A 57,671-nucleotide genomic window follows, 5' to 3' on the forward strand; every position below is an offset into this window, starting at 1 on the left:
ATTGGTAATTGGTAATTGGTAATTGGTAATTGGTAATTGGTAATTGGTAATTGGTTACAGTAAATAATTAATGATCTTTCTCCCTGCTCCCTGCCCCCTGCCTCCTATCCTTGCCAACCAAAAGCGATCGCACACAAGATAGAAATCCCGAAGGCTAATCTATACCAGACAAACACCATAGTGTCTTTGGTTTGTAAATACTTGATTAGAAAGGCAATTGATAGGTAGGAAAATATAAAGGCAGTAATAGTCCCTACAATTAACAGTAAAACAATGTTATCTGGCAACTCATGAGCTTGAAACTGCTTGAATATTTTCAGACTTTTATAGAGAGTGGCAATGGTAAGAGTGGGAAAACCTAACAAAAATGAAAACCTAGCTGCTGTTTCACGCTCTAATCCTAAAAATAAAGCAGTTGTCAAGGTGGAACCAGAACGAGAAGCACCGGGAATTAAGGCTAAAGTTTGTCCTAATCCTACTAAAATACCGTCCCGAATTTGTAATGAATCAAATCCTCGTTTGCGAGTACCAATTTTTTCGGCTAACCCTAGCAGAACCGCCATGACGACTGACATTATAGCAATAATTAAGGCATTCTCAGGTAAAACGTCTTTTAAAAGAAAGCCAAAAATTAATGCCGGCATTGTTCCTACTGCGATACCGACAGTAATTTTCCATTCTTCTCTCTCCCAGTCTTTATCTTGAAGTGTTTTGATTGCACCTTTGACAATACTAGAAATCAGCGACCAAAAGTACCAGACAATTGCAATCACGCTACCAAATTGAATGGCATCAACAAAATCTTTAGAACCTAGTTCTTTCCAAGCAAATACTTTGGTGACAATTAGTAAATGTGCGGTGCTACTAATTGGTAAAAATTCAGTAATACCTTGGACAATACCGAGAATAAATGCCTGTATTAGCCCTTGAACAAGATCGACTCCATTAGTTGTTGCTTCACTAGGTATTCCTACTTGCAAAATTTGCCCCCAGAGAGGGAATAGCAAGTCTATATTGCCTGTTGCCAAGATTATCGCCATTTACCACGCTCCCAAAATGAATAAATAACTTGCGAAAATTATCCAACTTTACCTGCTTATCGTCATTTATTCCGGGCAACATCCTCAGGGATGTAAAAATTTAAAGTATAATCACGATGCCCCTAGGGGGGATTTTGGGATATGATATCTTTATCATAAGTAAAGTTTAGTAACAAATATTAAAAATTTTGGTTAATCATACATTGTCCTCTTACGCCACTAATAATACTGATTTGCACACCACTGACACCGGGTACGGGGGAATCAAGGAGTTAGAGTCTACCCTATCGTTATCGGCTTCGTTTCCCGCTGCCATCTCTAGGAAGCAAACTTGGCTAGTGTTTGCCGCAGCGATGTTTTTAGTAACAGTACCAGTATTTATAGAAGCGCCATTAGTGCGATCGCTCCCCACCCTCAGCTTAGTAATGACAGGATTTTGGGTTTGGCTGAGTTTGACATTAATGTCACGTCCGCAAACCTACATTTGGGGAGATTTACTCCTAGGATTTAGCTGGAGTTGGTTAACAGGGGCAATTTACTGGGGCTGGTTACGGTGGGAACCCCTATGGCATTTACCCATAGAATCTATCGGTTTACCCTTTGCTATCTGGTGTCTATGGCGAAATTGGGGTAAGATCGGTAACTGGTTTTATTTAGGTTCTCTATTCGGCACAGTTCTAACCGACGTATATTTTTATTTAGTAGATTTAATGCCTTATTGGCGACAAATTATGAGAACAGATGCTGCTGGAGCTTCACAAATCTTAAAAAATGCTTTAGCACAAGTCCTCACCCCTTGGGGAGAAGCCTGGGCAATTATTCTCGCCCTAGCATTGTTAACCGTCGGAATTGCCTCTTTGGGTAAAACACGATGGCACTGGTACGCCTTTAGTGGAGCAGTTTTGAGTACAATTTTAGTAGATACTCTGTTTTTATTAGCAGCGGTTTTTGCCTAAATTTATCAAACAGACTTGAGAAAGGCAAAACATAAAAATTACAGATAAATTTGTAAAATTTCAGACTCCAAAGCAGTAAATTTGTGGATATTAACTAAATTTTGACAGAAGTCACCCACTATATCGGCAGGTTAGTATTCCGAATCAGCGATGGGTACTTCACTAAGCTGTATATTAGTTTCTGATGACTGCTGTGTGTTGATTTAGCTATCAGCTATCAACCAAAGGATGAGGTCAGAACAAATAAGTACCCGATCAGCCTCCAGAGTCACTAGCGGGGTTGAATTTGGACTCCATACCTCTGAACTTTAGCCCACAGTTGACGGCTTCTAGCTAAAAGCGTTGATTTATGTTTGTTGGAAAGAGGTAGAAAATTGTGAAAGGATTAGTACGTTTATTAACAGTGTTTAGTCTGTTGCTAGGAAGTTGGGGATTATTGGGAACTACTCAAATCGCCCAAGCTACAAGTTTTAGCAACGTTGCTTTGTTTCAAGTCCCAGTTTTGGCAATTTCACGTCAGAATCGGGCAGATGCCAAGCTAGGAACGGAATTTGGTAAAAAAATTGATTTGAATAATACCAACATTGCCGCTTTCCAACAATATCCAGGGTTATATCCCACTCTGGCCAAGAAAATTATTAGCAATGCTCCCTACCAAAAAGTAGAGGATGTATTGAATCTACCAGGATTGAGCGAGAGTCAAAAATCCAGACTGCAAGCCAATTTTGATAACTTTACCGTCACCGAATACGAGCCTAACTTCAATGAAGGAGACGATCGCATTAACAACGGTATTTATAGATAACTAAATGGGACTGGGGACACTTCGACAAGCTCAGTGACCACTGGGAATTGGGGACTGGGAACTGGGGACTGGCGACTGGGGACTGGGAAAAATTATTTAGATACTTTTTTCCATTACCATTATCCACTACCCACTACCCATTACCCATTACTCACTACCCACTACCCATTACCCATTACCTAATGTCTCAAATAGATATTCCTAGCCAATTTGATGTTTTAGTAGTCGGTGCAGGTGCTGCTGGACTATACACCGCATTGTGTCTACCAGAATCCTTACGAGTCGGCTTGATTACTAAAGAAACGGTTGCTTTATCCGCCAGTGATTGGGCCCAAGGTGGCATTGCCGCAGCCGTATCCCCAGAAGATTCTCCCCAGCTGCACATTGAAGACACATTAAAAGCAGGGGCAGGTTTATGTGATGTCGAAGCTGTAGAATTTTTAGCTGAAAATGCTCCTAGCTGTATTGAATCATTAGTTAACTTGGGTGTAGCCTTTGACCGTCATGGTAGTTCCTTAGCTTTCACTCTAGAAGCAGCCCATTCTCGTCCTCGTGTTCTCCACGCCGCAGATACTACAGGTAGGGAAGTAACTACTACTCTCGCAGCCCAAGTACTACGCCGCCACAATATCCAAATTATCCAGCAAGCCTTAGCTTTGAGTTTATGGATAGAACCAGAAACAGGACGCTGTCAGGGAATTAGTCTGTTTTATCAAGGACAAGTTACATGGGTCAGGGCTGGTGCTGTAGTTTTAGCTACAGGTGGCGGCGGTCAAGTATTTGCCCAAACCACTAACCCAGCTGTCAGTACAGGGGATGGTGTAGCGATCGCATGGCGGTCTGGTGCTATCCTTCGGGATTTAGAATTTGTTCAATTCCATCCCACTGCTCTCACTAAACCTGGACGCTTTCTCATCAGCGAAGCTGTACGCGGTGAAGGAGCGCATCTGATTGATAACGAAGGGCGACGTTTTGCTTTTGACTACCATCCAGCCGGAGAACTTGCACCGCGAGATGTGGTGAGTAGAGCTATTTTTAGTCATTTGCAAAATACAGCCGTTGATCTTGCCACAGCCCATGTTTGGTTAGATATGCGCTCCATTCCCTCTGAGAAAATTCGCCATCGCTTTCCCAACATTATTCAAGTTTGTCAGCATTCAGGCATTGATGTCTTCAATGAACCTATTCCTGTAGCCCCTGCTGCTCATTACTGGATGGGCGGTATTTTGACAGATTTGATGAATCGTACCAATATCCCTGGTTTGTATGCTGTGGGCGAAACTGCAAGTACTGGAGTGCATGGAGCTAATCGTCTTGCGAGTAATTCTCTGTTGGAATGTATTGTTTTTGGGGCGCAGATGGCTGATGTTGAAAATGAATTAAGCAAAAATCAACTCACAGTCCCGGATATATCGAATCCATTATTTTGTGTCTTTTCTGCCAGCGAGTGGCAAATTCAACAGGCATCTCTAGAAGCAATACGAGAAAAATTACCCCGTTTAGTCTGGCAAAGTGCTGGTATTTGTCGAGAAGAATCTGGTTTAGAAAGTGCGATCGCTACAATTGAATCTTGGCAACAGGATTTCGCTAACTTACCTTTGAGTCAATTCTTGCAAAGTTTACGTCCCACAGAATCAGCCAGTTTCAATCTCCCAAATATTGATCAGCAATTGCGACTTTGGGCAGAAACACGCAATTTGTTAGATGTAGCTTACTTAATTCTTAAAAGTGCTGCTTTTAGAACTGAAAGTCGGGGTGGACACTACCGCCTAGATTACCCCCAACCAGATCCAAATTGGCAAGTTCACACAATTGTGCAGAATCATAGTTGGTGCAAATCTCACTAAGAGACTTCCAACTAAAAAAATATCCCGTCGTTGTGACAGCAGGGGGCAGGGGGCAGGGCGCAGGGAGCAGAGGGCAGAGAGCAGGGGGAAGAAAAGTCGCTTTGATTTGGTGAAATTGGATAGCGAGGCGCTGCTGCAAGCAGTACATCTTTTTTGTGGATTTCTCTAAACATCATCTAAAATTTTATATACTCTTTATTTTTACAAGGTCGAATTAGATCACGTATCAACGTGTCCCGCTACCATGTTGACTGTCAGGTGCGCCATAGTCTGGTGGAGTATAGATATCTAGAGCAAAAGTATTCACTTCTTCAGTTTTTAAGCGAGGACTTTCTGTATCGCTAAAATCATTAACAATAAAGCTATGAAAGATTTTTGTCACCTCCGTCATACTGGGTATTAGTACAACAGCACTTACTACACACAAGACTACAATACTTGTGATTTTTGCATTATTATCAAATAATCTTAGCATATTAATTAGCATATAAATGCGTCCTGACTTTTTTCGTCGGTTTCCACTATAGACAGACTAGGTTATTCGGACAAAATCAAAGCTTATTAAAGTTAGTTATTGTTGTTCGCAATTAACTACTGCACTAAAAAATAGCTTTTTCCTCAGCTTTGGAAATATTGCTGTTGAATAACATACTCTTAATTAAGAATTATTCCTCATATCATCTTTGAATCATCGCTCCAAAGATAGATATTCACTATATTCTTGAGGAAAGAATTAGCTATTTGGCTTAATTTTTAACCAAAGCTTAACTTTTTTACTGTATAAACACTCAATCCACTTATCAAAACTTACAAGAAGTTAGAAAAAATCATTAGTTGTTACTTAAATTATTAATTTATGAGTATAAAATACCAATCTATGTTTACATTAATAAATGTAAAAATTAAGTCACAAAATAGTTATGCCATTTCTGAATAAATCTTGATAAAAATATACAAAATTATAAACAAATGTCAGTACACACTTAGATGATATTTAAAAATTGTCACACGTTAAGCTGTTTTAGTGAACTCATAGCGATTTTTACCCAGATGTTTAGCCTGGTACATTGCTGTATCTGCTTGCTTAATCAAATCTTCACTATTTTTGCTGTTAGTTGGGTAGATACTGATTCCAATACTGGCAGAAACTTTAGTGGTATGCCCATCTAAAATAATTGGCTCAGTTATCACACTTAAAAGTTTTTCAGCTACCTTTGCAGCTACTTGGGAGTTAGCAATAGCCCGTAAAATCACAGTAAACTCATCACCACCCAAACGAGAAACTGTATCACTAGTGCGTAATGAACTATTCAGGCGTTGGGCAATAACTATCAACAAGCGATCGCCAATTTCATGACCTAATGTATCATTTACATCCTTAAAGCCATCTAAATCAATAAACAGCAATCCCAACATGAGATGATTAGTTTGTGACCAATTTAGTGATTCATCAAGTTGTTCCAGAAAAAATTTGCGATTAGATAGACCAGTTAGAGAATCATGGTAAGCCAATTGACGCAAATGGTTTTCTTGGAGTTTTAAAGCATAATTGGAATGGGACAAATCAGCGGCAGTGCGTTTAAGTTCTGCTTCAATTTTTTTGCTTTGAGTAATATCTCTAATGATCCCAACTAAAAAGAAATTACCAGTAGCGTCTTTATGCAGGGATCGCTTAGTAGAAATCAAGTAAGTCTTACCATCAGCATTAGTAAATTCTTCTTCATTTTCCTGAGGTTGCTGAGTCTGAAACACAATATCATCTTGCGTGCGAAATATATCAGCTTCATGTTGAGGAAAAAAGTTATAATCTAATTTTTCTATTAATAAATTATATGAATAACCAATAAATCGACAATAGGCTTCATTTAAAACAATTAACTGATGTTGTTGATTTTTCACAAAAATGGGATCAGGGATTGCATTGATAATTTGATGTAAAAACTCTTTAGAACGTTTTAATTCTTGTTGTATATAATTAATATAAAAAGTCATAGCAATAGCTGAACTGCTAAAAGTCAACCATGCGGGAATAATGGGTATCCACCAACCACCTAAAAACGCCAAATAAACAGTTAGATTTAAACCAAAGCCAGACAGTAAAAATATGAATATACTCTTTTTTAGTTGGCGGATTTGCCAGATGATGACCATGCCGATAAAAGACCAAACAAAAATCCACAAATTTTCTATATGATCAGGAAAGACTTTGAGTAATGGTCTTCCGTGTAGAGCAGCAGAAATTAATTCATGGATAAAATAAGCTTGCAATTGGACACCAGCGATCGGTTGTGCAGCACTTTTATCCATGAGACGGTTAGAGTAAGGAATAAACACAAAATCCTGGAGACTGGGTGCAGTAGAACCAATGAGGATAATGCGATCGCGAATCCAATGTGCTGGAACTCTATCAGCTAATACATCTGCCAAAGATACATGACGATAACTACAAAATCCAACAGATACAGTATGACAACGGGGTTTAGGAAAATTAGATAAAATTTGGTAGCCTCTAGCATCAGCCCCCACATAACCACCATTGTTACTCTCAAACCGAGTAAAAACAGCCTTACCTAACTGTAAATATTGATGATTCCCTTTGGCTGTTTGAGGTGTTATTCCCTCAGACTTTAAATATAAGAGAGCCAACTTGAGAGCAAAACTTTCATGGGCTTGATTATTAACGTGCGAATATAACAAGCTACGGCGAACTTTACCATCAGGATCATAGAGTATATTGTTAAAACCTACTTGGTTTCGCTCATTCAGTATTGGTGGAGGTGAAACACTTTCTTTTTTGCTATTTGCCAGTAATTGAATACCAATCAAGTTTGGTATGGATTTATAAGCATTCTCTAGTTTTTTGTAACCAGACTGTACAGGCAAATCTCTATAAATATCTAAGCCAATTGCGTGGGGTTTGTAGTCTTTTAACTTAAACAAAACCTGGGCAATTATCTCATCTGAAATCGGCCAAGAACCTGCTTGACGGACAGAAATTTCATCAATTTCTACTATAGTGATGCGCTCATCTGGCAATTCATAGGGACGTAAGCGAAAAAATTTATCTAAAGTCTCTAACTCTAAAGACTGTAATAACCCTACAGAACGCAAAATCATAACAAAAATGGCAATCCACGAAGCAATCATCAATTCTCTGCGCCCTTGACTAAGAACTTGTTTAACTTCAAATACAAGTCTCACAAGATGACTGCTTAACTGCTGATTCATAAAAACCTCGCGGGATTGTGGAAAGCTAGAATTAGCAGCCGGACTAATACCGGTTCACTTTAAAGTTAATACAAATACGCAGCAGAGGGAAAGAATTAAATACCAATGATTTGTATCAGGCTTTTCGTGAAATGGTATAAGGCTAAGTGTGGAATATATACTCAAAACGGATAATTACTAGACTTGCGCCTGGGAAAAAATCCTTGTATATCAATAATCTTAGCGATTTTAAAAGTAAAGCCACCTGTTTTTAGTATAGAGTGTATGCTAAATCCCCGGCTTAATCTATGAACCAAGCCGGGGATAGTGTCATTTATTTGCGGTAGGATGCTCCTGTAATAGTTAAGAACTGAGTACAAGTAGTTTATCTAAAATACTTAAAGTTTCGAGAACCCGTATAACCAGTAATCTTTGCTAGTTCTTCTAGGTTCTGCACGCCGGTATAGGTTTTACCATTGATGATCCAAGTGGGGAAACTTTGAATTTTAGCAGCTTGACATAAATCTGGTTTTGCTTTGGGACTTTCAGTCGCGCACTCTACCTTAATATTATCGTCGATAATTTTTTCAGCTTCTTGGCCAAAAAGTAACTTCTGTTCATGACAGTGGGGACACCAATAAGCACTGTATTCTTTAGCACCAACTTTAACAAGATGCTCTGCTAAGGCAATTTCTGATTCCCCAGATTTGGTAGTAATTTTCCAGCCAAATTCGGGATTAGGTTCTTCTGTGGGAGTGAATGTAATTGGCTGAGGTTTGCCAGAAGTGGATTCAGCGATGTCACCAGATTTATTCACTTCAGCATAGATGCCTAAAGTGCCAATTAGCGTCACCATCCCGACAATAATGGCAGTGAAAAATATTTGCCCAATATCTTCCCAGTCACGACCGATGATGGTTATGACTAACATACTCAGAGAAAATAAAGCCGAGCCGATACAGTAAGGACATAAGGCTTTGATTTGGGATGCCAGTATGTACATTAAGTAACCACTAAAGACTGACATAGCGATCGCACCCACTAATAGCAACCACCAAGTCAGATTTTCCAGTTGTTTACTGCTTTTGTTGTTTTCCCCTGAGTTCAATGCTAAGGGAGCAAGAGCGAATATCAGCATAGCGACGTAGGCTAAAAGCCCAAACAAAGCTAATGGCTGACCAAAAACTGTTGCCCAAGGGCTAGAAAGGACATCATTACAGCCCTTAGTACCAGCTTCGGCTACGCAAGCAGCACTTCTGCCAGTCAGCTTTTCAAAGGTGAGATAACCTGTGATGAGGACACCACAGCCAGCGATCGCTCCAATTAATGGACGCGACCATTTATGAATCCAAGGAGTAGAACGACGGCGAATCATAAGTATTTAGTCAGGAGTTCAGGAGTTCAGGAGTCAGAAAAGGGAGTAGGGGAAGCAGAGGAGAAAATATTTACTCGGTACTCGGTACTCAGTACTCGGTACTAAGAAAAGGGAGCAGGGGAAGCAGAGGAGAAAATATTCACTCGGTACTCGATACTCAGTACTCGGTACTAAGAATGCAATTTCACTGAAGGAATGGATTTACTTTCACCTTTGGAGTTCCAACTGCGGTGAGCAGCTTCCACAAATTGACTGACGCGAATTGGGTCAATGGGTTGCGAAATTTGACCGTGGCGTTTGAGAGAACTAGAAACAATCACACCATTTGCGGCTTGCATGAGGGTATCAATATTTTCCCAATTAGCTCCGCTGCCAATGAATACTGGTGTACCAGCAGCTGCATCACAAGCAAGTTCCAAATCCTCTAGATTAGGAGGGCTACCAGTTGCCCAGCCTGATAAAATTACCCCATCGGCCAATCCTCTTTCTATTGTGTCTTTGACAGCAACTGTGAGATTGGGTGAACTCAAAGGACGGGCGTGTTTGACCAAGACATCAGCCAGAATTTTCACATCCGAGCCTAGTTCTCGTCGATAGCGCAGTAATTGATGAGCTTCACCTTCAATTAATCCTTGGTCAGTGGCCATAACTCCAGTCAGGACATTGACTCTGATAAATTGGGCTTTTACACAACTAGCGATCGCCATTGCACTTTTGCCATCATTTCGCAAAACATTTAATCCTATAGGCAAAGTTACTAAATTCTGTATGCGCTGTACCACCACAGTCATCGCACTAACAACGGCTGGATCAACTTGATTTTTAGTAAACGGTGCATCGAAGAAATTTTCTACAATAATACTGTCTACCCCGCCACTAGCCAGGGCTGTTGCTTCTTGTTCGGCGCGGTCAATTACCGCTTTGAGACTACCTCCCCAACGGGGTGAAGTCGGTAGCGGTAGCAGGTGAACCACGCCAATAATTGGTGTTCGAGTTTTGAATAGCTGATATAAGTCCACGTCTTTAATTTGCTAGGGCATTGTCCAGAGTTGAGAATTTTTTGTTTAAGAAGGATGAAAAGACAAGAATAATTTTTGGATCTACCACGTCCCTAGTCGGTTTTAATTGGTTTTTGGCGATTTTTTAACCCTATCCTCTGATGATTGAGGGCATTTCCGCCTTTATGCTTAATTCTTGAGCGAACTCTTGATTTTTAACTAAACTAGTCAAGTTGTTTGATTATCCATGCTTTATTACGTCCTTCTGAAGATGGAAATCGGCGTTGAACCTTCCATAAGATATGTTAAGATAAAATCTGGCTATAAGAGGAGTTTGCCACTCACAAGACACAAGGCAGCTTCCCGTGGTTTAGGCATACCGCCCGCGCATCGTCGCCGGCCCAGTCTGAGGTATGGGGTAGCATTACTGCTTGATAGGCGTAGTCGCAAGTGCGATTTCCCTGAGGGTAGCGACTTCTCAAAAACAGCCCTTTGGGCGGCTTCCCGATGGGTAAACTAACAACGCACACGCTGGGGTAGTGTAAAATACCAATAAGCGAATCGTTAAAAAAAATTAAGAGTGTCATAAGTACCCAAAGACACTTCAATTTACCCTGGGGAACAGATTAATAAAAATATCATAGCATGGCCTCTATATCAATATTGATTAGGGTCAAACGTCCACGGGTATTTATTAGCAGTGGCAATTTGTTACTGCTATGTCCTGATCAGGGTGCAGGAAAAAGCACCTAACTGCTGTTTTTAATGTTGTGATTGAACGAGAAAAAAAAGTGAAGATTTTTTCAAAATATGGGTGACAAGCCGACAATTGCTATTTCTCATCTGGGATGTGAGAAAAACCGAATTGATACAGAACATATGCTAGGGCTGCTGGTAGAGGCAGGCTATAGTGTAGATACAAATGAAGAGTTAGCTGATTATGTTATTGTCAATACCTGTAGTTTTATCGAAGCTGCCAGAGAAGAGTCAGTAAGAACTTTAGTAGAACTGGCGGAAGCAAATAAAAAAGTCGTTATTACTGGTTGCATGGCGCAACACTTTCAAGAACAATTATTGGAAGAGTTGCCAGAAGCAGTAGCCGTGGTTGGCACAGGTGATTATCACAAAATTGTCAATGTCATAGAACGGGTAGAACAAGGGGAGCGGGTTAAACTAATTAGCGCCGAACCCACCTACATAGCTGATGAAACGACACCCCGCTACCGAACGACAACTGAAGGAGTAGCTTACCTGAGAGTTGCCGAAGGATGCGATTATCGTTGTGCATTTTGTATTATTCCTTATTTAAGAGGGAACCAGCGATCGCGTACTATTGAATCCATAGTCGCCGAAGCCAAGCAATTGGCTAACCAAGGGGTCAAAGAAATAATTCTGATATCCCAAATCACCACCAATTATGGTTTGGATATTTACGGCCAGCCAAAGTTAGCGGAATTACTCCGCGCTTTAGGGAAAGTAGATGTACCGTGGATCAGAATGCACTATGCCTATCCCACCGGACTCACCCCAGACGTAATAGCGGCAATTCAAGAAACACCGAATGTTCTGCCTTATTTAGATTTGCCCTTGCAACATTCTCATCCAGAGATGCTTCGCTCTATGAACCGCCCTTGGCAAGGACGAGTAAATGATGGGATTATTGATCGCATCAAAACAGCGTTACCATCATCAGTACTGCGAACAACTTTTATTGTTGGTTTCCCTGGAGAAACACAAGAGCAATTTGACCATCTACTAGAGTTTACTGAGCGACACGAATTTGATCACGTTGGTGTCTTCACCTTTTCTGCAGAAGAGGGAACCCCAGCCTATAAATTGCCGAATCAAGTTCCCGCAGAAGTAATGGTAGAGCGCCGTGATCAACTCATGGCACTCCAGCAGCCCATTTCCTTCCACAAAAATCAACAGGAAGTAGGCAAAATAGTCGATGTCCTGATTGAGCAAGAAAACCCCGAAAGTGGAGAATTAATCGGCCGTTCCGGTAGATTTTCCCCAGAAGTCGATGGCCAAGTCTATGTTAAAGGCGAGTCTAGGCTAGGAACCATCGTGCCAGTAGAGATACACAATGCCGATGCCTATGACCTCTATGGTCAAATTGTTAATAGTTATTAGTCATTAGTCATTAGTCATTGGTGATGTTGCCATGACCTGTGTCCCATGCCCTAATTTACAAATAAGTATCGGTTTACCAGTCCAAAATTTACAATCAAATCTAGGAGAATTAATGAATCTTTCCTTTCAAGAACTAGGTATTTCCCAAGAACGCGTTGAAATTCTCGAAAAAATGGGTTTTACTACACCCACAAATATTCAAGCCCAAGCTATTCCCCAATTGTTAGCAGGTCGTGATGTAGTTGGTCAATCGCAAACAGGAACCGGTAAAACAGCAGCTTTTTCGTTGCCGATTTTAGAACAACTAGATGTTAACAAACGAGCTGTACAAGCTTTAGTGTTAACACCTACCCGTGAATTAGCAATGCAAGTTCATGATGCCATTTCCCAATTTATGGGTGATGATGGCTTGCGAGTCATGGCAATTTACGGTGGTCAATCAATCGACCGCCAAATGTCACAACTCAAACGTGGTGTTCACATGGTTGTCGGTACTCCCGGACGGGTGATCGACTTGTTAGATCGCGGCTGTCTTAAACTTGACCAAGTGAAATGGTTTGTTTTAGATGAAGCTGACGAAATGTTGAGCATGGGCTTTATTGATGATGTCATCAAAATTCTTTCCCAGGCTCCCAAAGAACGCCAAACAGCTTTATTTTCGGCAACTATGCCACCTTCAATTCGCTCCTTGGTCAACAAGTTTTTAAACTCTCCAGTCACTGTCACTGTTGAGCAACCAAAAGCTGCACCCAATAAAATCAATCAGGTAGCTTACTTGATCCCTCGTCACTGGACAAAAGCTAAAGCTTTGCAGCCAATTCTGGAAATGGAAGATCCAGAAACAGCTTTAATCTTTGTTCGCACCAGACGCACAGCGGCAGAACTAACTAATCAATTACAAGCTGCTGGTCACAGTGTTGATGAATATCATGGTGATTTGTCTCAACAAGCACGAGAAAGATTGTTGATCCGTTTCCGCAATCGTCAAGTCCGCTGGGTAGTAGCTACCGATATTGCGGCACGAGGTTTAGATGTTGATCTACTTTCTCACGTCATCAACTTTGATTTACCTGATAGCGCCGAAACCTACGTTCACCGAATTGGCCGGACTGGTCGTGCTGGAAAAGAAGGAACAGCGATTTCTTTAGTACAACCTTTTGAACGCCGTAAGCAACAAGCATTTGAACGTCATAATCGTCAACATTGGCAAGTTTTGACGATTCCTACAAGAGCGCAAATTGAAGCCAGACACATTCAAAAATTGCAAGAACAGGTGGGAGAAGCTTTAACAGGTGAACGTCTAGCTTCATTTTTACCAATCATTAGCGAATTGATTGAGAAATATGATGCTCAAGCGATCGCAGCTGCGGCTCTACAAATTGCTTATGATCAAACCCGTCCGGCTTGGTTACAGTCAGGTGTAGATGTTCCAGAAGAACCATCTTCCAAACCCAAACTCAACAAGCGTCGTGATGGTGGTGAACGCAATCGCGTTTCTTGGGCTAAAGATAGTGGTGATGACGGAAATGGATCTGCTAAACCTAAGTTACGCTCAGGTCGCCGGGAATCTTCCCCAGCACCCAGTAATCAAAAACTAGGTTCACACAGAGAATAGAGGCAGAAGGCAGAAGGCAGAAGTAAAATTTCTTCTTTACTACTGAAATGATCAGCCGTACTCTTTTGATGATTTTGAATTTTTTTCTGCCCTGTCTATCACTTTCACTTTGTCGTGTGAGTTAGTACCAAGCTGATTAAGCTATCTAAGATGCGATCGCGCGACAAAGGCATAATTTCATTACCGTAGAGCATATCTTGTACCATCACATAGGATACAAGGGAACCAAAAAAAATCTGCGCTGTTGCTTCTGGGTCAGTAATGCCCAATTCTAGGTGAGAAGCTAAATACTGACTCAGTAAATGCCGACCGCGCTGAACTACGGTTTTTGTATATAGTTTGGCTAATTCTGGAAAACGCTGCGATTCCGTGATAATCAGGCGAAACAGTCCTAAATAATCAGGATTATCCGCAACTTTTTGAAAATAAGTTTCCGCTATCTGACGCAGTAAAATTGCTGGTTCTCCTTGCAGTTCTGCGTTATTAAATATATCTTTAAAACAAGCTATTGTTACCCGTTCTATTAATGCTTTAAACAGCCCTTCCTTATCTTGGAAGTGGCTATATATTGTTTGTTTAGAAACTCCTGCTTCACTACTGACCCGATCCATACTAGTACCAGCATAACCTGCCTTCAAAAATACCTGCATGGCTCCTTGTAAGATTTGTTCTTGCTTTTGAGTCACAGCAGGTAAGCTGGATAAAGTTTCAAATTGGGAAACGGATATTTTGGCCATGAAGGTAACTTTTCGACACAATTATTGCAATATCATACCATACGGTCTAGTATGAGATTCAAGAAAGAGACATAGGAAATGGGGTAGGGAATAGAGGGAAATGACTCCTTGTATTTGCCATGAAGCATAACTATCCCTGTACCCTGCTCCCTTGCCTCTTCATAGTTCTAAGGGTGCTACCATGTCTCAGACCGTACCAAAGAATCCAGAAAATTTGACAAATGAGCCGGAGCTACCATCGAAAAAGCCACGCAAAAAACCCATTTTTTTATTGTTGGGATTAGTGGTTTTAGCAGGTGGGGCTTATGCTATATGGCACAATCGACCCCAAATTGCAGCGAATCTACTGAAAGTAAGTGGCCGAATTGAGGGATACGAAACTGAGATTGGGGTAAAACGTTCAGGAAGAATTATCTCAATTGATGTGCGGGAAGGGGCATCTGTAAAAAAGGGGCAAGAATTAATTAGGCTAGATGATAGCAACGATCAATTACTGCAAGAACAACTGCGGGGAGCAGAAGCAAGGGTCGGATCGGCAAAATTTGATCAACAGCAAGCGATCGCCCAAGTAGATCGAGTCCAGAGTGAAATAGAGCAAGTTAGCAGCCAAATTAATGAAGCAAAATTAAATTTGCGACAGTCTCAAGGAGATACCCAAGGTAGAGTCGAACAGGCATCATCTAATGTTGCAGCAGCGAGAGCGCAACTGTTACAAGCCCAGGCTCAGGTCAAACAAACAGAAGCAGAAGTTAAACTAGCCCGAATAAATAGCGATCGCTATGCCTCATTAGTCAAAGAAGGGGCGATCAATCAACAACAATTTGATCAGATAAAAACTACCTTAGAAACAGCAATAGCCACCCTAGAAGCGAGAAAAGCTGCTGTTAATGCAGCAAGGGAACAATTGAGGGCTGTGCAAGGAGCATTTACACAAGCCAAAACCACAGGTTTCAATCCTGATATTCGTGACGCTCAACTAGAAGCATTAACTAATAAAAAAGACCAAAGTTATGCTCAACTACAAGCTGCTCAGGCTCAAGTCAGATCTGCTCAAGCTAAAATTAGAGATGCTGAAGCTACAAAACAGCAAATTCTCACCCAAATAGAAGATGCTGAAAAAGATTTAAATGTTGTTAGTCCTTTGGATGGAGTAGTGACTGCTCGTAGTGTTGAACCAGGGGCAATTGTTAATAGTCAAACGAATATCTTAACAATAGTTGATCCCAAAAATATTTATTTACGAGGTTTTATTCCTGAAGGTGATATTGGTAGAGTCCGGTTAGGACAAACCACGAAAGTTTTTATTGATTCTGCACCACAAAAACCTCTTTCTGGGAAAATCATTTCTATCGATCCCCAAGCTTCTTTTACACCAGAAAATATCTATTTTCAAAAAGATAGAGTGAGGCAAGTTGTCGGGGTGCGGATACAAGTAGAAAACCCTGAAGGTTGTTTTAATCCTCAACAACCCTATCAAGAATCTGATTTACCATGCGCCAAAATTGGAATGCCGGCAGATGCGGAAATTAAGCTGGGAGAGGAGTAGGGGAGAAAGAGGCAGGGGGCAGGGAGCAGGGAGAAAGAGGGAATGAACCGCAAAGACGCGTTCACGAAGTGTCTCGAAGAGAAGGACGCGAAGGAAGAAGGAAGAAGAAGGAAAAGTTGAAATATTTATTTACCTGATTGATTAGTTTTTAACAAACTACTAATAACTAATGACTAATGACTAATGACTAATAACTAATAACTAATGACTAATTATCAATTACCAATTACCGATTACCGTTCGGCTGACGCTCACGGCAGAAGCCAATTACCGATTACTAATCCGCAAACAGAAGCTATAAAAATTAGTAATTTACATCAACATTATGGAAAAATAGCAGCAGTTAGAGGAATTAATTTGACTGTTAATAAGGGTGAATTGTTTGGTTTAATTGGCCCTGATGGTGCTGGTAAAACTACGACATTTCATATTATGGGTGGGGTGATGGAAGCAACTGCGGGGGAAGTTTTGGTATATGGACAGCCTGCGCGAGATGCACGATTAATAACGGGATATTTAACGCAACAATTTTCTCTTTATTTAGATTTGAGTATTGATGAAAATTTACGTTATGCGGCGGGTTTGCGACAAGTTGCGGATGATTTGCTACGGGAACGCCGTAATAAATATCTGACATTAATGAGTTTAGAGCGATTTGGCGATCGCTTGGCTGGTCAATTATCAGGGGGGATGAAACAAAAGCTGGCTCTATGTTGTGCCTTGGTTTCCCAACCAGAAGTTCTCCTATTAGATGAGCCTACTACGGGAGTTGACCCTGTTTCCCGGCGAGAATTTTGGGATGTGTTAGCGGAACTTTCCGCCGAAGGGATGACAATTGTGGTAGCCACACCCTATTTAGATGAAGCAGAACGCTGTCATCGCATTGCACTGATGTACAGTGGACAAATTCATGAAATTGGCACACCTGCAAGTTTACGCGCCAATTTAGGCTTACATCGGTTAGAAGTGCGGACAACAAATTTAGAACTGGCCGAGAAACTGCTGTTGGAGAATCCACAGAAAAATATAGTCGATGTCCAAACTTTTGGCGATCGCTTGGATGTCCTAGTTGAAGATGTAGAAACAGGTGAAACTCAAGTAAAAGAACTTCTCAGTCAATATCAACCCAGTATTGAACATGGTGAACCCACCCTAGAAAACGTCTTTGTCACTCGTCTCAGACAACAAGGTTCTGCACCGCCATTTTTACCATTTCCTCGTTCTCGTGGGGGAAATAGAAGGGAAGGTGACAGGTTACAGGTTACAGGTGACAGTCAAGAAGGGAAGAGGGGGGAAGGTGAAGAGATGATAGAAAGTTTTTCTACACTGTCACCTTCTTCATCTTCAATTGCAATTTATGCAAATAATTTGAGTCGGGTATTTGGTAAATTCCAGGCTGTTAAAAACGTCAATATTGAAATCCATTATGGAGAAATATTCGGGCTTTTAGGTGCAAATGGAGCAGGAAAAACCACCACAATTAAAATGTTATGTGGATTATTACCAGCTAGTGATGGAAAAATTTCCCTAGGAGGAGAAACAGGTAATTTACGTAGTGCGAAATTACGGCGACGCATCGGTTATATGAGTCAGAAATTCACCCTCTACGACGATTTAACAATTCTGCAAAACCTAGAATTTTATAGCGGTGTGTATAGCATACCTCGCAAAATTAGACGAGAAAAAATTGATTGGGTAATTACTACCTGTGGGTTAGAAGGACAAGAAAATATGTTAACTGGAAAACTACCAGGAGGTTGGAAACAACGGGTGGCTTTTGGTGCTTCAGTCATGCACGAACCGGAGATTTTATTTTTAGATGAACCAACATCAGGAGTAGATCCTTTAGCGCGTCGTCAGTTTTGGAAACTGATTAATAATTTTGCTCGCAATGGTACAGCAATTTTAGTCACAACCCATTATTTAGAAGAAGCTGAACAGTGTAATCGCATGAGTTTTATGGTGGCTGGAGAAACAGTTGCTGAAGGTTCACCCAGTTTTATTAAAGATTCGCAACCAGGAAAATTAGTAGAAATTATTGTTAATCAAAATCAAACTGCTTCTAAAATTCTCAAGCAACATTTTGATTCTTGGCGAGTCTCAATTTTTGCTGATAGTTTACATATTGTTCTTGATCACCCAGAAAAAGACATGGAAAAAGTAAATCAGGTTTTATCTTCTGCAAACCTGACTATTAAATCTTCACGTTCTATTCCTTTTTCTTTAGAAGATGCTTTTATTGGTATTGTGGAAAGAGCAGGAGAAAATAGAGAAAATTAATTCAAATATTTTTTTAGTTTTTTTATAGCAATTCTCATTTTAGTGAGATGGAACCAGTAATAATTAAACGCAGATGGACGCAGATAAACGCAGATATTTTTGGTATAATCATGAAAAGAATTATTTCCCAATGTATTAAAGAAATAGCCCAATTTCGGCGGGATAGATTGACATTAGCATTGGCATTTTTATTACCTGCTATGACACTTTTGATTTTTGGATTTGCTACCAGATTAGAAAGTGTAAATATTCCTTTAATCGTCCAGGATTTTGATAGAACAAATCTGAGTAGAAGTTATATTGAACGTTTATATGCTACCAATCAATTTGTACCCAGGCAATGGTCAGGTGGAGACCCTATGCGAGATGCAATTGATAAGGGAATTGCTAAAGCAGCAGTTATTATTCCACCCCAATTTAGTCGGGATATTCAAGCGAAAAAAAATACTAAAGTTCAAGTTTTAATTGATGCAACTGATGTTAATAATGCTCGTGTGATTAAAGGTAGTATTCAACGGGTAAATAATTTCTTTATGCGAGATCAAGGATTAATTCCTAAACAAAATAGTATTACACCAAGAATACGTTTGTGGTTTAATCCTGGTAGACTAGAATCTCTTTACATTGTCCCAGGAGTTTATGGTGTCATATTATGGATTTTCCCTTCTTTATTAACAGCTATTGCTATGGTGAGAGAAAAAGAAAAAGGGACAATTTTGCAAGTTTATGCTTCTAGTATTAGTGCAACTGAATTTTTACTTGGTAAAGGACTGGCTTATTTATTAGTTGCCATAGCTGAAGCGTTAATAGTTATGTTATTAGGTTTAATTATCTTTCATGTTGGTGTTGTGAGTAATCCGATTACTTTATTATTAGGAACTCTCTTATTTTTGATAGATAGTGTGATGTTTGGTTTACTGATTGGAGTCCGCAGCAGTAACCAAAATTCAGCAGTGCAAATTGTTTCTCTAGTTGGATTTGTTACTTCTTTATTATTATCTGGTTTTATTTATCCAATTAATAATATTCCTTTTCCATTGTCATTAACTCCTAATTTCTTTCCAGCGCGTTATTACATTGATATTACTCGTGATGGTTTTGTTCGTGGTACAGGATGGTCGGGAGTATGGTTAGATTTACTAATGCTGACAATCATAGGATTTGTATTGTTTAATGTCTCCCGTCGAATTTTAAGTAAAATGCAGTTAGATAATTCATAATTTAAAAAAATTCTTACCAATTACCAATTACCAATTACCAATTACCAATTACCAATTACCAATTACCGATTTTATGAGATTTATTCTACGATTTTTTGATAATTTATTTTGGGCATTAGTTCGCAAAGAAATTAATCAAATTTTGCGAAACAAACAGTTAATTGTTTTATTAATTGTCCCACCAACAGTACAGTTATTACTTTACGGATTTGCTCTAAATCCTGATGTTCACAATTTACGATTGGGTGTAATTGATTATGCAAATGTTGGTGTAAGTCGAGAACTAGTTTCGGTAATAACTTCTAATCGGATTTTTACTCTGGAATCTGTACCAAGTAGCGAAAAAGATTTAAGTCGTCAAGTAGAAACTGGCAAGCTAGATGTCGGAGTAATAATTCCTCCAGATTTTGCAGGGAAACTTATGCAAAAAAAGGCAGAAATCCAGATTTTCATTGATGCGGTAAATGCCAATACAGCGGGTATTGCTGCTAACTATATGAATCAGATTATCCAACAATATAATATTAGTTTAAGCTCAATAACTATTCCCCCAATATCTCCGCAAGTTGTATTTCTTTATAATCCTGGTTTAATTAGTAGTTGGTTTTTTGTACCGGGAGTTATGGGTTTAGTTCTGACATTAATTGGCACTTTAGTGTCAGCCGTGACAGTAGTGCGAGAAAAAGACACAGGAACTTTGGAACAATTGTTAATGACTCCCGCCGAAAACTGGCAAATTTTATTATCTAAAATTGTGCCTTTGGTATTTTTATTAATGGCAGATGTAATGCTGGCTTTGACTTTAGCAACTGTGGTATTTAATGTACCGTTTCGCGGCAGTTTTTTGCTATTTTTAGTGTTGTCAGCGGTGTATGTATTTGTGGGGATTAGTTTAGGGATTATGTTAGCGACTGTTTCCCGTTCCCAACAACAAGTTTTACTCACATCCTTTTTCATCAATTTACCACTAGTACAGACATCTGGAGCGATCGCACCAATTGAAGCTATGCCTCCTTTCTTTCAAGTTCTGTCTTTACTCAATCCCCTACGTCATTACATCACGATTGTCAGAGGTATTTTGCTCAAAGGTGTGGGTCTAGATGTATTGTGGATGAATGTTCTGGCATTAATTGCGTTTGCTGTGGTGTTGATGACGATTAGCGTGAATAAATTTCGCAGTCAGTTGAGTTGAGACGCACTCAGCAGTCAGTTCGTTAAACCATACCAAAAAAGTAGCTATGACAGATAATGTATTTGATACTTCACAAAATTCTCTAGCTGTACCAAAGGTTAATTTAGTAACCATGTTTCGGCTAGGGTTATTTCAAATGGGGTTGGCTATGATGTCTATCTTGACTTTAGGAGTACTCAACCGAGTCATGATTCAGGAAATAGCCATTCCCGCAACCCTGGTATCTCTGGTGTTAGCAATGCCAGCATTTGTTTCTCCGACGCGGATTTGGTTTGGCCAACTGTCCGACGTGAAACCATTCTGGGGATATCATCGCACAGCTTATGTGTGGGTAGGAGCAGGAATATTTGCGATCGCAGCTTTTTTAGCGGTACAAGTAATGTGGCAGTTAAATGCCGCTAGTAGTGCAGAGACATGGGTATGGACAACCCAAACCATCGGTTGGACAGCAGTTTTAGGTTTCGTTTTCGCTATCTATGGGTTAGCAATTTGTGTTAGTGGTACAACATTTGCAGCTTTGTTAGTGGATATTTCAGAAGAAGATAACCGTTCCCAAGTCGTCGGTATTGTTTGGTCAATGCTGATGGTAGGTATTATAGTTGGAGCAATTATCAGTTCTAGCTTGCTGAAACAATTAACAACAGGTGCATCAATAGAAACTTTACAAGCAGCAATCAATAGACTATTTATAATAGTTCCGGCAATCGTCTTTGTATTATCAATTGTCGCAACTGTAGGGGTAGAAAAAAAATATTCTCGTTTCTCCAATCGTTCCACACCAGGAAACAGGGAAGATAATATTAGCATCAGCAAAGCTTGGTCAATATTAACAGCTAGTCCACAAACAGGGATATTTTTTACCTTTTTATTGGTAATGACTATCAGCCTATTTATGCAAGACCCAATTTTAGAACCTTATGCGGGTGAAGTGTTTAAGATGCCTTTAGCTGAAAGCACCAAACTCAATGTTTTTTATGGAATAGGAATTTTAATTGCTTATGGTGTCACGGGTTTTTTCATTGTACCACGTTTAGGTAAACGCAGAACTATAAAATTAGGCTGCATTTTAGTAGCATTTTCAGCTTTATTACTTGGTTTTTCAGGATTTTCTGCTAATCCCAATTTCCTGAAATTTGGTTTAGTTATATTTGGTTTATCTACAGGATTTCTGACTACAGCAGCAGTGAGTTTAATGTTAGATTTAACAGTAGCAGAAGCCGCAGGGACTTTTATTGGTGCTTGGGGACTAGCACAGTCTATATCTAGAGGAATAGCGGTTGTTATTGGTGGTACTTTATTGGATATAGGACGCACAATTCTACCAGATAACTTAGTATTAGCTTATGGATTAGTTTTTGCTTTAGAAGCAGTAGGAATGTTGATATCAATTTGGTTTTTAAACAGAGTCAATGTCACAGAATTTCAAACCAATACAAAACGAGTTTTCGCCTCAGTTATAGAAAGTGATTTGGATTAAAGGTGATAGGGAACAGAAGAAAAATAATTACTGACCAATGACCAATGACCAATGACTAATAACCAATGACCAATGACCAATGACCAATGACTAATGACTAATGACTAATAACTAATAACAAATGAACGATTTTTGGAATCCGATTTTAGACTTTGCTGAAACCACTACGACTAGAGTAGGAAAGCAATTAATGCAGGATTTTGGTAAAGTGCAAGCATCTCAAAAAGCTGATGGTAGTTTAGTTACCAAAGCTGATAAATGGGCAGATCAAGAAATTCGAGATGCTATTGTTGCTAACTTTCCAGATTACGGTATTTTGAGTGAAGAAAGTGACCAGACTTTTCCTGATAAAGAATGGTGTTGGGTCATAGATCCTTTAGACGGAACAACTAACTTTACTAGGGGAATTCCGATTTGGTCGATTTCTCTAGGTTTGCTTTATCGAGGTACGCCCATTTTTGGCTATGTTTACGCACCACCATTAAATCAAGCATTTCACGGATTTTGGGCAGGTTCATCAGGCTTAACAACACCAACGGGAGCATTTTTAAATCATCATCCTATTCATACTAGTCAAGATGCTCCCAGCAAAAATCACTTTTTTAATCTTTGTTCCCGCAGTACAGGAGTAATTCAACCAGGATTTCCTTGTAAAATTCGGATGTTAGGTGTTGCTAGTTATAATTTTCTGACAGTCGCTACTGGTGCAGTTTTGGGAGGACTAGAAGCAACACCAAAAGTTTGGGATATTGCAGGTGCTTGGGTAATAGTTCAAGCTGCTGGTGGTGATTGGGTATCGCTTAATTCTGAGTCATTTCCATTATCGCCGGGAACAGATTATAGCGATCGCTCTTTTCCTAGTCTAGTTCTGAGCAGTTCAGAGTTAGCACCAGTATTTACACCATTTCTAGAAGGTGTAAAATTTTAACCAATTTCCACCGCTATATCTATCAGGGTTAGCGGGGAATTCCCTATAAAAAACTATATATAGGACTAGTTTAAGACAAAAATGAAAGGACTTTGGCTAGAAAATAACCAGTTGCAATTCAGAACAGATATTCCTATGCCTAAACCACCAGAGGGAGAGGCTTTAGTCCGTGTTTTATGTGCGGGGATTTGTAACACAGACTTAGAATTACTTAGAGGTTATTATCCCTATACTGGCATTATCGGCCATGAATTTGTCGGTGTTGTAGAACAAGGTGCAGACGACTTAATTAATAAAAGAGTTGTCGGTGAAATCAATGCTGTTTGTGGTTATTGTCGGTTTTGTCGTCGGGGACAACCCACACATTGTGAAAATCGCACAGTTTTAGGTATTGTTAACCGTAATGGTGCTTTTGCTGAGTACCTTAGTTTACCTGTTAAAAACTTGCATCCAGTCCCGGAAAATGTCTCAACCGAAGCTGCAACTTTCACTGAACCTATAGCCGCAGCATTGGAAATTCAACAGCAAGTGCAATTATGTAAAGATGACCGAGTGTTAGTAGTGGGAGATGGTAAATTAGGACAGTTGATAGCTCAAACTTTAGCTTTAACTGGTTGTGAGTTATTAGTAGTAGGACGACATCAAGATAAATTAGTCAATTTAGCAGCGAGAGGAATTAAAACTGGTTTAGCTGATACCGTCACCGATAGATATTTTGATATTTCTGTTGATTGTACAGGGAATCCTGAAGGATTTGCGATCGCTCGTCGGGCTTTACGTCCTCGTGGCACACTAGTACTAAAAAGTACCTATGCAGGCAATCTCAGCCTAGATGCTTCCTCATTAGTGGTAGATGAAATTACCCTCATAGGTTCTCGTTGTGGACCCTTTACCCCAGCATTAGAGTTATTAGCAACAAAACAGGTGGATGTAGAACCACTAATTAATGCTTATTATCCCCTGAGTGAAGGTTTAGCTGCTATTGAAAAAGCGCAAACTAAAGGAGTTTTAAAGGTACTGTTAGAAATAAATTAGCAAATCAAAAAATCAAATTACATAGATTCTGCACCATGAGTAACTAGACGTTTAAATAAAACTGCTGACCAACCAGTTTCTCTGAGAACAGCAGATGTAGAAACTTCCACATAAGACTGTTCAATAAAAGCTAAATCAATCATGCAAATTTTCCCTAAAGCCTCTTTTAATTCCTCTGATTTTCCTTCTAGCTTGAGTTTTTTACCTACTTCATGAACTACAGTAGCCATAGCAGGAACTAGATGCTGGGGTTGAATTCCTATCTTGACATGAACAATACCAATTTGCCAACGACTTTTAGAATATGCAATACCCCAATTATCTATTCCTGTAAACATTTCATGAAACCAATGAATAAATGTTTCTCGGAGACGATGAATTCTTCCCTCGGTTGCATTTAAAATAGCATTCATTTCCTGATCACGTCCTAGATAACTATAGAAATGATCTGCCATTTCTGATGCAATTTCTAGCCCCCAATCTGCATTTGATTTGAGAATAGATTTATCTTCAAGGGTAAACCCAAAACGATTTTCCAGCTTGTTCATAAAAGCGAGAGTATCCATAGCCGCAAGTTATCCCTATTTTTTAAATAAATTCCAGGTTAAGGCTAACTGTGTGATCTGACAAACTTTAGCAGATGTCTCCACAGTTAAGATTAAAATTGGCTTTTGAAAACCAAATTCAATCTTCCTTGAATTTAGTAGTAAAAGTTGAGGAACTTGTGAGGATAGCAATATTTGCTACAGCCACTTGTAACCAAGCTAAGGATAATCAAGGAATAGTTTTGTAACTGTGTCACTTATTATCTGTCCTGATCCTAAAAATCCTGATTCAGACTTAATATTTTTCTGTAACCTTTACAGATTAAAATCTACAAGTCTTGACGCGAGAGAAAACCAACCCACCCCAAACCTCCAAGCCGAAAACACCACACCCAACCCAACCACTCCCCCGCCCAGACCATCCAAGCCATTAGCGGGAAGTGACCTTCTCGTGCTTTATTATCAAAAGTAATATCTTTGTAGGACCACCAGTCGCCCCCTTCCATCCATCCTACGTTGTTCCCAAAGGCTCGCCAAATTTTTTCGTCGTAGTTTTTCGTTCCACCTAAACCTTGATAAATACGCTTCTGAACAGAGAACCCATAACGTTCATCACTGTATTTTACCCACAACTGGTCAATAGTGCGGAGGTCTTCACAGGGAAAATTATCAATACTCTCAACATCTAACCAACCTTGCTTTTTACGCTTCGCAACCGCTAATATTACCTGTGCTGTTTCTTCATCTGCTTCTTCCCATTTCCCTGCTGCGAGTAAGTCACGCAATCTTGTATAATCCTGTTCGACAGCTGATTTTAAATTTGCTTGATCGTATTTTTCCGGTTCTTGTGGATTATTCATGATTGATCAACAGTTGGGTTTAATTTTAAATACAGCGGTTTCCGCTCTTATGAGTTACATCAGCAGAAATTAACAAACCAATAGATAATAATTAATTTGATTGATAATCTTTACAACCAATTGCTTCTTCAGTATTCGCAATGTAAGGATTTACCGTACATTTGAGACGATAATTATTAGTAAAAAACTGGCAATTATGACAGGGAATTTGGTGCATTTTTTGAGCAGTTTTCACAGTGTCTCGTGTTGCTGTCCATAAATTTAGAAACACCAAAATAATCATCGTCCAAGCAATGAAAAAGCAAATTGGAATCAATAATGGTTGTATCCCATGAATGAGGAAAAATATAAAATTTAACACGGCATTTACTAATACAAGTGAGGAGTTAGAAATTAATATAACTCCTAACTCCTCATTGATCACTTCTAGCTAAAGATATATTAAGTTAAATGCCAGCATGACCTAATGCTATACCAGTTATCAGCATTCCTATCACTAAGAATGGTTGGGCGCTGGCTTGATATTTGACATCATTGGCTATGGGATCACGGAGGAAATACATATCCTGGAAGGTGATTTGAGGAATGATTAATAATACTAAGATGGCAGCATACAAGTTTTCATTGATACTAACAAGGTAAGCTGCAACTAAGCCTTGGAATAAGTCAATCATGACTACACAAATCAAGGCAGCATTTTGAATACCAAACATGACTGGTAGTGATTGTAATCCTAATTGACGATCGCCCTCCACACTCTTGAAGTCGTTGACAATAGCGATTCCTAAGCCAGCCAAGCTATAAAATAAGGTGAGAACGACAATTCGCCAATTGAGTTCACCAAACAATGCATGACCAGCCCACCAAGGTAAAGCAATGTAACTTGCACCTAACGCATAATTTCCTAACCAGCCGTTTTGCTTGAGTTTCAGCGGAGGTGCAGAATAGATGTAGGCAATAAATGTCCCGAAAATAGACAACAACAGGACATTAGGAACTGGATGACCTGCCCATAAATCTAAGGTGTAGGCTACCCCATATCCTAGTAAGAGTAAAACAATGATTTGGCTAATTACTTGCTTTTCAGAAATTGCTCCAGAAGGAATCGGACGGTAAGGTTCATTAATAGCGTCAATTTCCCGGTCATAGTAATCATTGATGGTTTGAGTGTAACCCGTCAACAACGGTCCAGAAAGCAACATACAAAGTGCGGACTTCAAGACATTTTCTAGAGTCCAGGTGTAGTTACCAGAAGAAGCCGCACCGCAGACTACACCCCAAATGAGGGGAATCCAGGTAATCGGCTTCATCAATTGCAAACGGATTTTCCAAATGGAAGTTTCGCCAGGTGATGCACCTTTCATTCCCAGTAGTTGCCGCGTTTTTGCACTGCGATCGCTTGTTGCAGTTTGCTCACTGGAATTAGTTGTCACCGAGTCTAATGGCTCAGATGGGTTCGTATTCGGGTTAATAGGTGTAGATTCAGACATAAGGTGTAATGGTAATGGGTGATTGGTAATGGGTAATGGGTGATTGGTAATAGGTTAAAGGGTGATTCTTCCCCAGTCCCTAGTCCCCAATACCCAATCCCCCAATCCCTAAAAAGAAATTATCAAATAATTATTCTGAAACTTGGCTCCAGTGATGGGTCTACCACTTAAAGCGGGGGGCAGGAAGATATTACGCCGTTGATCTCCGGCTTCTACCGTGACTTCTGGCCCGTACTGGGTGAGTTTGACTTGATTTTTGTCAAAACCAGGCAAAAATAAGCGGACTTGACGATTGTGAACGTCGATGTCAATGGGTTTGGGAGCCTGTAATGCTTGCTCTACAAAGTTAGGTAGGGCATCTATCAGGGGTTGCCATTCTCCATTGGAGACATCGGGAACAATGCTGATGGGTAGAGGTGTAAATTCTGCTGATAGATTGGTATTTTCCTCAGCAGATACCAAAATAGCGCCACCAATAGTTAGACCAACTTGTTGAGCAGTACCCCAAAGAAAACGGGAATTTGCAACATCAATTGGGTCTGGGGTTGTCACCAGAAAGGCGGCGACACGCTGGGGATCTGCGATCGCACTTTTACCTTGTTCGAGAAAATTATTAGCTTGGTTAGTAGGTTGGGCGAAGTTATCTGCCGTCCAATTAACGTTAAAAAAGCTGGTAATTAGTGGTTGAATCAAGGGTGATTCTGTAATTGTTTTGCCCAAGTCAGAATTGACAAACAATTGCCTAAATCGCCGGACATACCAACTCATGGATTCTGGCATTCCCAGCATCCGCAAGGTGGAAGCATCACCTGTACCATCGTAGATAATCGCATCATATTTACCACTGGCATCATATTCACGAATAGCATTAAGAGCTAAGGCGTGATCCATGCCCGGTAAAACTACCAGTTCTTGACCATAAACCTCTTTAAAAATAGGCGTGCGGAGGTATTGTGCCTCAAGTTTTTTTGCTTCTTCCCAGTTACGTTCTAGCAGTACAGATGATTGAAACTGTACTGCTTGCAAGTTGGGAGTGATTTCCTGGGGGTCAGAAGTGAGAGAAGTACCTAAGAGAATCGGCAATGTTGGCTCTGCAAGTCCTGCTAGGAGTACCCGTTTGCCTTGTGTTGCCAATAACTTGGCCGCTGCGATCGCTATTTTGCTACGAGCGATGCCGCTTTTGCCTAAAAATGTCAGTATCAAGGCCATTACTTGATTTCCAATTACCGCCTATCTTGTCAACTCCAACTTAGCACTCAACCAATACTCTCAGTAGGGGAGAACCGCCTTTTGTCCCTATACCAGTTTAATTTCATCTTCAAAAAACCAAGTAGAGGATTTGTCATCAAACTTGACTACTACGCCAATTCCACCATCCGTGACTTTGTAGTCTGAGATGATGCCTACTTTTCCTAATTTTTGAGCAATTACAGCAGATACGCGATCGCGCAACCGAAACACCTTCACCTTTTGTCCAATTTCCATGATCTAGTTACAATCCAATAAACCAAATCTCAGTGTAGCGGAATCTGGGACTCAGTTAGAAGTGACCCACCCAAAAAATCAGGAAATCACTCAGCTATTGAGTTTATCTCCCAGTAGGGGCAGGTTTTCCCACTCTTGCCTGTATTGCATCCGACCACGTATAGTCTTTGAGATTATTTATAAAAAAATTACTTAATCACCGTGAAAACAGACACAATTTTCTACAGCTTATTTCAAGCATTTCCTAGCATCTTTTTTGAACTAATTAACCAGTCTCCCACGGAAGCAGTTGTGTATGAATTTACATCCCGTGAAGTTAAACAACTGGCTTTTCGGTTAGATGGTTTATTTTTGCCAATTACCAAAGAGTCAAAAAAACCATTTTATGTGGTTGAAGTTCAGTTTCAGCCAGATGATGATTTATATTATCGTCTCTTTGCCGAAATTTGCCTCTACTTGCGACAATACAAACCGCCTTATCCTTGGCAGGCTGTTATTATATATCCTAGTCGTAGCATAGAAAGAGAACAGCCTTTACAATTTGGCGAAATCTTGCTGCTTGAGAGAGTTAAACGCATTTATTTAGATGAGTTAGGAGAGAGTTCTTTAGGGGTAGGAGTTGTTAAACTGGTAATTGAAACCGAAGACACTGCACCAGAACTAGCAAAACGGTTAATTGCTCAAGCAAACCAACAACTAAGTGATACAAATACCAAACGAGATATCATCAACCTCATTGAGACAATTATTGTCTATAAATTACCCAAAAAAAGCCGAGAGGAGATTGAAGCAATGTTAGGTTTAAGTGAATTGAAACAAACTAAAGTTTATCAAGAAGCTTTGTTAGAAGGAAAACAGGAAGGTAGGCAAGAAGGCATAGCTGAAACAACCAGAAAATTAGCTTTAAACTTATTACGAATTGGTATGAGTTTAGAGCAAATTGCTGAAGTTACTGAATTATCTCTTGCACAAGTCCAGGTTTTACAACAAGAGATTCAATAGTTTTAATTTTAAGGAAGCAGAAAGACAAGCTCAGGTCGCCCAAAATCAAGCTCTTGAGTCAGAATATCTGTTAGCAAGTGAAAGAGAGAAAGTAGAAATTTTGGCAGAAAAATTGCGATTCCTTCGGAGCGCTTCGGAGTCGATCCTGATAATTTAAGGTAAGCGAATATGTATCAAAATAATCCGCCTTTGTCACCAAAAGAAACTATGCCGACAATGTATGATTTACCTAGTGAGTTGGTAGGAGAATCAGGATTGCCAGACGAATTTCATTGTATACAAGCAGATTTACTGAGTGAAACTTGCCAATCTGCAAATTATACACCAGCAGAAATGCTACTAGCTAGTGATTTAAACCTTTATTATGACCCCCGTCATCCTGGTTGGTATAAGCGTCCTGATTGGTATATGGTGTTAGGGGTTGCTAATGCTAACCAACAGGAAAATTTACGTTTAAGTTATGTAGTATGGCAAGAAGGTATTGCTCCGTTTTTAGTAGTTGAATTACTTTCACCAGGAACAGAACAAGAAGACTTAGGACAAACTTTGCGGGAAGTCAACAAACCCCCAACTAAGTGGGAAGTATATGAACACATTCTGCGTGTTCCCTACTATGTTGTCTATGACCGCTATGAAAATAATTTCCGTGTCTTTAAAATTAATGGCACTCGTTATGAATCCGTATTGTTGCCAGAAAACCGTTTTTGGTTAGAAGAAATAGAAATGGGTTTAGGTTTATGGCAAGGACGCTATCAAAATACAGAAGGTTTATGGCTGCGTTGGTATAATGCTGATGGTTGGTTGCCGACTTTGGCAGAAAAGGCAGAGAGTGAACATCAACGGGCTAATAAACTAGCAGAGAAATTGCGATTCCTTCGGAGCGCTTCGCTATCGCTTGGAATAGATCCTGACAGTTTGGCTTAAATTAATGCTGACAACCATATAAAATACGCGAATAACTTGGCTGTGGTGTGTAATGGTACTTGAGGATGATCCTATCTATCAAAGACAATTTCACTAAGTTACAAGTAGAGCGTTATTGGGAACTGCTGCAAGTTTTGGTAGCACGGACTCTCAAAGTGCGTTATCGGGGTTCCTTCCTGGGTGTTTATTGGTCGTTGTTGAACCCATTAATAATGACAGGGTTATACACCGCTATCTTCGGAACCACCTTCTCATCCTATTATGGTAACTCAATCCTGAATTACGTATTAGCAGCATTCACAGGCTTGGTAGTCATCAATTTTTTCTCGGCTTCTACATCCCAAGCTTTGACAAGTGTCGTAGGTAATGGCGCATTATTGAACAAAATTCGTCTACCAGTTAGCGTTTTTCCTGTATCAATGATTACGGCAAACGTGTTTCAGTTTTCAGTAGGAGCATTACCATTGCTGTCAGTGATGACTTTAATCAATTCCAAAAGTCTAGTCAATGTCCTAGCGTTGGTATTTCCATTTTTGGCATTAGTATTAGTTTCCACAGGAATTGGATTTTTAGTCAGTGCCTTGTATGTATTTTTTAGAGACTTACCTTACTTCTATGAGTTAGTCACCTTTGTCATGTGGATTAGTAGCCCTATATTTTATCCAGCTGCGATCGTCCCCAAGCAGGTACAGCCCTTTCTCAGTTTAAATCCCCTATCACCAATTATCGAAAGTCTGCGTCAAATTACATTATCAAACTCTCCACCAGATTTAAGTTTGATTTGGGGTGCTTTACTGAGCGGCATCATTATTTTGTCCCTGGGATGGACTTGTTTTCATATTTGGCGACATCAATTTATGGATTTACTATAAATGGAAGTAATCCGCTTAGATAATGTTTCATTATGGCGACGCACACAAGAAGAGTTTTCTTATGATCTAAAAAAAACTATGCTTTCTATTGTAGAAGGTAAATATCGCCAACCTGCAAAAAAATTAGTGTTAGATCACGTTGCTTTAGCAGTTGACAAAGGTGAAAAAATAGGTATTATTGGTGCCAATGGATCTGGTAAATCAACCCTTTTAAAAATCATTTGTGGGATTTTACAACCTAGCATCGGTACAGTGCGCGTCAAGGGTAAAATTGCTCCTTTAATTGAACTAGGTGCAGGCTTTGATCCAGAAATCTCTGTAATAGACAACATCCTGCTTTATGGGGTACTACTGGGTTTTTCCAGAATAGAAATGCGAGAAAGAGTGCATTCAATTTTGGAGTTTGCAGAATTACAGGATTATGCTTTAGTTCCAGTCAAAAGTCTATCTTCCGGCATGGTAGCACGGTTGGGTTTTGCGATCGCTACAGACGTACAACCTGATATTTTGATTCTGGATGAAGTTTTATCAGTAGGTGATGAGAGTTTCAAGAATAAATGCAAACAACGAATCGAGAAATTTTGGAATGCAGAAGCAACTGTTTTGGTAGTATCCCATGATTTGGGTTTTATGAAACAGTCTTGCAAACAGATAATTTGGTTAGAGAAGGGGAAAATAAATTTTATAGGAACAGCAGAGCGTGCAGTAGAATCTTATCTTGCAGGTCAAATCATCCCAGAATAAATACAAATCGAAATAAATAAAATAGTGCGTATATTTAGATTTGTAAAGTTTTGTTTCTAGATTCAATATCTATGCTGACATAGTATAAATCCTGAAGGATTTATAGCTATAGGATGTAACGAGAATAGGAGGAATTTATACAACTTAGTTGTAAGTTCCTTTAATAACCTCCTAGCTCTTTTATATCCCCTTGATTGTATTAATAGAACTTACACACTCAGCAGATTCTCCAACTCGCTGAAAAACTAGGTTTTAGGCATCTTCTACCTTGTTAAAGCAATAGAAAAAATCTCGATTTTCAGAGTTGGTATGTAAGTCCTACTTAAACAAAAAAATTATCCCAATTCGAGTTTCAGGTGCTACTGGGAAGAATTTTCATACGGTTTTACAAGCTTTATCTTAAGCTAAAAATGTGCTGTTTTATCAAAACCAAAAAAGCTAAATCATACATCTATACAACAGAAAATATAATCTGTAATATAGCAACAAAAAGTACTATTACTACAGAATAAGTAGTTTTTAATTAAGTGTTTATTCTGTTGGCATTTTAACTTATGGTTTGGCATAACAGTTACTGAAGAACATTTTGAAACAAAATAAAAATTGAGTAAAAATAAACTATGCTTAATCAATTAGAATTATCCCCCATCTATCAAATTAATCAAAAAGAGAGATCGAATCATCTTCAAAATATAATTTTTCCTAAAACTGATATTTGCACTGTTGAAGAACTATTTTTTAGAAATAATTCTCAAGTTTTATTTAACTATGAAAATAAGATATTAGAGCTAGAAAAAAGCGGAATAGTTAGCTTTGATACCTATTTTAATGCTTTTTCTGCGGATACTTGGAAAGAATATACGAAGGTTAGAAGTATAGGAGTTACTCTCAAAGTAAAAGGATCATTCAAAATTAATATTTATAATCTAGACAGATTAGATGAAAATAAAACCTTATTATCACAAAAAATAATTAACAACGAAAAACTCGCAGAAATAACAGTTTTAGATAACTTCGATATATCTACATATACAGGAATGATCTACCTGGAAATCGAAGCATTGGAAAATATGTGCCAAATTAGTGCAGGGTATTTTTCTACTTTTACAGAGTCAGATCCAAATATCAAACTAGCAGTTGTTATATGTACTTATAAAAGGGAAAGCTATGTTTATAAAAACATGGAATTATTGAAAAGATATTTATTAGAACAAAATGGATACGAGGATAAATTAGAGGTATTTATCATTGATAATGGGAATACTTTAAAAGAATTTGATAGCCATATAATTCATTTAATACCTAATAAAAATGCAGGAGGAAGTGGCGGTTTTGCTAGAGGAATGCTGGAAGTTTTACAGCAGCAACATGAATTTTCACATATTATTCTGATGGATGATGATATCCTTTTCGAGCCAGCAATATTGGAGAGAATCTGGAATTTTTTGAGCGTAGCTAATCAGAAAGATATCTGTCTTGGTAGCAGTATGTTGAGATTAGATAAAAAATATATACAACATGAAAGAGGAGCTTATTGGAATAGAGATAAAGGTTTTGTTGCTGTCAAACCCAATATAGATTTGAGAAAATTAAAAGCTACTTTATTCAATGAAATAGATGAACATATTGATTACAGCGCTTGGTGGTTGTTTTGCTTTCCAGTCAATGCTATCAAAGATCATGGCTTGCCATATCCTTTCTTTATTAGAATGGATGATGTGGAATTCTGCAAAAGAATAAGACATAAAATTATAATTTTGAATGGTATATGTGTTTGGCATGAACCATTTGAGAATAAAAAAAGCCCATTAATTGAATACTATTATTTTAGAAATAGTATGATTTTCAATAGTCTGTATTTTCAGGAAAACTTCAGTGAAGTGAAAGCTATTAAATGGTTCTTAAAACCATTATTAAAAGAACTATTTTGTTATAGATATGAAACCGCCGAGAGTATTCTCAAAGCAACAATTGACTTTCTAAAGGGTCCTGATGATCTAGTTGCTAATAAACCAGAAGATAAGCACAAAGAAGTTTCTAAGGTTACAGAAAAAACAGCTAAGAATTCAGAGTTACCATTCATATATAGCAAATATATAACCAGTTTAGAAAAGACTGAAAACAAGTTACATAGACTTTTCAGGATTCTCACTCTTAATGGACATCTTTTACCAAATGGATTTTTCTTTCAAGATGACACATTTACTGATAAGGGATATGCTATTGTTCCGGCTTGGAATGGTAGACCTTTAAACGTTTTTCGAGCTAAACAAGTTTTATATTACAACTTGCAAACTCAAGAAGGATTTATAGTCAAATTTTCCAGAATCAGGTTTTTTAAAGTTTTGATATATGGACTATGGTTAGCCTTAGTTATGCTAATCAAGTTACCAGAATTAAAAAAGCTATATATCACCTCATTACCTAAATTTACCAGTCAATCTTTCTGGAAAAAGTATCTAGAAATAGAACCCAAATAACGAAAATACAAGTATGTACAATAGAATGTTTGATTTTCTGATTGTTGGTGCTGGCTTTGCAGGCTGCACCTTAGCAAATTGTATAGCCACACATCTAGATCGTAAAGTTTTAGTTATTGATACTCGCAATCATATTGGTGGTAATGCTTTTGACTTCTACGATAATGCTGGGGTATTAGTTCATAAATATGGAGCGCACATTTTCCATACTAACAGCAAAAAAATCATTGATCACCTTTCACAGTTTACTCAATGGCGAGTTTATCAGCATGAAGTTTTAGCTAAAGTAGATGGTAATTTTTATCCAATTCCCATCAACCTGAATACTATTAACAAACTGTATGGACTAAATCTTAATAGCCAACAACTTGAAGATTTTTATGAGCAAGTTAGAGAAAGATATGACAGAATTGAAAACTCAGAACAAGCTGTAGTTAGCAAGGTAGGAACTGATTTGTATGAGAAATTTTTTAAAAACTATACTTACAAACAGTGGAACCTTTGGCCGCATGAACTAGATGGTTCAGTTTGCGCTCGTATTCCTGTGAGAACTAATAGAGATAACCGCTATTTTGGTGATAAGTATCAGCTTATGCCGCTACATGGTTATACGAAAATGTTTGAAAAAATGTTGGCACATCCCAATATTAAAGTTATGCTAAATACTAGCTTTCAGGAAGTAGAAAAATGGCTAAAATTTGATCATTTAATTTATACTGGACCCATCGATCAATTTTTTGATTATAAATTTGGTAAACTTCCATATCGCTCATTGCGCTTTGAGTTTGAAACTCATGATATTGAATATTTCCAACCAGTTGCTGTTGTCAATTATCCCAACGATTATGATTTTACACGGGTAGTTGAATCTAAACATCTGACTGGACAAAAACATCCTAAAACTACTATTTACTACGAATACCCACAAGCGGAAGGAGATCCTTATTACCCCGTTCCGCGTCCAGAAAATCGTGAGTTATTTCAGCAGTACAAAAGTGAAGCAGATAAGCTAGAAACAGTAACATTTGTAGGTAGATTGGCGCAATACCAATATTACAATATGGATCAAGTTGTTGCTGCGGCTCTCACGGTGTTTGAAAACAGAATTAGTCAAATTTATTAGTTTACTAACAATCATTAGAGGCAATTATTAGAGGAGAAATAATTTGTTTTATACATCATTTACACAAATAGTACCAAAATCTCTCCGTGCTTTTCTTCGTGATCGAGATACAGCTTTCCAAAAATTAATCATTTCTTATGAGAATTTAAAGCTAGAACATGAAAAATTAAAACTTTTTTATCAAAAATTTGACTCAGAAAATCAATATTTATCTTCTGAAAAGAAAGTCGAAAACATTCCAGATATCATGAATAAAAAAGCACTGAAATATGATTTTAAAAAGGGTAGAGTTGTCATTAAATCAATTTTATCTTCTTCAAAAGAAGAATTAAAAAACAGAGAATTTTTGTTAGAAAAAGTCAAAGATTATGGCTGTCCTTATCAGGGATGGAGCCTTTATTCTCCTTATCAAAAATATGTCAATGCTTCTGATTATGGATCAATTCAAATTCCTACAGAACTAGTAGATTTTTTAATTTATTGTATTCATAGAAAACCACTTTCATTTCTAGAAATTGGAGTGATGTACGGAGGATTTTCTGCTATATGCTGTGCTGTTTTATCTAAATTCAACAATGATTTTAAGTATGCCTGTATTGATATAGAAGATAACTTTAGAGATTGGGAATATTTTTCATCTATTTTACCGCTGGAGAAAGCTATTCCTGCTACATCTGCTGATTTTATAGGCTCAAAATTTGATGTTGTCTATATTGATGCTGATCATTCATATCATGGTATGAAAAGGGATTTTTTAAATGTGGGACGTTATGGAAAAGTTTGCGCCTTCCATGATATTAATGCAGCCGAATATGATCATTTAGATGGTGGTACTAGAAGATGTTGGAATGAACTCAAATTATCATACTGTCAGTCAGCCTCAATTTTAGAAATTAGTCATATTGCTGAAGAGTGGATGGGTATTGGTATTATTGATTTTAATAAATGATTTATGAAAATTGCCAAAGTCGCAGCTATCATTGTCACTTGGAATAAAATTAAAGATGTTTGTTTACTAATTGAAGATACTAACAAACTAGATTTGCATGGGATATATCTGGATATTTTCGTTGTTGATAATGCTTCAAATGATGGTACACAATCTTATATTCAAAAACATTATCCCCAAGTTAAGGTTCTCCAAACAGGTGCAAATATAGGTGGTTCTGGTGGATTTTCTTATGGAATGGAGTTTTTGAATCAACTTAATTATAACTACATTTGGTTACTAGATAATGATGTGCGTTTAGATAATCAATCTTTGTTTCCTTTAGTAGAAACTTTGCAAAACTATTCTGAAGTAGGCTTAATAGGTTCTCAAATTAGAAAATCAGAACAGCCAGAGATTATTCAAGAAATAGGTAGTTATTTTCATCATAAAAAAGCACATTTAAAAACCTATTTAGGTAATTGTTCTATTATATCTACAGAAGAAATATTAGCAGGAAAACCTTATCTAGCAGTAGATGTTTGTGCTGCGGCATCATTATTATTTAGACATGAAATAATCCAGCAAATTGGAGTATTTGAAAACTATTTTTTGCACTTCGATGATGTTGAATGGTGTTTAAGAGCAAAGCAGGCTGGTTGGGTTGTTGCTGCTCATCCTGCATCTATTGTTTGGCATTGTTCACCAGATTTTAAACATCGTCCTTGGGTTAGTTATTATGATGAACGTAATTTATGTTATTGCTGGCAAAAATATTACCCACAACTTTTATTAAAGCGTCTACGATTACTTTTACCAAAATTACTTTATTATTCATTAACTGGACGTTTTTTTTTGGTGGAAATTTATTTGTGGGGTTTGGAAGATTTTCTCCAGGGAGTTAAAGGCAAAATAGCAGATGATCTTCCATATCAAGAATATACTCTATCTGAAATTATTACTGATAATTTGAAAGTTGTAGTGTCATCTACAATTTATTACAACAATTCTCAAGTTAATGCTTGGCAGGAATTAGAACTCAATAAAAAAATTACTCTTTGGTATCCACCCAAAAATTCATTACATCAGATTTATATCTGGATCATATCTTATTTTTTTAAGCCTGTAGATTTGGCAATAGTTAGCTGCTATCAACCGGAACTGTTTTACTTAAATTTAGCTAAAAAAGTCTACTTTTTCACTGATGCAGGTTACGTACAAGTAAATATCAGTTTAATGAATATACTGCTCAACAGTCTGCAAGTATTTTATCGGTTGATGAAAATATATTGGCAGATGAGCATTTTAGTAAATAAATCAGCGAATGTAAAATAACTTTTATTATTAACAATATTGGAAATAATCGCTACTATGTTAAACACAAATTTATTGATATCTATAGTTATTTGTACCGCAGATCGCTCGACTTCTTTACAAAAAACTATTCAATCTTTAAATCACATTAATTATAACCCTTTTGAAGTGATTGTTGTAGATTCTTCATCTAATGATGATACCTTGGAAATGCTAAATTTGATCAAACAAAACTTGAGTTTTAGTACCAAAATATTTATATCAAGTCATAAAAATATTAGTATATCTAGAAATATAGGTATACAAAAATCATCGGGTAAAATAATTGCTTTTATAGATGATGATGCTATTCCGCCGACTGACTGGTTAGATAGATTAATATCAACCTATTCTTTATATGGATATAAATGTGCTGGTGTTGGTGGCACTGTGCGAGATATGACAACTTTGAATTATCCTCTGCAATATCATCAAGGTATTACGGATTGTATTAGTAATACAATTCCAATTCGTTTTGGAGATGTTATCAACCATAACCAAGAGGAGGGTTTTTGGTACAATGCTTTAATGGGGACAAATTCATCTTATCGTAAAGAATTTCTGGAAGAGATTAATGGTTATGATGAATTTTTTGAATATTTTTTAGATGAAACTGATGTTTGTTTACGCTTGATTCAGGCAGGTTATGAAATTCACTACTGTGATAGCGTTGTGGATCATTATCCTGAACCTAGTCATAATCGTTATGACCAAAAGCATCTTACTTGTTGGTATTCTCTAGCCAAAAATACTACTTACTTCGCCTTAAAACACGCTTATAAAAGACTTCCTTTGGCAATTTTGCTCATACGTCTTGGTCTACTCCTGATTTACCGATGTTTACTGAGAATTGTGCGTCTCAAATTTACTCATCATCTTGCCAATCAGATTTTATGGCAATATATCCAAGAAGCCATTGAGGGTATTTGTGCTGGTTGGATCACTGGTATGGCTTGGCATCAAAGTAATCATCAGAATTCTAGTAAATTACTTAGTTCTAGTCATAAAGCTGATTGATTGAGGTGGAACGGGAGTTAGCAGCAGTAAAAAGGGAGAAAGCAGAAAAATTGCGAGATGCATATCTTTTATATTCTCAATAAAAAAAGGATAGGCAATACTCACACTACAAAATAGTCAGCTTTCTCAACCTTTATTTTGGCAATTTAAAGATAATGAGTGAGAAGATTGCTTCTCTTGTCTATGTTGGCAGAGCGTGTCGTAGATAGAGATTACAACAACGAGATATTACACGGTAAGCGCAGCAATGCCTACAGGGTTTTAAACTCGCCTCAGGCTCAATGCCTGAACGGTTACGGTTAAATTAATACTGAAAATAGTATAGAATGCCGTAATAACTTGGATATGGCCTGCGGTGGTGCTTAAGGATGACCATTTCTATCAAAGACAATTTAACTGGGTTGCAAGTGCAGCGTTACTGGGAACTGCTGTACGTCTTGGTAGTGCGGACTCTCAAAGTACGTTATCGGGGTTCCTTCCTAGGCGTTTATTGGTCACTCTTGAACCCACTAATTATGACAGGGCTTTACACTGCCATTTTTGGAGCTACTTTTGCATCGTATTATGGTAACTCAATCCTGAACTATGTGCTTGCTGCATTTACAGGACTGGTAGTAATCAATTTTTTCTCAGCTTCCACATCCCAAGCTTTGGCAAGTGTAGTAGGTAATGGCGCATTATTAAATAAAATTCGGTTGCCAGTCAGCGTTTTTCCTATATCGATGATTGCAGCCAACGTATTTCAGTTTTCAGTAGGAGCATTGCCTTTACTGGCGATTATGACTTTGATTAATTCCAAAAGTCTAGTCAATGTCCTAGCGTTGGTATTTCCATTTATAGCTCTAATCTTAGTTTCCACAGGAATTGGATTTTTAGTCAGTGCCTTGTATGTATTTTTTAGGGATTTACCTTACTTTTATGAATTAGTCACCTTTGTGATTTGGATAAGTAGCCCTGTCTTTTATCCAGCAGCTATTGTACCAAAGCAGGTACAGCCATTTTTAGGTTTAAATCCCTTATCACCAATTATTGAAAGTCTGCGTCAAATTACATTATCGGGTTCTCCACCAGATTTAGGTTTAATTTGGGGTGCTTTACTAAGTGGCATAATTATCTTGTCCCTAGGATGGACTTGTTTTCATCTGTGGCGACATCAGTTTATGGATTTACTGTAAATGGACATCTCCAGCAAAGATTGTAGAGACGTTACATGGAACGTTTATACAATGGTTTCAAACCACGCCCATTTAATTTTCACTCCTATGCCTAATGAAATACTAAGTTTTAATTAAAATTTACCCAGATAACTTACCTACCGTCGGTATTGAAAAATGATTACAGCACAATAAACAGATGAGGAATTGCTTACCCCGATAGTGACACCAAACCAATTGCATATAATGCAGAGTTACGTGCGATTCCCTATAGCTCTGCGTAGATCCTAATAGTTTATAATCACTATAACGATATTAACTTATCAAAATAAAATCTATGGCCTTAACAGCACAAGAAATAGAAGCATTAATGCCAGATTGCACAGAATTACTTAGCGACGAACCAGAGATGGAAAGTTCCTTACATTATACACAACTATTAATATTAGTAACTTGCTTAGAATGGTTGTGGCGAGATAGAGAAGATTTCTTCATTGGTGCAAATCTTAGCATTTACTATAGCCGTCAACAATTAAAAAACCGAGACTTTAGGGGACCAGACTTTTTTCTGGTCAAAGATACAGAAAAACGTCCGCGTGCTTCTTGGGTAATCTGGGAAGAAGATGGTAGATATCCCAACTTGATTATTGAACTACTTTCTGATTCTACAGCCAAAGTAGACAGGGGATTAAAAAAAGAGTTGTATCAAAACCGATTTAGAACTCTTGAATATTTTTGGTTTTCTCCTAATACCTTAGAATTTGTAGGGTGGAGATTAGTAGGAAATGAATACGAAAGTATTGCTCCTTCGGAAAATGGCTGGTATTGGAGTCAGGAATTAGGATTATACTTAGGAGTATTTGAAGGTAGATTGAGGTATTTTAGTGTTGAAGGAAGATTGATACCTACACCAGAGGAAGCAAATTTGGAAGAGATTAAAAAAGCTGAGGTTGAACGTCAAAAGGCTGAGATTGAACGTCAAAAGGCTGAGATTGAACGTCAAAAAGCTGAGATTGAACGTCAAAAAGCTGAAATTGAACATCAACGGGCTAATGAAGCAGAAGTAAAAGCTATCATTTTTGCTCAAAAATTAAGGGAGTTAGGTATTGAGCCTGATAGTTTGTAAATGGAAGTAATTCGCCTGGATAATGTCTCGCTGTGGCGACGGACGCAAGAAGAGTTTTCTTATGACTTGAAGAAAACACTACTTTCTATATTAGAGGGTAAATATCGTCAACCTGCAAAGAAATTAGTTTTAGATAATGTTGATTTAGTAGTTGATAAAGGTGAAAAAATAGGTATAATAGGTGCGAACGGTTCTGGTAAATCCACGCTTTTAAAGATCATTTCCGGAATTTTACAACCTACTACTGGTACAGTAAGAGTACGTGGTCAAGTTGCACCTTTGATTGAACTAGGAGCAGGTTTCGATCCAGATATTTCTGTGATGGATAATATTCTGCTTTATGGAGTATTGTTGGGTTTTTCTAGGGCTGAGATGAAAGCAAGAGCGCATTCTATTTTGGAATTTGCAGAATTGGAGGATTATGCTTTAGTGCCAGTTAAGGGTTTATCTTCGGGAATGGTGGCACGGTTAGGTTTTTCTATTGCCACAGATGTGCAGCCTGATATTTTGATATTAGATGAAGTTTTATCGGTAGGGGATGAGAGTTTTAAAAATAAGTCTAAGCAAAGGATTGATAAGTTTTGGGATGATAATGTGACTATTTTAGTAGTTTCTCATGATTTGGGTTTTGTCAAGCAATCTTGTCATCGGGCAATTTGGATAAACAAGGGAAAAATAATATTTTCTGGTAATGCTTCCCAAACTGTTGATTATTATTTGAATGGTTTGTACAACTACGAAAATAATCAGATATTAAACCAAGATTAGAGCCAATTCAAATATAAAGGTAACATTTTAATGAATTTACAGGGAATTAATGTATTAGTAGATGGATATAATTTAGAAATGATCCAAGGGACAGGAATCAAAACTTATGGTTTAACTTTAGTTAAGGCTCTTATCTCCCTAGAAGCAAATGTAGATTTATTATGTAGTCGTGCTACTAATGGTAATGGTAGTAATTTACTTTTAAATGAAGCCTTATTTTTTGATAGACAACAATATAATGGTAACAACTTACAAATCAAGAGCATTATTAGTGCCGCTATTCAAAGATTTTATCAAGCAAAAGAAGTGCAAGTTAGTAATTTTGTTATCAAACGAGATGCGGACTTTATTTTTGATTATTTAGCTAATTCGGGAAAAGTATTTAATATTTATAATTGTTATCGAATAGCCAATAATTTATACAAATACTTTCAATTAGAAACTAGGGTTAAAATTAAAAAAAAAATTGATATTTGGCATGAAACTTATCCACTTCCTATTAAAGTAAATAAGTCCAAAAAAATTACAACTATTCATGATCTAATCCCGTTAAAACTACCTTATACTACTTTAGATGATAAAAAATCTTTTTTTAATTTAACTAAGAATGCAATTAAAAATTCCGAACTTATTATAACAGTTTCAGAAAATACGAAAACAGATATTCTACATTGTTTTGATGTTAATCCAGATAAAATTCATGTGACATATCAACCAATAATTGATAATTCACATTTAGTCGAAAATCATACAACAGAAATTAATTTAAAAAAATATAAACTTAAAAACAAAAAATACATTCTTTTTGTAGGAACGATAGAACCGAAAAAAAATGTGGGAAGATTAATAGATGCTTATACTTGTTTAGATACTGATATGCAGTTAGTTATAGTTGGCAAAAAAGGATGGTTATGGGAAGATGAGATTGGTCAATTAGAAGCATTATTTGGTAAGGGTTTTGCTAGAAAAATTAAATTGCTAGAATATGTATCAAAAAAAGATTTAATATATCTGTATCATGGTGCTTTTTGTCTTGTTTTTCCATCTTTATATGAAGGATTCGGTCTACCACCGCTAGAGGCTATGTCTTTAGGATGTCCTGTTATCACATCTAATGTAGCTTCTTTACCAGAAGTTTGTGGAGATGCTGCTTTTTATGTAGATCCCTATAATTCAGATAACATTAGACAGGGAATTGAAAATTTGATAAATAATCCTCAAAAGAAAGCCCAACTTATAGAAGCAGGTAAAGAAAGAGTAAAATTGTTTAGCATGGAAAATTATGCTAAAAACCTATATGAAGCTTATAAAAAATTAATTTAAGCAACTTACTGTTTGTAAAAGTTTGATTTTTTAGGTAAAAATATGAATTTTCCCAATAATGATCAGTACTGGATAAATACATTAAATTTTGTCAAAAAAAGTATTAAATCTGGAGACAAAATAGTAGCACCGAACGAATTTGAGGAAAAAGTTCCAGAGGTTATCTCCTATTCTTTAATCAAAGAAAACTTATGTGATGATTTTCAGTGGTTTATCATCCATAAAGGTATGATGGAAAATCTAGAATATGTTTTTCTTGAGAAAATTATAGATATTTATATTCCAGTTTTTGCTAATGAAGTTTTCGTCGTTTTTACTAATTACATTTATATGCCTAGATTAGACCATAACTCTATTCATCTACAAGTTTTTTGGGAAAAAATTAAATTGCTTAAAAGCATATATAGTAAATTAAAATCTAGGTTAGAAAAAGATTCTACCAACAACTCAATTTATTTCAACATAAAAGATGTCGGCTCATTAACACGGACAGAATTAGAATTAAATAGTCGAAAAATGTCCCAGACCGTGTACTTAGGTAATGGGGTAATTTTATGTCGAGTTTTAACTAAATATATGTGCTACGTTGATTCTCAAGACATGAGTTTGACTCCTCACCTTTGTCTGAATGGGTATTGGGAATCTTGGATTACCCAAGCAATGATTCGGTCACTTAAAAAAGGTTTTTATTGTCTTGATATTGGTGCGAATTGTGGATACTATTCGCTAATAATGGCTGATATTGTGGCGGAATCAGGTCAGATGGTAGCTGTTGAAGCCAATCCAAGATTAGCTACTCTGGTAGAGCGAAGCTTAGTAGTGAATGGATTTAGAAAAAACTCTAAAGTCTTGCAAAAAGCAGTTTCAGATACAAATGGCAAAAAAGTTAACCTTGTAGTTCCTGACGGTGGTTATTTAGGTGATGCAACAATATCTAGACCTGCTGATCAACCAGGAGATAGTATAGTTGAAGTCGAGACAGTAACAATTGATGAATTAACTCAAGATTGGCCACGGGTTGATTTAATTAAAATAGATGCAGAAGGCGCAGAAGAAGCAATTTGGCGTGGGATGCAGCAGACAATAAAAAAACATGAAGACATAATTATAATTATGGAATTTTGTAGTTACCGCAACTATGATGCTAAATCTTTTTTAGAAGATATTCAGTTAGCAGGATTCATAATTCAGTATATCGATAATGACTCATACCTAAAACCTTTGACTATTGAAGATTGCCTTACTGCACGTCCTGGTGAATATTGGGATTTATATTTACAGCGAAAAACCTAATTTTTTTACTGTTTAAAACTACCTTGGAAGCAGCATTTTTAGCTAAAAAACACTTTTTACAATATTGTAAAAGAGGTGTGACTAAAAACTCTACTTTACCTGAATTATACACAGCAATTGCAGACATGATACTTTTAACCTGAGATATCAATTGCTACTGCACTTATTTTCCCATTGTAGAAAAAATAGTTTCAGGATATTCATAGAAAAACATTGCTTGATGAATATAGTAAATAATTCATTTTCTAATCAATTAATCATAAATTTATCCATTCTCTTTTCTCAACCAACAGGCATCAGCAACTATGCTCTAAATCTTTTTCCATATTTAAAATCTCTTCAACCTACCCTATTAACAGCCAAAAAATATTCTGATTTCAACTGCTATCCAGTACCAAATAATCTTACTCCTGCTGACGGTATTAAAGGACATTTACGCCGTCTAATGTGGACACAATTTCAACTACCAAAAATCTATAAAAACCTTAAGTCTCAACTTTTATTCTCTCCAATACCAGAAGCACCCCTCTACAGCAACTGTCGTTTTATAATCATGTCTCACGACATGATACCATTGCGCTTTCCCAAACCCTTCTCACCGTTAACACCATACCATCGTTACTACACTCCCCAAGTTTTTCAGCAAGCACAACATATTATTTGTAATTCTCAAGCAACAGCTAAAGACATTACCGACTTTTACCAAATTCCCCCCAACAAAATAACACCTATTCCCCTAGCACACGATCGCACTCACTTCCGTTGTCTTAATCTACCTACCAGTAATTATTTCCTATATATTGGTCGTCAAGACCCTTACAAAAACTTGCAGAGACTCATCACTGCCTTTGCTGCACTACCTAATAAGGGAGACTATGAACTATGGTTAGCAGGACCTAGCGATAAACGTTATACCCCATTATTACAAGGGCAAGTTGCAGAACTGGGTATAACTCATCGGGTCAAATTTCTCAACTACGTACCTTATAGTGAACTACCAAAAATTATAAATCAAGCGATCGCACTCGTTTTCCCCAGTTTGTGGGAAGGCTTTGGTTTTCCTGTCCTGGAAGCAATGGCCTGTGGTACTCCCGTCATCACCTCCAATGTTTCCTCACTTCCCGAAGTAGCTGGAGATGCGGCTATTTTAATTAATCCCTACAACACAAGGGAAATCACAGCAGCAATGCAAGCAATAATCAATGATTCAGAAATGAGAAAACAACTTTCCCAAAAAGGTCTAAAAAGAGCAAATAAATTTAGTTGGGAAAAAACCGGACTTGCTACAGTCGAGGTTTTAAAACAATATCTTTAAGAGAATTTATGTTTTATATATTTCATCCAAGTTATTAATTATTATCTAAATCCTGTAAATCCTAAAATCCTGTAAATCCTGATTCAGACAAGTTATGTAATTATTATAATGAATCTGACGATAAAAACAGAATCTTAACTCTAGCATTTGCTAATAGTCAAATTCCCTATCGCCAGATTTATGACCGAGTCACATTTGAAAAACCAACAGTTTAGAAATTAAAAAAATTAAAAACCAACAATTATTTGTTTTAATTTTTAATTATTTACGGTGTTCCCACCGCCCCAGAGTAAACTAAACCTCGTTGCATATCCAAAGTCAAAATAGCCCCATCTTTAATGACCTTTGTCGCTTCCTTCACACCCACAATGACTGGTACACCGAGACGTAAACCAATTACGGCTGCATGACTTGAGAGACTCTCTTCTTCAGTAATAATCCCCCCAGCTTTGCGGATTGCTTCGACAAAATCCACACCAGTACGGGATGCCACTAAAATATCGCCAGGGTTAAAGTTACTTGCATCCATACCAGTATTAACTACCCTAGCTCGACCACTGACAGAACCTTGTCCTAGACCAATTCCCTGACCTAGTATGGCAGTCACTACTTCCACCTTAATCAAATCTGTTGACCCAGAAACCCCCTGAAGTGTACCAGCAGTCATCACTACCAAATCACCCTCAGTTAAGAGATTTTTTTCCTGGGCAACATTGATAGCTGCTTGGAATGTCTGACCTGTGGAAGGTAGTTCTAGCACTAACAGCGGTCTTACTCCCCAGACCATTTGCAATTGTCGCGCTACGTTGACATGGGGTGTGATGGCTAAAATTGGCGTTTTGGGGCGAAATTTAGAAACGTTGCGAGCTGTAGCACCGGTTTGTGTCAAAGTCATAATTGCCGCTGCGCCCAAATTTTCAGCAATTTGACTAACTGCTTGGCTAATAGCATTGGGAATAGAACGCCTGTTATCTCTTGACTGACGGGAGTTAGCGTTGAGGGTTTCTTCCTGCTCAATGCGTTCTGCTATTCTGGCCATTGTGGCTACTGCTTCCACCGGGAAACTACCAACAGCAGTTTCATTAGAAAGCATTACCGCGTCTGTACCGTCTAAAATCGCATTTGCCACATCGGAGACTTCCGCACGGGTAGGACGGGGGTTGCTGACCATGCTATCTAGCATTTGGGTAGCAGTAATGATGGGAATGCCCAAACGGTTGGCTGTGGAAATTAACCGCTTTTGTAGCACGGGTACATCCTCTGCTGGAACTTCTACCCCTAAGTCACCTCTAGCAACCATTACACCGTCACACAAAGACAGAACTGCTTCCATTTGTTCAATGGCTTCGTGCTTTTCAATTTTGGCAATTACGGGAACATTTTTGCCTGTGCTGGAAATTAATTCTTTGATTTCGATGATGTCTTGGGGGTTACGGACAAAGGAAAGTGCTACCCAGTCTACACCTTGGTCTAAACCGAACATCAGATCCTCTCGGTCTTTGTCGGTCATGGCTTTGACTGATAAGTAAACTCCCGGAAAATTTACACCTTTGTTATTAGAAAGTTTACCTGGTACAGTAATGCAACAATGCAAATCGCCTTTGTCCTGGTTGATGTCTTCTACGACCATTTCTACTCGTCCATCATCGAGGAGGATTTTGGCACCGACGGGGACTTCATCTGCTAAATAATCGTAGGTAACGCAACTGATTTCTTGGGTTCCTACGACTGGACGATTTGTTAAAGTGAAGCGATCGCCCTTCGCCAAAATTATAGAACCATTTTCAAACTTACCCAAGCGAATTTTTGGCCCTTGCAAATCTTGGAGAATTGCTACTGGTCTATTGAGTTCAAACGCAGTTTGCCGAATTAGGCGAATACTACGCTGATGGTCAGCATGAGTTCCGTGAGAGAAGTTTAGCCGCAGGGTTGTTGCACCCGCTTCAATAATTGCCTTCAGCATTTCTGGACTGCTGGTAGCAGGCCCAATAGTAGCAACAATTTTGGTTCGGCGCAGAGAATCTCTTAATTGCATAGGGGCTGATTTCAAAATAATCTATCTGGGAAGTAAAGTAATCGTATATTAAGCGGCATCTCCTTTTCAGTCACTGCTATATCAATGATGTCAGCAGTTAGAGAAGGAATTAGCGGGATAGACTAGATATAGTACACTAATCTTATCGGCATCCCCTTTAAGGAAGATTTTTGCCATGAAAGCATTAGCACTGTTTACACCTTAATCGTCAGTAAATACATAGGTCTAGTCTGGAATCATAACGCCATTCATCTGCTAATCAGCAAAGACAGCAGATAAATCTTGTCATATAAAACTTTATATAACTTTACTCTTTACTAAGATTTGTCGTATATTCGTAATATTTGATGAAGAAGGAGTTAGTAATGCTCACGTCGGAGGCACAAAAGCCACTGACAATCCCAACCAAAGAACTTTTAGCACCTCCTGGCGATTTTAATCCCACACTACTGCTGTTTTTTGTAGTGGTGACAATGTTGGTGTTATCTAACTTTGGTTATTGGGTTTGGGAATGGCCTCATTGGCTATGCTTCAGCATTAACACTCTGGCCTTGCATTGTTCGGGGACTGTGATTCATGATGCTTGTCACCAGTCAGCCCATCGCAACCGTGTGATTAATGCCATGTTAGGACATGGTAGCGCCTTAATTTTAGCTTTTGCATTCCCTGTCTTTACAAGGGTACATTTGCAGCATCATGGTAATGTCAATCATCCCAAAGATGACCCTGATCATTATGTCTCTACAGGTGGGCCATTGTGGTTGATTGCAGTCAGATTTTTATACCATGAGGTATTTTTCTTTCAACGGCAATTGTGGCGGAAATATGAGTTACTGGAATGGTTTATTAGCCGTTTAATTATCATTACTATTGTTTATATTTCTGTCCAATATCATTTTTTGGGCTATATTCTCAATTTTTGGTTTATTCCAGCATTTTTGGTGGGGATAGCATTGGGGTTATTTTTTGATTATTTACCCCACCGTCCGTTTGTGGAAAGAAGTCGCTGGAAAAATGCCCGCGTCTATCCTGGTAAGGTTCTCAATATCCTGATTTTGGGGCAGAATTACCACCTCATTCATCATCTTTGGCCTTCGATTCCTTGGTATAATTACCAACCTGCTTACTATATGATGAAGCCGTTGCTGGATGAAAAGGGTAGTCTGCAAACTTCCGGGTTATTGCAGAAAAAGGACTTTTTTGAGTTCTTGTATGATATTTTTCTGGGAATTCATTTTCATCACTGATTTGTTGAAAAAGAGACGTTTCATGGAACGTCTCTACAAAGTATAAAGGGTTTCTCTATGCTGCGTTACAAACTGTCGGTTCTAACGCTCTCTAATACACTCATTAAACCTAGTGTGGAAAACAGTATTTGCATTTATTCAGGATATAATTTCCGATCAACTCATTGGTATCATGCCAGTAGAGTAGGATTTCTGTCCCATTAGGAAAAAGGTGAATGGGAGTATTGTTGTCTAGATTATAAATACCCAAGTATTCTTCTAAATTTGCGGATGTAAGATTGTGAGAACCAAAAAAATTTCTTAGACTTAGACCCACTATATGTAATTCTTTGCTTACTGGATTGAGGATGTAGTTGTAGCCATCACTCATAAACTCTTCGTATTGTTGAATATTCCTTGATAATCTAGTTCTTGCAATTCTACGTCTTGGAATATTTGCAACTCTTGGATTTATCATATTTCACTATTGCACTCCCTCTTAAATTAATTACCACTAACAATTTCTTTTAGCTTGCGTTTTAGGTCGCTAGAAATAGCTAAACCATCAATTTCTCTACACAGCTTTTCTATAGACTCTTGTTTGCGACGCTCATTATAAACTGCAATAAGTATTGCTTCTATACCATATTTACCTAGAGCATCAGAAACCAATGCTGCTATTCCCAGTAAACCAATACCACCTAACATACCAAATGGACCACCAAGTGTTGCTAAAGCTGTTGTGATAGCAGCAGCCCCTACAAGACCAGTAGTAGCCATTGTAACTACAAGTAACACACCAGGCAAGCCCAAAGCGGCAACCTTTCTAACTACTTCATCCATAATTTTTCTACTTACTAGAATGCTTTCTGATTTATTTTATCAATCAAATATCCGTCCCTAAACTCTGCGCGTAAATCACCTCAATATTGCTACCAAATTGCAATTTATCTAAGGATTCTGTAACCAAGGATCGCCCGATTTTGTATTTCATACCAACGCTGGGACTATAATATACAAACTATTGGCTTGGCAATAACAGTAATTATACGTAATAATATGATTTAATCAGCCCAAAAACCAGGTAAAATAACCCAATAACGCTGGTTGGGTTATTTTACTCCAATTCTTGCCTATGCTGCTTGACAAACTGTTGGTTCTGGAAGCGGATCACCCGCAGCTTCGTAAGCAATAATGAGAGAGTCTAAGGCTTCAATTCCATTCGTTACTGCTAACTCGTAAGTATCCCCATGAGTGCGCCAGCGTTGTCCTGGAAAGTCAGGGAATCCTACTAAGAAGCAATTATCTTCCTCAGACCACTGAATTATCATTTGGTACTTGAGTTTATTCATCTTCTTTCTTATCCACTATTGACTCAATTGCCTGTTTTACTTCCTTTTCTTGGTAGCGTTTAGCATCTGCTCCGTCTTTGCCTGAAATCGTTACCTTTCCATAATATAGGGGATGTATCCAGTTAGTATGACTTCCTTTTCCTGGTAGTTCTGTAAAACCAGCCTGGACAAGCATTTGCTTAAGCTGTCTAATTTTTTTTGGCATATATTATAACAAATTATAGATTATCAAATAATTTATCCGTCAAGTTTTGACTACCCTCAGCCGTTCAAATATGCTAAGGATCAAGTGTTGTTTATCTTTTGCCTTTGCCTTCCAATTTCTTCTCAGAATTCAGAGGGTTGCTTGGAATCATCAGCCTGAACATAGACAATCTAAAGTAGTGGGCAGAACTCTTTACACATAGGGAAGATGACAATCCTCCTGTACAAGAGCAAAGTCAAGGCCAATTAAACCCAATGTCAGAGCAACGAGCTTACAGTTATTCAATTTATTCAAAATAATGTATTTTTTGTAGTAGTTCATAAAACTGAGTTAGTCTCAGCTATTACACAGCTTAACACAAGTTCACTAAAAATTCAATCAAATTATAAAATTTTTTACATTTATAGCTTTAAACATCAAAATACTTGTATTCAAAGACTTTCAGCAGATTAAGTTGCGTCTGACAAGGTTAAGTAAAGGTTAAGTATTTTCCTTGACTCATAGATTTGGCAAGCATTTGTGACAAAATGTAGGTATTTGATAAGTACTAACTGCAATTCATCACAAATGTAAAATGACAGGTAAGTAAACTATGTAATTATGTCGAAAACAGATCAAATACTGAGTTACGCTTCTCAAACAGGTGTAATTAGAGCAAAAGACATCGCAGCAAAAGGTATTCACAGAGAGTATTTGAAACGCCTGGAAAACCAAGGAATACTTGTACGTTCTGCTCGTGGAGTTTACACTTTAGCAGATGCAGAAATTACAGCAAATCACACCCTAGTTGAAACTGCAAAAAGAGTTCCTAATGGAGTAGTTTGTCTTCTATCTGCGCTCAGTTTTTATCAGATAACTACACAAGCACCTTTTGAAGTTTGGCTAGCAATTCCTCAAAAATCTCGTCCTCCTAAAGATAATCTTCTACCACTAAGAATCGTTTATATGTCTGGTAAATCTCTAGAAGAGGGAATTGAAGAACATATCATAGAAGGCGTGCCAGTTAGTATATATTCTTTGCCAAAAACAGTTGCTGATTGTTTTAAATTTCGTAACAAAATCGGTCTTGATGTTGCTTTGGAAGCATTGCGCGAATGTTTGCAAAAAAGAAAATTTTCAATGGACGAAATCTGGCATTATGCCAAAATTTGCCGAGTACATAATGTAATGCGTCCTTATCTAGAATCACTCACATGATATCGAAAAAGCCTATTAATATTGCAGCATCTATCCAAGCTAAATTATTGACTTTAGCTAAAAAAAGAGGTGAAGATTATAATTATTTATTAACGCGCTATGTTGGAGAAAGGTTGTTATACAGGCTCAGTCAATCTCCATATCAAAAACAGTATATTTTAAAAGGTGCTACTCTTTTTAAAGTGTGGAATGGAGAACCTCACAGAGCAACAAAAGATTTAGATTTACTGTGTTTTGGCAATAATGAAATTGAATATTTAGTAAATGTTTATCAAGAGGTTTGTGCAATTCACTGTGAAGAAGATGGAATTATCTTTTTACCAGAGTCAGTTAAAGGAGAATTAATCAAAGAAGATCAGGAGTATGAAGGAGTCAGAATTAAATTAAAAGGGAAATTAGTTAAAATTGAAATTACTATTCAAGTAGATATAGGATTTGGTGATGCTGTTACGCCAGATGCTGAAGAAGTAGAAATAGAACCTATTTTAGATGCGCCAAAAGCACGCTTACGAATATATCCTCGTGAAACAGTAGTTGCTGAAAAGTTTCAAGCAATGGTTTCTCTGGGGATAAGAAATAGTCGGATCAAAGATTTTTATGATATTTGGTTTCTTTGTCAGAATTTTAAATTTAAAGGAGACTTACTTCGTCAAGCATTCATCAACACTTTTCAGAGACGGAAAACAGAAATACCAGTCAAAGAACCTTTAGCTTTAACTGAAGAGTTTGCTAATGATTCGGATAAGCAAAAACAGTGGCAAGCGTTTAAAAATAAATTAAAAATAGTAGATACACCGAATTCATTTGGTGAATTAATTAACGAAATTAAAGATTTTATTATGCCACCTTGCCTAGCTGCGGCTGAGAATGAAACCTTTGACAAATTATGGAATACATCGGGAAAGTGGGAAGATGTAAATAATTTATTTATTTTATCAAATATCCGTCCCTAAACTCTGGGCGTAAATCACCTCAATATTGCTACCAAATTGCAATTTATCTAAGGATTCTGTGAAAAACACAAAACCCTTATACGCAGTCACATATTTATATATTTTCGTAAAAAAACCTTCACTGGTGACAATGACAAGCGGCTCTTCACCTTTAGAGAGAATATTCAAAAAAGCATCTAACTTCACGCAAATACCAGTTCCTCGATGAGTGAAAATACTCCCACCAATAGCAGCAGGTTGAGCTGCCGCGTCACCACTGTAATAGCTCATTTGGCGCTAACTTTTACATAACATTATTGACCTGCTGATTTTAAGCTTTTGTTTTAATTACTGGCTGTGAGGTTTGTAACGTTTGTGATAAACCCCAGTCTGGGCGCAATTTTGCCGCTTGACGTAAATAAATGTGGTGAATGGGGGCGGAAGTTGGTAAATAGGCGTGAATTAAAAACCGAATGCAACGCTGTAAACTGCCCTCAACGTGCATTTGCTGGACATCTAACATAGCCACACTATCCCATAAAGGACGACTGCGAGCGATCGCGGCTGGGAAAATAGCATCTAAATCCCGTGTGACAGAAAAAGTAACGCTGATCATTTCTGTTGGTTGGAGTTCGTTCCGTTGTTCCAGTTCATCAAGCAGTTCTGTCACCGCTTCTCGGATTGCTTCCACGCTATTATCTGCAACGGTTGTTGCACCACGAATCGCTCGCATTTGCCATTCCACTTCCAAAATCCTCCTAAATTTTAGTCCTTGGTCATTAGTCATTAGTCATTAGTCATTAGTCATTAGCGCAAAGACTATCAACTAGTGACTATTGACAATTAATTTACGGTCTATACAACCACAAGGGTAAACCACTTGTAGACATTTCAAATTCGAGCCAATCAATTCCAGCCGCAATTCCTGATTTCTTCAGACGACTCCCAGGTAGAATTCGACTCAACAATGGTTTACGTTCTTCTAGCGTATAGCAAGGAGTTTTTTCTGGATCAAGTCCGACTAATTCGGCCGTCCAACGACGTGCATCTTCTTCTGTTCCCAAGCGGTCTACAACGCCCAATTCTAAGGCTTGCTCTCCGGTGAAGATGCGGCCATCAGCGAAGGTTTTCACAGTTTCTACATCCAAAGAACGTCCTTCGGCGACGGTTTGTACAAACTGCTGATAACTGACATCAATCAATTGTTGCAGAATGTTCTCCTCTGCTTCTGTCAGTTCCCGATCAAAAGACAAAATGTCTTTGTAGGGGCCAGACTTAATCACCTTAAAGGAAACACCAATTTTTTCTAGGAGGCGTTCTAGGTTATTTCCCCGCAGAATCACACCGATACTGCCTGTAATCGTGCCTGGGTTAGCCACAATGTGTTCTGCTCCCATCCCGATGTAAACGCCGCCAGAAGCCGAAATATTGCCAAAGCTGGCGACAATTTTGGTTTTTTTCTGCAACCGTCTTAAGGCGCTGTAGATTTCTTGGGAATCTCCTACTGTCCCGCCAGGACTATCTATGCGTAACAGTAAAGCTGGAAACTTCTTTTCCTCTACTGTTTTCAGAGCTTCTAATACCCGTTTGCGTGTAGCACTGGCGATCGCACCAGTAATTTCAATCCGAGCAATTTGTTTACGAAATCTGGGCTTAAAAGGCCAAACCATGAGCAATCCAATCACCTATTAATAGACTTAATATAAGATGCCTAGCGGTCAGACGACCTCCCTCAATCTGTTAAGAAAGGTGAGTAGGCATAAGACTATTTAAAATCTTAAGGAAAATTTTAGATTTTGCGTATAGTTTTATTGGCTAGATTTTTGCTATATTTCTTCGTAAAGGAATATGTATTCAAACACATATTTCTCTAATAAATATTTGCAGTGGTTAGACACAATCACACATTAAAGCTGTGGTGTGAGGTAATTGCAGTCTGACAGCAAAGCCTGGTCATTAGCCACGAGTTGCTAAAGACTAGTTTGGATATGAATATAAATACTTGGTCGTACTAAAGATAACTAGAGTTACAAACAGCTAGGAGGATATTTTTAGTAAAGCTTAACTGGGCTGTAAGTTATCTAAAGACATCAGAAAGAGAGATCGATATTTAGGAATCAATGCGGAGAATTTGACAGCGGTAATAAGCATAGATATCAAACAGACCGCCAACAAAAGCGCAAGTCAGACTAATGACAAACAGACCATTAAGGGGACTACCAGTACCAAAGGTGGCGAGAAAATGCAAAATCTGATCGGGGATATTCTCAGTTATGCCTTGTAAGCCTGGGATGTAACCAGAAAGGCATAAAAAGACCAGTGTACCGCCGACGAAGAAAATAGGCGCGATAAAACTGAAAACAGTGGTGAGTACGAGAGATCTGAGAAAATTAGCAAGTATGCTCATGATCAGGCAAGCTCCGGAAGTAATTTAGACGATGGCTGAATAACTGCACGTCATCTTCTACAATAAGTGCGATCGCTCCTGAACATTCAATATGTCAAAAATCTTAAGTTTTCATTAAAAGAGAAACCAAGCATTTTCATAAAAAACTGCCGCTAATTAAATAGCTTATAAACTCCAAAATCCTTGATTTATCGAACTTTTATCTACAAAAATCGCATTAGGATACATTGCATTACGCTTAGATAATAGCTTAATTTTATGAGAAAGTATTTAAAGTAAGTTAACGTTTGAACCGAAAAGAAGAGAGACAAAAAAATTCATGAAAAATGAGCTATGACTTTCGCTATTCTTAAAGCAGTTACCGAGTTAGCTAAAGAACATTGAGCCAGACTATATCCAAATTCAGTTTAGGAGCATGGAGTCAGCGATTGCTGGCAGCGATTTTTTTGGGTGGACAAATAATAATTCACCTCCTCAAGGGCAAAATCCATAGGCGCAACACCCTAGAGCAATTAGCCGCAGTTGGGCCAGATTCCCTATTTATCGCCTTAATCACAGCCATTTTCGTAGGTGCAGTATTTACTATTCAAGTAGCGAGAGAATTTATCAACTTTGGTGCAGGAAACATAGTTGGCGGAGTTTTAGCAGTAGCCTTGACAAGAGAACTCACACCAGTGCTAACAGCAGTGATTTTGGCGGGACGAGTTGGTTCTGCCTTTGCAGCAGAAATTGGGACAATGCGAGTTACAGAACAAATTGATGCCCTGTTAATGTTAAAAACAGACCCCATTGATTACCTCGTGATTCCCAGACTCCTAGCTTGTTTATTAATGCTGCCCATCTTAACCCTGCTATCTTTAGTCACCGGGATGTTTGGGGGATTGATCATTGCCACCAACATTTACAATCTCTCAGATACAGTATTTTTAGACTCAGCCCGTAACTTTCTGGGTATCTGGGATATCTGTAGTGCGATGATTAAAGCCAGTTGCTTTGGTGTTTTAATAGCCATCATCGGCTGTAGTTGGGGTTTAACCACAACAGGAGGAGCTAAAGGTGTGGGACAATCAACCACAACAGCTGTTGTTACCGCCTTGCTGATTATTTTTGTTAGCAACTTCTTTCTTTCTTGGTTAATGTTTCAGGGGCCTGGTAGTGGATTAACACAAGGGATGTGAAGGAGGCAGGGGGCAGGGAGAAAATTATTTATAATCTCTTCCCAATAACCAATAACCAATAACCAATAACCAATAACCAATAACCAATGACCAATGACTAATGACCAATGACTAATGACCAATGACTAATGACTAATGACTAATATCTACTGACAAAGCAGGAGAAAAAATTGTGACCAGTTCATTAGCGCCTAATTCTACCTCGACCGTGGAACTCAAGCCAAGTTACAATATCCCTGTCATCTTGGTGCTTGCAGCCATTCCCTTACTGCTAGTACAACCTTGGGTAGGAGGAGTATTTACAGTGATGGGTTTATTTTTGATGTTGCAGGCTGTAACACTGCGTTGTCAATTTACCGCCACCGATTTTGATATTTACCGAGGGGAAAAATTAATTCGGCGATTTCCTTACCAAGAATGGCAAAACTGGCGAATTTTCTGGAATAGAGTTCCCATCTTGTTTTACTTTAAAGAAATTAAGAGCATTCACTTTCTACCGATTTTATTTGACCCCAACGCCCTAAAATCTTGCTTAGAACAGCGTTGTCCACGTATTTAGTGCTTTAAGATTGTATATTTCTCAAAGCTATTTATTCGCATCATAGGAATTGACTATTGTTTATGAACCCAGAGGAATCTCAAACCCCAAAACCAATTGATGAATGGTGGGAAGAAACGCCAGAACAAAGTCCTACAGGTGAAAACCCAGAAATTATATCTTCTGAGTCAATACAGGAAACAGAAGCACCAACGTCAGCAGATGAACCACAAACAGATGATGTGTCTTTTCCATCATCCATTGCTAATACAGAACCCGAAGATTTCACAGCAGAATCTAAAAGCGAGTTAGTGCCACAATTAGCAATAGAAAATGGGGTGCTGGATTCAGAACCAGAGCTTAATTCACTATATGCACAAGTAGGGCAACGAGTAGCCGATTTACAAG

The 57,671-nt window shown here is 38.0% G+C and carries 54 protein-coding genes (1 of these 54 running past the window's edge); 34 read left to right on the forward strand and 20 right to left on the reverse strand.

Going from position 1 to position 57,671, the window contains the following annotated elements; all coding sequences use genetic code 11:
• Positions 1–104: 104 nt before the first annotated feature.
• Positions 105–1,040 carry an undecaprenyl-diphosphate phosphatase gene (locus tag VB713_RS02875; protein ID WP_323310079.1) on the reverse strand — a complete coding sequence of 312 codons (936 nt, stop codon included), beginning with the start codon at positions 1,038–1,040 and terminating at the stop codon, positions 105–107.
• A gap of 188 nt (positions 1,041–1,228) precedes the next feature.
• Here VB713_RS02875 and VB713_RS02880 point away from each other — a divergent pair, with 188 nt between their 5' ends.
• From VB713_RS02880 to nadB, 3 genes are all read left to right on the forward strand, one after another.
• Positions 1,229–1,996 (forward strand): DUF3120 domain-containing protein, encoded by a 768-nt coding sequence (locus tag VB713_RS02880; RefSeq protein ID WP_323310080.1) that lies wholly within the window; start codon positions 1,229–1,231, stop codon positions 1,994–1,996.
• Positions 1,997–2,372: 376 nt separating this feature from the next.
• A complete protein-coding gene (psbU, locus tag VB713_RS02885; RefSeq protein ID WP_323310081.1) occupies positions 2,373–2,801 on the forward strand; it encodes a photosystem II complex extrinsic protein PsbU in 429 nt (142 codons plus the stop codon).
• A 182-nt stretch (positions 2,802–2,983) separates the two neighbouring features.
• Positions 2,984–4,648: an L-aspartate oxidase gene (gene nadB / locus VB713_RS02890; RefSeq protein ID WP_323310082.1), complete on the forward strand. Its 1,665-nt coding sequence runs from the start codon at positions 2,984–2,986 to the stop codon at positions 4,646–4,648.
• Positions 4,649–4,874: 226 nt separating this feature from the next.
• Here the strand turns inward: nadB and VB713_RS02895 are convergent, their stop codons facing one another.
• From VB713_RS02895 to btpA, 4 genes are all read right to left on the reverse strand, one after another.
• Positions 4,875–5,123 carry a hypothetical protein gene (locus VB713_RS02895; RefSeq protein ID WP_323310083.1) on the reverse strand — a complete coding sequence of 83 codons (249 nt, stop codon included), beginning with the start codon at positions 5,121–5,123 and terminating at the stop codon, positions 4,875–4,877.
• 536 nt (positions 5,124–5,659) lie between these two features.
• The gene (locus tag VB713_RS02900) at positions 5,660–7,876 is read right to left on the reverse strand and encodes a CHASE2 domain-containing protein (RefSeq protein ID WP_323310084.1); all 2,217 of its coding nucleotides are present in this window, start codon (positions 7,874–7,876) and stop codon (positions 5,660–5,662) included.
• Between the two features lie 364 nt (positions 7,877–8,240).
• Entirely contained in the window at positions 8,241–9,230 is a 990-nt protein-coding gene (locus tag VB713_RS02905; RefSeq protein WP_323310085.1) for a vitamin K epoxide reductase family protein, read from the reverse strand.
• Positions 9,231–9,400: 170 nt separating this feature from the next.
• Positions 9,401–10,249, reverse strand: a complete 849-nt coding sequence (btpA, locus tag VB713_RS02910; RefSeq protein WP_323310086.1) for a photosystem I biogenesis protein BtpA — start codon at positions 10,247–10,249, stop codon at positions 9,401–9,403.
• Between the two features lie 789 nt (positions 10,250–11,038).
• Between btpA and rimO the strand changes: the two genes are divergently transcribed.
• Positions 11,039–12,361 carry a 30S ribosomal protein S12 methylthiotransferase RimO gene (gene rimO / locus VB713_RS02915; RefSeq protein WP_323310087.1) on the forward strand — a complete coding sequence of 441 codons (1,323 nt, stop codon included), beginning with the start codon at positions 11,039–11,041 and terminating at the stop codon, positions 12,359–12,361.
• A gap of 112 nt (positions 12,362–12,473) precedes the next feature.
• Complete coding sequence (locus tag VB713_RS02920) at positions 12,474–13,976, forward strand: DEAD/DEAH box helicase (protein WP_323310166.1); 1,503 nt, start codon at positions 12,474–12,476, stop codon at positions 13,974–13,976.
• Positions 13,977–14,080: 104 nt separating this feature from the next.
• Here VB713_RS02920 and VB713_RS02925 read toward each other — a convergent pair whose 3' ends face one another.
• Positions 14,081–14,713, reverse strand: a complete 633-nt coding sequence (locus VB713_RS02925) for a TetR/AcrR family transcriptional regulator (protein WP_323310088.1) — start codon at positions 14,711–14,713, stop codon at positions 14,081–14,083.
• Positions 14,714–14,894: 181 nt separating this feature from the next.
• Here VB713_RS02925 and VB713_RS02930 point away from each other — a divergent pair, with 181 nt between their 5' ends.
• The 7 genes from VB713_RS02930 to VB713_RS02960 all read left to right on the forward strand — a co-directional run bounded on the left by VB713_RS02930 (position 14,895) and on the right by VB713_RS02960 (position 24,391).
• A complete protein-coding gene (locus VB713_RS02930; RefSeq protein WP_323310089.1) occupies positions 14,895–16,259 on the forward strand; it encodes an HlyD family secretion protein in 1,365 nt (454 codons plus the stop codon).
• Positions 16,260–16,463: 204 nt separating this feature from the next.
• Positions 16,464–18,539, forward strand: coding sequence for an ATP-binding cassette domain-containing protein (locus tag VB713_RS02935; protein ID WP_323310090.1), 2,076 nt, complete (start codon positions 16,464–16,466; stop codon positions 18,537–18,539).
• 110 nt (positions 18,540–18,649) lie between these two features.
• Entirely contained in the window at positions 18,650–19,759 is a 1,110-nt protein-coding gene (locus tag VB713_RS02940) for an ABC transporter permease (RefSeq protein ID WP_323310091.1), read from the forward strand.
• Between the two features lie 73 nt (positions 19,760–19,832).
• Positions 19,833–20,951, forward strand: a complete 1,119-nt coding sequence (locus VB713_RS02945; RefSeq protein ID WP_323310092.1) for an ABC transporter permease — start codon at positions 19,833–19,835, stop codon at positions 20,949–20,951.
• Positions 20,952–20,997: 46 nt separating this feature from the next.
• Positions 20,998–22,428, forward strand: a complete 1,431-nt coding sequence (locus tag VB713_RS02950) for a BCD family MFS transporter (RefSeq protein ID WP_323310093.1) — start codon at positions 20,998–21,000, stop codon at positions 22,426–22,428.
• Between the two features lie 121 nt (positions 22,429–22,549).
• Complete coding sequence (locus VB713_RS02955; RefSeq protein ID WP_323310094.1) at positions 22,550–23,356, forward strand: inositol monophosphatase family protein; 807 nt, start codon at positions 22,550–22,552, stop codon at positions 23,354–23,356.
• 81 nt (positions 23,357–23,437) lie between these two features.
• Entirely contained in the window at positions 23,438–24,391 is a 954-nt protein-coding gene (locus VB713_RS02960; protein WP_323310095.1) for an MDR/zinc-dependent alcohol dehydrogenase-like family protein, read from the forward strand.
• A 17-nt stretch (positions 24,392–24,408) separates the two neighbouring features.
• Here the strand turns inward: VB713_RS02960 and VB713_RS02965 are convergent, their stop codons facing one another.
• Positions 24,409–24,957, reverse strand: a complete 549-nt coding sequence (locus VB713_RS02965) for a protoglobin domain-containing protein (protein WP_323310096.1) — start codon at positions 24,955–24,957, stop codon at positions 24,409–24,411.
• A gap of 74 nt (positions 24,958–25,031) precedes the next feature.
• Between VB713_RS02965 and VB713_RS02970 the strand changes: the two genes are divergently transcribed.
• The gene (locus tag VB713_RS02970) at positions 25,032–25,184 is read left to right on the forward strand and encodes a hypothetical protein (protein WP_323310097.1); all 153 of its coding nucleotides are present in this window, start codon (positions 25,032–25,034) and stop codon (positions 25,182–25,184) included.
• Between the two features lie 81 nt (positions 25,185–25,265).
• On the opposite strand, the gene VB713_RS02975 is transcribed toward VB713_RS02970, so the two are convergent.
• The 5 genes from VB713_RS02975 to VB713_RS02995 form a co-directional block, all read right to left on the reverse strand.
• The gene (locus VB713_RS02975; RefSeq protein WP_323310098.1) at positions 25,266–25,796 is read right to left on the reverse strand and encodes a GUN4 domain-containing protein; all 531 of its coding nucleotides are present in this window, start codon (positions 25,794–25,796) and stop codon (positions 25,266–25,268) included.
• Positions 25,797–25,887: 91 nt separating this feature from the next.
• Entirely contained in the window at positions 25,888–26,157 is a 270-nt protein-coding gene (locus tag VB713_RS02980; RefSeq protein WP_323310099.1) for a hypothetical protein, read from the reverse strand.
• Between the two features lie 85 nt (positions 26,158–26,242).
• Entirely contained in the window at positions 26,243–27,286 is a 1,044-nt protein-coding gene (gene chlG / locus VB713_RS02985) for a chlorophyll synthase ChlG (RefSeq protein ID WP_323310100.1), read from the reverse strand.
• 108 nt (positions 27,287–27,394) lie between these two features.
• On the reverse strand, positions 27,395–28,495 hold the full coding sequence (locus VB713_RS02990; protein ID WP_323310101.1) for an ArsA family ATPase: 1,101 nt from the start codon (positions 28,493–28,495) through the stop codon (positions 27,395–27,397).
• Positions 28,496–28,582: 87 nt separating this feature from the next.
• A complete protein-coding gene (locus VB713_RS02995) occupies positions 28,583–28,771 on the reverse strand; it encodes a DUF2862 domain-containing protein (protein ID WP_323310102.1) in 189 nt (62 codons plus the stop codon).
• Between the two features lie 201 nt (positions 28,772–28,972).
• Here VB713_RS02995 and VB713_RS03000 point away from each other — a divergent pair, with 201 nt between their 5' ends.
• The 15 genes from VB713_RS03000 (at position 28,973) to VB713_RS03070 (ending at position 46,193) form a co-directional block, all read left to right on the forward strand.
• A complete protein-coding gene (locus VB713_RS03000) occupies positions 28,973–29,773 on the forward strand; it encodes an Rpn family recombination-promoting nuclease/putative transposase (RefSeq protein ID WP_323310103.1) in 801 nt (266 codons plus the stop codon).
• A 168-nt stretch (positions 29,774–29,941) separates the two neighbouring features.
• Positions 29,942–30,697 (forward strand): Uma2 family endonuclease, encoded by a 756-nt coding sequence (locus VB713_RS03005; RefSeq protein WP_323310104.1) that lies wholly within the window; start codon positions 29,942–29,944, stop codon positions 30,695–30,697.
• 65 nt (positions 30,698–30,762) lie between these two features.
• Positions 30,763–31,569, forward strand: coding sequence for an ABC transporter permease (locus VB713_RS03010; protein WP_323310105.1), 807 nt, complete (start codon positions 30,763–30,765; stop codon positions 31,567–31,569).
• Entirely contained in the window at positions 31,570–32,313 is a 744-nt protein-coding gene (locus VB713_RS03015; RefSeq protein ID WP_323310106.1) for an ABC transporter ATP-binding protein, read from the forward strand.
• A 620-nt stretch (positions 32,314–32,933) separates the two neighbouring features.
• Entirely contained in the window at positions 32,934–34,793 is a 1,860-nt protein-coding gene (locus VB713_RS03020) for a glycosyltransferase (protein ID WP_323310107.1), read from the forward strand.
• Between the two features lie 13 nt (positions 34,794–34,806).
• A complete protein-coding gene (glf, locus tag VB713_RS03025) occupies positions 34,807–35,916 on the forward strand; it encodes a UDP-galactopyranose mutase (protein WP_323310108.1) in 1,110 nt (369 codons plus the stop codon).
• 43 nt (positions 35,917–35,959) lie between these two features.
• Positions 35,960–36,865 carry a class I SAM-dependent methyltransferase gene (locus tag VB713_RS03030; RefSeq protein WP_323310109.1) on the forward strand — a complete coding sequence of 302 codons (906 nt, stop codon included), beginning with the start codon at positions 35,960–35,962 and terminating at the stop codon, positions 36,863–36,865.
• 3 nt (positions 36,866–36,868) lie between these two features.
• Positions 36,869–38,179: a glycosyltransferase family 2 protein gene (locus tag VB713_RS03035; protein WP_323310110.1), complete on the forward strand. Its 1,311-nt coding sequence runs from the start codon at positions 36,869–36,871 to the stop codon at positions 38,177–38,179.
• A gap of 36 nt (positions 38,180–38,215) precedes the next feature.
• Positions 38,216–39,214 (forward strand): glycosyltransferase family 2 protein, encoded by a 999-nt coding sequence (locus VB713_RS03040; RefSeq protein WP_323310111.1) that lies wholly within the window; start codon positions 38,216–38,218, stop codon positions 39,212–39,214.
• Between the two features lie 368 nt (positions 39,215–39,582).
• Positions 39,583–40,389, forward strand: a complete 807-nt coding sequence (locus tag VB713_RS03045; RefSeq protein ID WP_323310112.1) for an ABC transporter permease — start codon at positions 39,583–39,585, stop codon at positions 40,387–40,389.
• Positions 40,390–40,705: 316 nt separating this feature from the next.
• On the forward strand, positions 40,706–41,494 hold the full coding sequence (locus VB713_RS03050) for a Uma2 family endonuclease (RefSeq protein ID WP_323310113.1): 789 nt from the start codon (positions 40,706–40,708) through the stop codon (positions 41,492–41,494).
• Positions 41,495–42,262, forward strand: a complete 768-nt coding sequence (locus VB713_RS03055; RefSeq protein ID WP_323310114.1) for an ABC transporter ATP-binding protein — start codon at positions 41,495–41,497, stop codon at positions 42,260–42,262.
• Positions 42,263–42,292: 30 nt separating this feature from the next.
• The gene (locus tag VB713_RS03060) at positions 42,293–43,585 is read left to right on the forward strand and encodes a glycosyltransferase family 1 protein (protein WP_323310115.1); all 1,293 of its coding nucleotides are present in this window, start codon (positions 42,293–42,295) and stop codon (positions 43,583–43,585) included.
• Between the two features lie 42 nt (positions 43,586–43,627).
• Entirely contained in the window at positions 43,628–44,878 is a 1,251-nt protein-coding gene (locus tag VB713_RS03065; protein ID WP_323310116.1) for an FkbM family methyltransferase, read from the forward strand.
• Positions 44,879–45,098: 220 nt separating this feature from the next.
• Positions 45,099–46,193, forward strand: a complete 1,095-nt coding sequence (locus VB713_RS03070) for a glycosyltransferase family 1 protein (protein ID WP_323310117.1) — start codon at positions 45,099–45,101, stop codon at positions 46,191–46,193.
• A 265-nt stretch (positions 46,194–46,458) separates the two neighbouring features.
• Here VB713_RS03070 and pyk read toward each other — a convergent pair whose 3' ends face one another.
• On the reverse strand, positions 46,459–48,228 hold the full coding sequence (gene pyk / locus VB713_RS03075) for a pyruvate kinase (protein ID WP_323310118.1): 1,770 nt from the start codon (positions 48,226–48,228) through the stop codon (positions 46,459–46,461).
• 365 nt (positions 48,229–48,593) lie between these two features.
• Here pyk and crtR point away from each other — a divergent pair, with 365 nt between their 5' ends.
• On the forward strand, positions 48,594–49,475 hold the full coding sequence (gene crtR, locus VB713_RS03080; RefSeq protein WP_323310119.1) for a beta-carotene hydroxylase: 882 nt from the start codon (positions 48,594–48,596) through the stop codon (positions 49,473–49,475).
• A gap of 483 nt (positions 49,476–49,958) precedes the next feature.
• On the opposite strand, the gene VB713_RS03085 is transcribed toward crtR, so the two are convergent.
• From VB713_RS03085 to VB713_RS03095, 3 genes are all read right to left on the reverse strand, one after another.
• The gene (locus VB713_RS03085; protein WP_323310120.1) at positions 49,959–50,297 is read right to left on the reverse strand and encodes a hypothetical protein; all 339 of its coding nucleotides are present in this window, start codon (positions 50,295–50,297) and stop codon (positions 49,959–49,961) included.
• Positions 50,298–50,587: 290 nt separating this feature from the next.
• Positions 50,588–50,806, reverse strand: a complete 219-nt coding sequence (locus tag VB713_RS03090) for a type II toxin-antitoxin system HicB family antitoxin (protein WP_323310121.1) — start codon at positions 50,804–50,806, stop codon at positions 50,588–50,590.
• Positions 50,799–51,011 (reverse strand): type II toxin-antitoxin system HicA family toxin, encoded by a 213-nt coding sequence (locus VB713_RS03095; protein WP_323310122.1) that lies wholly within the window; start codon positions 51,009–51,011, stop codon positions 50,799–50,801. The genes VB713_RS03090 and VB713_RS03095 overlap by 8 nt, the downstream gene beginning before the upstream one ends.
• A gap of 600 nt (positions 51,012–51,611) precedes the next feature.
• Between VB713_RS03095 and VB713_RS03100 the strand changes: the two genes are divergently transcribed.
• Both VB713_RS03100 and VB713_RS03105 read left to right on the forward strand, forming a co-directional pair.
• Positions 51,612–52,208 carry a type IV toxin-antitoxin system AbiEi family antitoxin domain-containing protein gene (locus VB713_RS03100; RefSeq protein ID WP_323310123.1) on the forward strand — a complete coding sequence of 199 codons (597 nt, stop codon included), beginning with the start codon at positions 51,612–51,614 and terminating at the stop codon, positions 52,206–52,208.
• On the forward strand, positions 52,205–53,161 hold the full coding sequence (locus VB713_RS03105; RefSeq protein ID WP_323310124.1) for a nucleotidyl transferase AbiEii/AbiGii toxin family protein: 957 nt from the start codon (positions 52,205–52,207) through the stop codon (positions 53,159–53,161). Before VB713_RS03100 ends, VB713_RS03105 begins: the two co-directional genes overlap by 4 nt.
• Here VB713_RS03105 and VB713_RS03110 read toward each other — a convergent pair.
• From VB713_RS03110 to VB713_RS03125, 4 genes are all read right to left on the reverse strand, one after another.
• Positions 53,144–53,431, reverse strand: a complete 288-nt coding sequence (locus VB713_RS03110; RefSeq protein WP_323310125.1) for a hypothetical protein — start codon at positions 53,429–53,431, stop codon at positions 53,144–53,146. The genes VB713_RS03105 and VB713_RS03110 overlap by 18 nt on opposite strands.
• Positions 53,432–53,471: 40 nt before the next feature.
• A complete protein-coding gene (gene aroH, locus VB713_RS03115) occupies positions 53,472–53,873 on the reverse strand; it encodes a chorismate mutase (protein ID WP_323310167.1) in 402 nt (133 codons plus the stop codon).
• A gap of 115 nt (positions 53,874–53,988) precedes the next feature.
• Positions 53,989–54,810: a signal peptide peptidase SppA gene (gene sppA, locus VB713_RS03120; protein WP_323310126.1), complete on the reverse strand. Its 822-nt coding sequence runs from the start codon at positions 54,808–54,810 to the stop codon at positions 53,989–53,991.
• A 440-nt stretch (positions 54,811–55,250) separates the two neighbouring features.
• On the reverse strand, positions 55,251–55,547 hold the full coding sequence (locus VB713_RS03125; protein WP_323310127.1) for a hypothetical protein: 297 nt from the start codon (positions 55,545–55,547) through the stop codon (positions 55,251–55,253).
• Positions 55,548–55,927: 380 nt separating this feature from the next.
• On the opposite strand from VB713_RS03125, the gene VB713_RS03130 reads away from it, so the two are divergent.
• From VB713_RS03130 to VB713_RS03140, 3 genes are all read left to right on the forward strand, one after another.
• Positions 55,928–56,725 (forward strand): MlaE family lipid ABC transporter permease subunit, encoded by a 798-nt coding sequence (locus tag VB713_RS03130; protein WP_323310128.1) that lies wholly within the window; start codon positions 55,928–55,930, stop codon positions 56,723–56,725.
• Positions 56,726–56,897: 172 nt separating this feature from the next.
• The gene (locus VB713_RS03135; protein WP_416242406.1) at positions 56,898–57,284 is read left to right on the forward strand and encodes a DUF3119 family protein; all 387 of its coding nucleotides are present in this window, start codon (positions 56,898–56,900) and stop codon (positions 57,282–57,284) included.
• Positions 57,285–57,346: 62 nt separating this feature from the next.
• A protein-coding gene (locus VB713_RS03140) for a DUF3086 domain-containing protein (RefSeq protein ID WP_323310129.1) crosses the window boundary here: on the forward strand, positions 57,347–57,671 show its beginning. 950 nt of this gene lie beyond the right edge of the window; only the first 325 of its 1,275 coding nucleotides appear in the window; its start codon is at positions 57,347–57,349; its stop codon lies off the right edge, out of view.

The sequence above is a fragment of the Anabaena cylindrica UHCC 0172 genome, assembly GCF_034931625.1.
GTDB classification, from domain to species: Bacteria; Cyanobacteriota; Cyanobacteriia; order Cyanobacteriales; family Nostocaceae; genus Anabaena; species Anabaena cylindrica_A.

Coding starts and splice junctions, on each gene's coding strand:
- VB713_RS02875 (WP_323310079.1), bottom strand. CDS start 1,040: ATGGCGATAATCTTGGCAACAGGCAATATAGACTTGCTATTCCCTCTC.
- nadB (WP_323310082.1), top strand. CDS start 2,984: ATGTCTCAAATAGATATTCCTAGCCAATTTGATGTTTTAGTAGTCGGT.
- VB713_RS02895 (WP_323310083.1), bottom strand. CDS start 5,123: ATGCTAAGATTATTTGATAATAATGCAAAAATCACAAGTATTGTAGTC.
- VB713_RS02900 (WP_323310084.1), bottom strand. CDS start 7,876: ATGAATCAGCAGTTAAGCAGTCATCTTGTGAGACTTGTATTTGAAGTT.
- VB713_RS02905 (WP_323310085.1), bottom strand. CDS start 9,230: ATGATTCGCCGTCGTTCTACTCCTTGGATTCATAAATGGTCGCGTCCA.
- rimO (WP_323310087.1), top strand. CDS start 11,039: ATGGGTGACAAGCCGACAATTGCTATTTCTCATCTGGGATGTGAGAAA.
- VB713_RS02920 (WP_323310166.1), top strand. CDS start 12,474: ATGAATCTTTCCTTTCAAGAACTAGGTATTTCCCAAGAACGCGTTGAA.
- VB713_RS02925 (WP_323310088.1), bottom strand. CDS start 14,713: ATGGCCAAAATATCCGTTTCCCAATTTGAAACTTTATCCAGCTTACCT.
- VB713_RS02930 (WP_323310089.1), top strand. CDS start 14,895: ATGTCTCAGACCGTACCAAAGAATCCAGAAAATTTGACAAATGAGCCG.
- VB713_RS02935 (WP_323310090.1), top strand. CDS start 16,464: ATGACTAATTATCAATTACCAATTACCGATTACCGTTCGGCTGACGCT.
- VB713_RS02940 (WP_323310091.1), top strand. CDS start 18,650: ATGAAAAGAATTATTTCCCAATGTATTAAAGAAATAGCCCAATTTCGG.
- VB713_RS02945 (WP_323310092.1), top strand. CDS start 19,833: ATGAGATTTATTCTACGATTTTTTGATAATTTATTTTGGGCATTAGTT.
- VB713_RS02950 (WP_323310093.1), top strand. CDS start 20,998: ATGACAGATAATGTATTTGATACTTCACAAAATTCTCTAGCTGTACCA.
- VB713_RS02955 (WP_323310094.1), top strand. CDS start 22,550: ATGAACGATTTTTGGAATCCGATTTTAGACTTTGCTGAAACCACTACG.
- VB713_RS02960 (WP_323310095.1), top strand. CDS start 23,438: ATGAAAGGACTTTGGCTAGAAAATAACCAGTTGCAATTCAGAACAGAT.
- VB713_RS02965 (WP_323310096.1), bottom strand. CDS start 24,957: ATGGATACTCTCGCTTTTATGAACAAGCTGGAAAATCGTTTTGGGTTT.
- VB713_RS02970 (WP_323310097.1), top strand. CDS start 25,032: ATGTCTCCACAGTTAAGATTAAAATTGGCTTTTGAAAACCAAATTCAA.
- VB713_RS02975 (WP_323310098.1), bottom strand. CDS start 25,796: ATGAATAATCCACAAGAACCGGAAAAATACGATCAAGCAAATTTAAAA.
- chlG (WP_323310100.1), bottom strand. CDS start 27,286: ATGTCTGAATCTACACCTATTAACCCGAATACGAACCCATCTGAGCCA.
- VB713_RS02990 (WP_323310101.1), bottom strand. CDS start 28,495: ATGGCCTTGATACTGACATTTTTAGGCAAAAGCGGCATCGCTCGTAGC.
- VB713_RS02995 (WP_323310102.1), bottom strand. CDS start 28,771: ATGGAAATTGGACAAAAGGTGAAGGTGTTTCGGTTGCGCGATCGCGTA.
- VB713_RS03005 (WP_323310104.1), top strand. CDS start 29,942: ATGTATCAAAATAATCCGCCTTTGTCACCAAAAGAAACTATGCCGACA.
- VB713_RS03010 (WP_323310105.1), top strand. CDS start 30,763: ATGATCCTATCTATCAAAGACAATTTCACTAAGTTACAAGTAGAGCGT.
- VB713_RS03015 (WP_323310106.1), top strand. CDS start 31,570: ATGGAAGTAATCCGCTTAGATAATGTTTCATTATGGCGACGCACACAA.
- VB713_RS03020 (WP_323310107.1), top strand. CDS start 32,934: ATGCTTAATCAATTAGAATTATCCCCCATCTATCAAATTAATCAAAAA.
- glf (WP_323310108.1), top strand. CDS start 34,807: ATGTACAATAGAATGTTTGATTTTCTGATTGTTGGTGCTGGCTTTGCA.
- VB713_RS03035 (WP_323310110.1), top strand. CDS start 36,869: ATGAAAATTGCCAAAGTCGCAGCTATCATTGTCACTTGGAATAAAATT.
- VB713_RS03040 (WP_323310111.1), top strand. CDS start 38,216: ATGTTAAACACAAATTTATTGATATCTATAGTTATTTGTACCGCAGAT.
- VB713_RS03045 (WP_323310112.1), top strand. CDS start 39,583: ATGACCATTTCTATCAAAGACAATTTAACTGGGTTGCAAGTGCAGCGT.
- VB713_RS03050 (WP_323310113.1), top strand. CDS start 40,706: ATGGCCTTAACAGCACAAGAAATAGAAGCATTAATGCCAGATTGCACA.
- VB713_RS03055 (WP_323310114.1), top strand. CDS start 41,495: ATGGAAGTAATTCGCCTGGATAATGTCTCGCTGTGGCGACGGACGCAA.
- VB713_RS03060 (WP_323310115.1), top strand. CDS start 42,293: ATGAATTTACAGGGAATTAATGTATTAGTAGATGGATATAATTTAGAA.
- VB713_RS03065 (WP_323310116.1), top strand. CDS start 43,628: ATGAATTTTCCCAATAATGATCAGTACTGGATAAATACATTAAATTTT.
- VB713_RS03070 (WP_323310117.1), top strand. CDS start 45,099: ATGAATATAGTAAATAATTCATTTTCTAATCAATTAATCATAAATTTA.
- pyk (WP_323310118.1), bottom strand. CDS start 48,228: ATGCAATTAAGAGATTCTCTGCGCCGAACCAAAATTGTTGCTACTATT.
- crtR (WP_323310119.1), top strand. CDS start 48,594: ATGCTCACGTCGGAGGCACAAAAGCCACTGACAATCCCAACCAAAGAA.
- VB713_RS03085 (WP_323310120.1), bottom strand. CDS start 50,297: ATGGATGAAGTAGTTAGAAAGGTTGCCGCTTTGGGCTTGCCTGGTGTG.
- VB713_RS03090 (WP_323310121.1), bottom strand. CDS start 50,806: ATGAATAAACTCAAGTACCAAATGATAATTCAGTGGTCTGAGGAAGAT.
- VB713_RS03095 (WP_323310122.1), bottom strand. CDS start 51,011: ATGCCAAAAAAAATTAGACAGCTTAAGCAAATGCTTGTCCAGGCTGGT.
- VB713_RS03100 (WP_323310123.1), top strand. CDS start 51,612: ATGTCGAAAACAGATCAAATACTGAGTTACGCTTCTCAAACAGGTGTA.
- VB713_RS03105 (WP_323310124.1), top strand. CDS start 52,205: ATGATATCGAAAAAGCCTATTAATATTGCAGCATCTATCCAAGCTAAA.
- VB713_RS03110 (WP_323310125.1), bottom strand. CDS start 53,431: ATGAGCTATTACAGTGGTGACGCGGCAGCTCAACCTGCTGCTATTGGT.
- aroH (WP_323310167.1), bottom strand. CDS start 53,873: ATGCGAGCGATTCGTGGTGCAACAACCGTTGCAGATAATAGCGTGGAA.
- sppA (WP_323310126.1), bottom strand. CDS start 54,810: ATGGTTTGGCCTTTTAAGCCCAGATTTCGTAAACAAATTGCTCGGATT.
- VB713_RS03125 (WP_323310127.1), bottom strand. CDS start 55,547: ATGAGCATACTTGCTAATTTTCTCAGATCTCTCGTACTCACCACTGTT.